Here is a 57671-nt window from a genome sequence, read left to right as displayed (position 1 = left end):
CCCGTTCGTCCACGACGTCGCCGATCTCTGCGGGACCGAGCACCAGGACATCGTCCTCGACTCCGGCCAGCTCGCCGATCCGGACGTGCGGGCCAGGGTGATCCGCGCCCGTGACATCCCGGCCGGGCTCGGCGACATGGACTCCTCCCTCTACCTGCTGTTCAAGGCCATCCGGCAGCACTCGACCGTCGCCCTTTCCGGAGAGTCGGCCGACGAGGTCTTCGGCGGCTACCGCCAGTTCTTCGACGAGGAGGCCCGCAGGGCCGACACCTTCCCCTGGCTGGTGCGGTTCACGACGGAGTTCGGCGACGACGGCAACATCCTCACCGAGCAGGTGGCCAAGTCCCTGGACCTGGAGGGCTACGTCCACGACGGCTACCGCCGCGCGGTCGCCGGCGTCGAACGCCTCGACGGCGAGAGCGACTTCGAGTACCGGATGCGCGTCATCAGCCACCTCCACCTCACCCGCTTCGTGCGCATCCTCCTCGACCGCAAGGACCGGGCGAGCATGGCCAACGGCCTGGAGGTCAGGGTCCCGTTCTGCGACCACCGCCTGGTCCAGTACGTCTACAACGCGCCCTGGTCGCTGAAGTCCTTCGACGGCAGGGAGAAGAGCCTGCTGCGCGAGGCCACCGCGGACGTGCTGCCCCGCTCGGTCTACGACCGGGTGAAGAGCCCGTACCCCTCCACCCAGGACCCCAAGTACTTCGTCGCGCTCCAGGAGAACGCCAAGGACCTGCTGGCCAAGCCCACGCACCCGGTGTTCGACCTGGTCAGCCGGACCTGGCTGGAGGACGCGGTCAGGACCGACACCCCGGTCAGCACGCACGCCGCCCGGCACGGCCTGGAACGCGCCCTCGACCTGGCGCTGTGGATGGACCTGTACTCGCCCACGATCGGGATCCCCTGACCCGACGGAGACCACGCGAGGGGGCCGACGATGGCGGCGGTCGGTGAGGAAGACGCCCTGGACTTCGTGGTGTCCCTGCACCGCCTGGTGCGGCTGCTGCGCCGCGCCCGCCCCGAGCCGAGGGTCCAGCCGACCCCGCTCATCGTCCTCGCCCTGCTGAACCAGTACGGTCCCTCGCGCGTCGGCGTCCTCGCCGAGCGGGCCGCCTGCACCCAGCCCACGATCACCGCCGCGGTGACGCAACTGGAGGCGGCCGGGCTGGTCCGCCGCGAACCCGACCCGGCCGACGGCCGTGCCACACGGGTGGTCATGACCGCGCCGGGCCGGCGGGAACTCGTGCGGATGGCCCGCGGCGAGGCCGAGGCCCTCGCCGCGCGCCTGGGCACCCTGCCGCCGGAGGACGTGCGCAAGGTCCTCGAGGCAGGTCGTCTGCTGCGCCGCCTGACGGACCGCGACTGACACCCGGACGGCGCGGATTACCAGGTGGTCACCCAAGGTGACGTGCTGCCGTTGATGGGCTTCCTCTGGCGCGTCGGCGTCGACACCCGCGGCCGGGACCGGGGCCGCCGCGTCACCGACCTGGTCGTCAACGGCCTGCGCCCCCGGACATGGCCGGTCCTTGATCGACCGCGGCTAGTGTGTGCGTCCGGACGTCGGGGTGGGGAGCTGGTCGTGGTCGAGATGACGGACTCGTCGAGCAGCGCGCGTGCGCAGGTCTCGACGCCCAGGGCCCACTCGCTGCCGCCGGCCCGGGTGCGCTCGGCGAGGCGTTCCAGCGCCCCGGCGGCGGCCTCCGGCCGGCCGCTGCGGGCGGCCGCCTCGATCAGCTCGAACAGCGTCCATCCAGGAAACCCAGGTCCTCGTACCGGCACGCGCGCGTCGCGGCCTCCACTTCGGGCTGCGCGAAGGGGCGGCGCGTCCCGCTGGGGTCCGGTCAGCTGGTCGAGCCGGCCCAGCAGGGTCCCCGTCGCCGTCGGCGTCTTCCCCGACGAGCTCTACCGGGCCCCCGGGAGCCGGGCGGAGCAGGTCGCCCGAACCTCGTCCGGTGCAACCCGCTCCCCGAGGGCGGTCACTCGCCGTGTGGGAGCAGCCGGAGCCGCTCGATGCGCTGACGGCGCCCGGGTTGCGGAATCCCACCGTCCTCGCGGACCGTGGGATTCCGGGCCGCACGACCGAGGAGGTGCCGCCATGGACGTCCCGACCCTGGCCGGGCTCCTGCACGAGACCGAGGAGCGCCACGGCGCGTACGAGGCGACCGCCCCGGAGCACCACTGGTGGGACTGGTACGCCGCCTACCTGTTCGCCCGTGAGCAGGGCCGTACCCCCGACGAGGCCGCCCGTGAGGCCGCGGCCCACATGCAGGCGCTGCTGGGCTAGGCCGACTCGCCGGCCGCTCCTCACCGGGCGAGCGCCGCGGCCCAGTCGCGGAACCGCTGCGGGGGCTGCAGTCCGGCGATCCCGTGACGTCGGGAGACCCAGGTGGGTGTGGCGTGGACGCCGTACCGCCAGGCGAGCAACTCCGACGCGGCCAGCGCGTCGGTCATCGCCGCGGAACCCCAGGCCGCGCGCAGCCCCTTCGCGTCGCCCCCGGCCTCCTCGGCGAGGGAGACCAGCAGCTCCCGGGACTCGATGTCGAGGCCGTCGGCGAAGTTGGCCGCGAACACCGCGGCGGCGAAGCGGCCGGCGGCCTCGCGGTCGCTCGCGGCGAGCCATTCGTGGGCCTCCAGCGCGGGGCGCGAGTGGGTGCCGCGGTCCGTCCGGCGCAGCGGCAGGCCCGCCGCCTCGGCCTCGTGGGCGAGGAGCGCGTACGCGGGGTCCGTGCGCCGGCCGGGAGGGCTGCCGCTGGGCCCCGTCCAAGGGTGGATCCGCAGCGCGTGCCCGACCACGCGGATGCCGTGCTCGCGGAGGATCCGGGTGCGGTCCTGGGCCACGTAGCAGTAGGGGCAGATGAAGTCGAACCAGTGCTCGGCGGTCGCGGTGCGCGGCGGCGAGCAGGGCCCGGGGGCGGAGGTGACGATCATCTGGTGCTCCTCACGGTTCGCGAGATTCGTTACCACTGATATCTGTAACGTAAGTCGCTTCCGAGGTTCTTCCCGCCTCGGGCCTCGACCGTTTTCCGGGGCTCAGGAGGCGACGAGTGCCCGCAGGGCCGTCGCGACGAGTCCCGGGTCCTCCTCCGCCATGAAGTGGCCGCAACCGACGGTGGTGTGCGTCAGGTCGGGGGCCCAGGCCTGCCAGAGAGCGCGGGCGTCGTAGCCGAGGGCGGCGCCCCAGTCCTGCTGGAGGACCGCGACCGGCATCCGGAGCCGCCGGCCCGCGGCCCGGTCGGCCCGGTCGTGGTCGGCGTCGACGGTCGCCGAGGCGCGGTAGTCGGCCACGATCGAGGGGACGGCCGCGCGGCAGGCGTCGAGGTAGGCGGCGCGCACGGCGGGCGGGAAGGTCTCCGGGGACCGGTTCCACGCGTCGAGGAAGTGCCCGAAGAAGGCGTCCGGGGCGGCGGCGATCATCTGCTCGGGCAGGCCCGGGGGCTGGGCCATCAGGTACAGGTGGAAGCCCACGGCGGCGTCGGCGCCGCGCAGGACGTCCCACATGTCCAGGGTGGGCAGCACGTCGAGTACGGCCAGCCGGCTGACCGCGTCGGGATGGTCGAGCCCGGCGCGGAAGGCGACCAGCGCACCGCGGTCGTGGCCGGCGAGCGCGAAGCGGTCGTGACCGAGCGCGCGGGCCAGCGCGACGACGTCCGCGGCCATGGTGCGCTTGGCGTACGTGGCGGGTCCCGCGGGGGCCGGTTTGTCGCTGGCACCGTAACCACGCAGGTCGGGGCAGATCACGGTGTGGTCGGCGGCCAGGTCGGCGGCGACGTGGCGCCACATGAGGTGGGTCTGCGGGAAGCCGTGCAGGAGTACGACGGGGCTGCCCGAGCCGCCGACGGCGACGTTGAGGGCGACGCCGTCGGCGACGGGGACGCGGTGGTAGGCGAAGCCGGGGACGACCGGTGTCATGGTGCGCTGCTCTCGTTCGGTGGTGGGGGAGTGACGTGCCCGCCGGTGGCGGACGCCCCGAGCCTCCCGCCCGCGGATCAGCATCCGGTCAGCGCGTACCGTGGCTGCGGGGAGGACGGCCGGAGAGGTGGGCAGGGTGCGGGTCGCTTTCGGTGTGCTCGGGCCGGTCGTCGCCTGGGACGGCGACGGTCGCGCACTGGCGCTCAAGGGCCCCCGGCACCGGGAGGTGCTGGCGCGGCTGGTGGTGGCGCGTCGGCGTGTCGTACCGGTGACCCGCCTGGTGGCGGACCTGTGGGACGAACCCCCGGCCGGCGCCGTCGGGGCCGTGCAGACCTTCGTCGGGGCGCTGCGCCGCGAGCTGGAACCGGAGCGGCCGCCCCGCGCCCCCGCCCGGCTGCTGGTCACCGCGGGCACCGGGTACGCGCTGCGGGCGGACCCGGACAGCGTGGACGCCTGGCGGTTCGAGGCCGCCGTCGACGCCGCCGCGGCACTGCCGCCCGCGGCGGCGCTGACGCGGCTCGAGGAGGCGCTGGACCTGTGGCGCGGTCCCTCGTACGGCGAGTACGCCGACCGGGAGTGGGCCCGCGGCGAGCGTTCCCGCCTCGCCGAACTGCGGCTGCGGGCGGTGGAACGGCGGGCGGAGGCCCGGCTGGAGCTGGGCCTTGCCGCCGAGGCGGTGCCCGACCTGGACGCGCACCTGATCGCGCATCCGTGGCGGGAGGACGCCTGGCGGCTGCTGGCGCTCGCGCTGTACCGGTCGGGCCGTCAGGGGGACGCGCTCGCCGTGCTGCGCCGGGCCCGCGCGATGCTGGCCCGGGGACTGGGGCTCGACCCGGGAGCGGCGCTGCGCCGTCTGGAGGCGGACATGCTCGCCCAGGACCCGCGCCTGGACCCGCCGGCGCCCGCGCCCGCCGGCCCGGGCGACGCGGCCGCCCGGGTGTGGGCCCGGGCGGCCCAGGCGTACGACCGCACGGTCGCCGCCGGGGCCCGCGCACGGCTGGAGTCGACGGTCGGCCTCCTCCGCAATCTCGCGCTGACCGGGGGCGGCGGCCTGGAGGCCACCCGGGAGCACCGCCTGGCGGCCGTCGCCGCGGCGGAGGAGTCCGGCGACCCGGAGCTGACCGCCCGGGTGATCGGTGCCTACGACGTCCCCGCGATCTGGACCCGCAGCGACGACCCGGAGCAGGCCCGCCGTATCGTCGCCGTCGCCGAGCGCACCCTGGCCGCCCTGCCAGCCGACGCCGCGCACGAGACCGCACGCTGCCGCCTGCTGGCGACGATCGCGGTGGAGACGCGCGGCATCCGCTCCGCCCGCGGACCGCTTGCGGCCCGGCAGGCCGAGGAGACGGCCCGCCGGCTCGACGACCCGGCGCTCCTCGCCTTCGCGCTCAACGGGGTGTTCATGCAGAGCTGCGCCCGGGCGGGCCTCGCGCCGCGGCGGGACGCGATCGGCGCCGAACTGGTGGCGCTGGCCCGGCGGCACGGGCTGACGACGTACGAGGTGCTCGGTCACCTGATCCGGGTACAGGCCCGCAGCGCGCTCGCCGACCTCCCCGCGGCCGACGTGCACGCCGCCGCGGTCGACGTCCTGGCCGAACGCCACGAACTGCCCCTGGCCGGCGTGTTCACGCAGTGGTACCGGGCCCTGCGGACGGCCGCCTCCGGGGGCGGGCCGCGGGCTGGGGCCGCCTACCGGGCCGCCGCCGCACGCCTGGAGGGCGCCGGGATGCCGGGTGTGGAACGGGGTCTGCTGCCGCTCGCGCTGCTCTGCCTCGACCTGGCCGACGGCAGCGTCCCGGCGGCGCGGATCGCCGAGTGTGTCGACCCCGCGGCGGAGTGGGGGCCGTACCGGCCGTGGGCCCAACCCTTCGTCCTGCTGCGCGCCGGCCGCCGTGCCGAGGCCCTGGCGGCCCTGCGGGCCCTGCCCGAGCCACCCCCCGACCTGATGTACGAGGCCCTGTGCTGCGTGCAGTCCGTGCTCGCCGTCGAGCTCGGCGACCGCGACGTCCTGGAGGCGCTCCACGCCCGCCTGCTCCCCGCCGCCGGGGAACTCGCGGGCGCGGGCAGCGGTCTGCTCACCGCGGGTCCGGTGGACCGGTACCTGGCCGCCGTCACCGCGGCGCTCGCCCCGTAGACCCGGCGCGCCCGCACGGCCCCGAAAGAGGAAGGGCCGGCACCCCGTGAGGTGCCGGCCCCTTACATCCCCGGTGGGTCAGATGGGGAGGATGTTCTCGGCCTGCGGGCCCTTCTGGCCCTGCGTGACGTCGAAGCTCACCTTCTGGCCCTCCTGGAGCTCACGGAAGCCCTGGGTGGCGATGTTGGAGTAGTGAGCGAAGACGTCGGCGCCGCCGCCGTCCTGCTCGATGAAGCCGAAGCCCTTTTCCGAGTTGAACCACTTCACGGTGCCGGTCGCCATGGGAATCTCCTTCGGGAGCAGTACATGAAGCCCGCACTTTGCGGACCTCCGTCGCCGCAATGACCCCTCCGGGACAACCGGAAAACAAAAAATGCACCTGTCGGTCACATCCCGGCAGGTGCACGTAAAGTTCATGGGTACCAAAACTGCAACGCGATCAACCTAGCACAGGCGTCGTCGGACGACCACGGGGCCGGGTCCGCCACCGGTCGTGGCGGACCCGGCCCCGTAGGTGTCCGGTCAGTAGGTGAACCGCTGGAGGCCGTTGGCCCAGGGGTTCACCAGGAAGACGGTACGCGTGGCGGGGTCGAGGAACAGGCCGCGCCGGCTGGTGAAGTCGAAGTTGGACGTGCTCAGCGTGGAGTTGACGAGGTTGGCGACGGGGTGCCGGGCGAGCACCTTCCCGGTGTCGGGGTCGAGGACGGTGATCTCGCTGAGGGCGTTGTTGTCGCCGGTGGTGGCCTCCTCGTACAGGTGGGCGACGAGGGCGACGTGGTGCCGGGTGTCGAGCACCGGCCACATGACGCCCCGGGTGCCGAGGTCGGCCGGCGCGGAGGTGGCCAGGGACTTCTGATCGGCCGAACGCCAGGTGCCGGTCGGGAACTCGCCCGTGGTGTAGCTGGGGGTGGCGGGTCCGGCGGCGACGTACACCCGGTCGCCCTTGCCGTCGGGCAGGAGCCCGGCGGTGCAGGCCGGCATGGTGGTCAGCGGCGACACCTCGCGGGTGCCGGGGTCGACCGACACCGCCCAGTAGGGGACGCGCCCGGACAGGCAGGGCCCCATGGTGCCGGTGGTGGCCACGAAGAACGTGCCGGTCGAGGCGTCGACGGAGACGTTGCCGAAGGCCCGCCCCGGGTTGTCCGCGTTGAGCGGGATCGGCGCGGAGATCTTGCCGGTGGCCATGTCGACGGTCCACAGCGAGGCCACGCCCGAGACCCCGTCGAAGGTCGTCACGGCCGCCCGGTGCCGGGCCGGGTCGACGGCTCCGCCCTGGAAGTACACCGACGTCGAGCCGGTGCCCGGGTCGAGGGTGCTGAGCCTCACGCGCGCACCGGTCTTCGTGTCGCGCAGGTCGACCTCGGGGAGCACACCGCCGTCGAACGGCCGGTGGCCGATCAGGGTGTGTCCCGTGCCGGGGTCGGCCCCCAGGACCTCCTGCATCATCGAGGTGCCGGTCTGGCGGGACACCGTGGTGCCGAGGGTTCCCTCGGAGAGCGAGTACGCGGTGGTGGCCGAGCCCTCCAGGTGGATCCAGCCGTCGTCGCCCTCGGCGAAGTCATCGGTGGCGAGCAGCGCCGTGCCCCCGCTGACCTCGATGTTCTCCAGGGTGCCGGAGACCGTGTCGCCGTCGAGGTACTGCACGAACGACGTGGGCGAGGCCTGTCCGACGGGCTTGCCCGCCCGCGTGGGCAGGACCCGGACCGGGTACTGCAGTCCGGTCGGCAGGCCGAGGGCCTTGAGGTCGAGCACGGTCCGGCCCTTCACCGACGGCAGGGCCCGGAAGAGGGTGGAGGCGTGGTCGACGCCGTTGTCGTCGCGGCCGCTGCCGTTCTGGTTGGTGGCGGTGTTGAGAGCCCCGTACAGGGTGGGTGCCGGGGTGAGGAACTCGATGGCCGCGCCGTCGGCGTGCGGAGCCGAGGAGGCGTCCCAGGAGACCGTCAACCGCGGCTCCGCCCGGGTCAGTTCGACGGCGTGCGCCGTGGCGGACTTCCCCTGCCCCAGCAGCGGTGCCTGCGGCCGCTGGTCGGCGCCGGGTCCGACGCGCAGTGCGCGGAAGTCCCCGAAGACCTGGCCGTCGTAGAGCGTGACGCCGATGCCGTAGAGCCCGGCGCCACCCGGCGCGAAGGCGGAGGCGGGGATGGTCACCGTGCCCTTGGTGCCGGTGAGCGGGGTGCGCCACTGGGCACGCCACTTGTCGCTGGTGGTGAAGGGCGTCCAGTGGCCGACCGAGGAGAGCACCAGCTCGGGGGCGGTCGCGTCCCGCAGGCCGGTGAGGTCGTAGTGCACGGTGACGGACTTGCCCAGCGGGGACGAGCCGGGCGCGGTCGGGGCCTTCGGCTGCACATAGGTGCCGTCGGCCGCGCCGAAGGTGAGCCGCTGACCGGTCGAGGCCACTACCTTGTGGCCGTCGAGGGCCTCGAACGTCACCTGTACGGTGCGCGCTTCGCCGGAGGCGAGGGGCAGGCCGGCGGCGGCCAGCAGCTCGCGCGGCAGGACGCGCAGGCTCGGGCCGGCGGACGGGATCGTGCCGTGCTCACCGACGCGCAGACGGTACGTCAGCTTCCGGTGCCCGCCGGTGAGGTCGAGGCCGAAGGTGATGGGCGAGACCGCGTTCTGCCCGGACGGGTTGCCCCAGGCGTCGGCGGGGCCCGCCAGGTCGATCGCGGAGGGATCGGTGGCCTCGACGAAGGCGGTGGTCGGGCTCACCGACAGCAGCTGGCGCTCGGCGACGGACAGCCGTACCGCGGCCGGGGTGAGGGAATGGCGCTTGGCGAGCACCTTCTCCACCGCCGCTGTCACGTCCAGCTGGGGGCCCATGCGCAGTTCCCGGTCGGCCTGCGGGGGCTGGGCGATCGGGCGGCCGGTGTCCACCAGCAGCTTCCGGACCTCACGCGGGCTGAGCTTCTGCCCGGTCGCCTCGGCGGCCGCCAGCACGTTGGCCGCCGCAGCGGCGATCATCGGGGCCGAGGCCGAGGTGCCGCCGTTGAGCACCACGCCCGGACCGTCCGGTGTGTGGATCAGCGAGGGCAGGTTGTCGCCGGGCGCCGCCAGGTCGATCCGGGTGCCGAACCCCGAGGAGTAGCCGGCGGAGCCGTTGTAGCGGGTGGTCGGGTAGACGGCGGTGCGTACGTCGTCCGAGCTCAGGGTGTCGTCGACGGTGGTGCCGCCGGCGGCGATCACCCCGGTGTCACGGACCAGGGTGGGGGTGGTGGTGGGGGCGACGTCGTCGATCGACGTCTGCGCGCGGCTGCTCGACGTCACGTCGGTCGGGGTGCTGCCGCCGTCGGGGCCGACCGACACCGGCAGGCCCAGGCGGGTGCCGTCGTTGGACGACACGACCACGACGATCCCCGAGTCCACGATGGCGCGCAGGGTGTCCCTGATCTCCGGGTCGTCCTCCAGCCACCGCGAGGGGAAGCCGATCGAGCCGTCCGTGCCGAAGCCGAGGCTCGCCGTGATGACGTCCGGCCGGGGCTTCTGGGCGGCCGCGGCCCGCAGCGCGGCCGCGATGCCGGTGGCCGAGGGCTCCTCGGGGATCACGAGCCGGTACTGCGCGCCGGGCGCGATGCCCAGCAGGTCGGTGGCGCCGATGCCGGTGGCCTCCGGGCGCTGCCGGTCGTGCGGCAGCGGGGCCATCATCGAGAAGTCGAGCAGCACTTCGGCGAGGTTGGGGTCCTGGCCCTCGATGGCGCCGGCCGCGTCGAGGCGGCCCTTGTTGTCGCTGGTGTAGGTCGGTATGAGCGGCAGGGAGGGGAAGTCGAGGTAGCGCTTGCCGTCGCGGAGCACCGTGGTGGGGCCGTTGAGGCGCACGTACTCGTCACCCGCGTCGGCCATGCCCTGGTCGGTGAGGTCCCCCAGCGACACGTTGGTGATGACCTGGCCCTGACCGGGCAGCGCGCGGAGGTACCTCGCGGTGTCCCGGAAGGCGCCGACCGCGTTGACGCCGCCCGCGTTGAGGTAGGACTGGAAGGACGTCGTCAGGCCCTCGTTGGTGGGCAGGTCCTTGGCGGCGGAGGGGGCGGCGGTGCGGGCCGCGCTCCGGTCGCCGATGCCGTCGACGGCCTCGCGGACCGCCTTCGGGAGCGGGACGGCGCCTGAGTTCATGGTCCGGGGGCGCACCGCGGAGCCGCCGCCGGTGGCGCCGCCCACGCTGTACGGCGTGAGCGCGGCGGCGTCGGCCCGGCGCTGGAGGATCTCGGCGGACGGGGTCAGGGAGCCGCCGAACGCGCTGCGGCCCTTCGTGCCCGCCACGGGGAAGGCCCGGGTGGTGCCGTCCTTGCGGGTCAGGGTGCCTGACCCGTCGTCGGACCAGTGCAGCACCGAGCCGTCGTCGAGGGTGAGGGTGTGTGCCGCGGGGGCCGCGTGGGCCGCGGCCCGGGACGCCGGGGCGTCCGGATCCGCGGCGTGGGCGACGGAAGGCGCGGCGATCGTGGACAACAGGGCGGCGAGCGCCGTCAAACGCGCTCGTCTGAAGCGGTGGGACATGCAACGCCCTTCGGTGATCGGGTGAGGAACGTGCAGAGGGCCGGCGGGTCTTCGGGACGGGCGGACGGAGCTCACCTTGACGCTGCCACGTCACACCGGACAAGCTCCCGCAGCTGCGGGTTTGTGCAGTTGCCCACATGCGCGGGGTGCGGCACGGCCCGGCGGGACGGTCAGGCGCCCTCGTGCTCCGCGACGCGCACCAGGTGCACCGCCGAACTGGCCCAGTCGCCGGGCGGCAGATCGAGCACGAGCCCGTACCCGCCGAGCACCGCCGCGTGGTGCACGGTCCCCGTACGCGTGTCGCGGTAGCGGGCCCCCGCGGTGAGGCCGCCCAGCCGCACCGGTCCCCGCGGGCCGCCGTGCCGCTGGACGCGCTGCCAGGCGAGCACCAGCGCCTCGCTGCCGTCGTGCGCGGCGTACTCCACGACGGTGGGGCCGTCGTCCCCGGGACCGCGCAGCCGGTGCAGCGCTCCGTGCTGGACGAGGTGACGGACCCGCTTGTACTCGGCCACCAGCTCCGCCCCGGCGGCCAGTTCCTCCTCGGACCAGCGGGTGAGGTCACCGCCGATGCCGAGCAGCCCGGCCATCGCGACGTGGAAGCGGAAGCGCAGCGGCACCGTGCGGTGCGTGAGCTGGTTCGGGACGTCGGTCACCCAGGCGGCCATGGTGCGCGCGGGGTAGACCTGACCGTAGCCGTGCTGGATCGCCACGCGGTCGGCGGCGTCGGTGTTGTCGGAGGGCCACGCCTGGTCGGTGCGGGAGAGGATGCCGAGGTCCACCCGGCCGCCGCCGCCGCTGCAGGACTCGATCCGCAACTGCGGATGGTCGGCGCGGAGCCGGTCGATCACCCCGTAGAGGTGGTGCACGTACCGCGTCCACAGCCGGTCCGCGCCGTCGTCGCGTCCGGGCCAGCCGGCCTCGCTGAAGGCGCGGTTCATGTCCCACTTGAGGAAGTCGACGCCGTTCTCCGCGACGAGCCGGGTGAGCCAGCCGTACGCCCAGTCGGCGACGTCCTGCCGTGCGAAGTTGAGGACCAGCTGGTTGCGCAGCTCGGTCCGGTTCCGGTGCGGGACGTGCAGCACCCAGTCGGGGTGCTCGCGGTACAGGTCGCTGTCCGGGTTGACCATCTCCGGTTCCACCCACAGGCCGAAGCGCATCCCGAGCCGGTGCACCCGGTCGGCCAGGGGGGCCAGCCCGGAGGGGAAGCGGTCGGCGGCCGGGGTCCAGTCGCCGAGGCCCGCGCGGTCGTCGCGCCGTGCCCCGAACCACCCGTCGTCGACGACGTACAGCTCCACGCCGAGCGCCGCGGCCCGGGCGGCGAGCGCCGCCTGGCCGGGCTCGTCGACGTCGAAGCCGGTGGCCTCCCAGGAGTTGTAGAGCACCGGAGCCGTCTCCCGCGGGTGCGGCAGGACGTGGGCCAGGGTGTACGCGTGCCAGGCGCGACTGGCCGCGCCGAAGCCCCCGCCGGTGTACAGGCCCGCGAAGGTGGGCGTGGTGTACTCCTCGCCCGGGGTCAGCGGCACGTTCGTACCGTCGTGTCCCGCACCCCCCGTGAAGCCGGCGCGCCCGTCCGGGGTGCGCTGCGCGGTGACACGCCAACTGCCGCTCCAGGCCAGGGCGGCGCTCCACACCCGGCCATGGGTCTCGCCGGCGTCACCTGCGTCGACCATCACCCACGGGTTGGCGTGGTGGCTGGTGATGCCGCGGCGGCTGGTCAGCACGGTCTCGCCGTACGGCAGCCGCTCCCGGCGCAGTTGGCTCTCCGCGGACCACTGGCCGGTGACGTGGCTGAGCCGGTAGTCGGGCAGCGGCGGCAGGCTCCAGGCGGCGGAGTCGGCGCGGAGCACCGTGAGGGCGTGCTCGCCCGCGTTGCGCAGGACGGTGCGCCGCTCGATGACGTCGCTGTCGTCGTGGAGACGGTAGTGGAGGGTGACCTCCAGCGGGTGGACGCGGTCGCGGAACCGCAGCGCCAACTCGTGCACACCGGGCGCGGGTTCCCGCACGTCATGACCCGTCGGCTGCCACTCGAAGCCCCTGCTCCCGTCGGGGAGGCGGACCTGGAGGGACGGTACCCCGAAGCGGGCCCCGCCGTCGACGGGGAGTTCCTCGCTCACCGGCGAACGGCCCTCGAAGCTGCTCGCGTCCGGTCCCGGCGGGACGGCGAGTTCGGCCGCCTCCTGCAGGGTCAGCCGCGGGCCCCAGGCGACGTGGCAGGGGGCACCGGTCGCGTCGATGCGCAGTGCGTACGACGTGCGCGGGGTGCTCAGCAGCCAGATCCCGGTGTCCGGGGCATGGGAGATCACGGGCATGGGTCCTCACGTTCGGGTCGCGCCAGGAGACAGGCGGCAGCCAATCCTTACCTTGGATCACATGTCAACACCCACTCTGGTCCGACCTTTTCCAGTTGAGGGGCCCTCACTTGGTCTACTTCCGAGGAGTCTTGCTTCTTTTATTGACAGCAGAAAAGAACCCACCTAGGTTCCCGGCCATGTCCTCGATCCCGCCGGGGGAGGCGTTCCCGGCCCACACGCCGGCCGCCTCCCAGATCTTCACCACCGTCCTGTGCCACGGTCCGCTCACCCGCACCGAGATCGCCAAGCGTGCCGGGCTGTCAGCGGCCGCGGTCACCAAGGCGGTCCGGCCGCTGATCGAGGCCGGGTACCTGGTCGAGGACGTGGACGAGGAGGCGCGTCCCTCCCTGGGACGGCCGGCCAACCCCGTACGGGTGGACGGCGGCCGGGCGCTGTTCATCGGCCTCAAGATCACCGGCGACGAGATCATCGGTGTGCTCACCGACCTCTGCTGCCGGATCCGCACCTCCCGCCACGTGCCGCTGGCCGCCCCCGACCCCGGGGCCGTCCTGGCGTCGGCGGCGGCACTGGTGCACGAACTGCTGGCGGAGGCCGACGGTTTCGGCGTCCCCGTCAGCGGCCTGGGCATCGCGGTCTCCGGTGACGTGGACCGGGCCGGCGGCCTGGTGCGCTACTCGCCCTTCCTCGACTGGCGGGACATCCCGCTGGCCGAGCTGGCGGGGATGACCACCGGCCTGCCCGTCACCGTCGACAACGACGTCAGGGCGCTCACCGTCGCCGAGCAGTGGTTCGGCGCCGGGGTGGGCCTGTCCGACTTCGCCGTGGTGACGGTCGGCGCGGGCATCGGCTGCGGTCTCGTGGTGCACGGGCGGGTGGTCTCGGGCGCGTACGGGGTGGCCGGCGAGATCGGGCACCTGTCCATCGACCCGGCGGGACCGCTGTGCCACTGCGGCAACCGCGGGTGCGTGGAGGCGATCGCCGCGGACCCGGCGATCGTGCGCGCGGTCCGCGAGGCGACGGGAACCCCCGTGGCCGACGCCGCCGAGGCACTGCGACTGGCCCACGGCGGCGACCCGGGGGCCAGGGAGGTGTACGCGCGGGCCGGCGAGGCGATCGGCCGGGCCATCGGCTCGGTGGCCAACCTCTTCGGCCCGGAGCGCGTGATCATCTCGGGCGAGGGCCTGGTGGCCCACGACCTGTTCGCCGACCAGATCCTCGAGGCCTTCGCCGCCTCCGCCTTCGGCACCGCCGGGCAGTGCGACCTGCGGACCCGTCCGCTGCCCTTCGAGGAATGGGCGCGCGGGGCCGCGGCCACCGCGATCCAGTCCTTCATCAGATCAGACACGTACTAGGAGTAGCGATGACGCTGCAGAGCCGCACCGTCCTGACCGCGCCTCAGCCCAGCCGCCGCACCGTGGTCGGCGGGCTGTTCGGGCTCGGAGCCGCGGCGCTCGCCGCCCCCCTCCTCACCGCCTGCGGCGGGGGAGCGGCGGCCGACCCCAAGACGGTGACCTTCGGGTCCAACGGGGCCGACGCCACGCCCAAGTCCGCCTACGCGGCGGTGACCAAGGCCTTCACCAAGGACAGCGGGCTGACGGTCAAGACCAACACCGTCGACCACGACAGCTTCCAGAAGGGCATCTCCAGCTACCTGCAGGGCACTCCGGACGACGTCTTCACCTGGTTCGCCGGTTACCGCATGCAGTACTTCGCCAAGAAGGGCCTCGCCACCCCCCTCGACGACGTGTGGGAGAAGATAGGCGGCGGCTTCAGCGAGGCCACCAAGCAGCTCTCCCGCGGCGAGGACGGCAAGTTCTACTTCGTCCCGCTCTACAACTACCCCTGGGGCGTCTTCTACCGGAAGAGCCTCTTCCAGGAGCGCGGCTACACCGTCCCGCGCACCTGGTCCGAGTTCACCGCGCTCGCCAAGCGGATGAAGAAGGACGGCCTCTCCCCGATCGCCTCCGGCTACGGGGGCGGCGACGCCTGGAGCATCCTCGGCGCCTTCGACTACCTCAACCTGCGGGCCAACGGCTACGACTTCCACATGTCCCTGATGCGCGGCGAGGTCTCCTGGACCGACAAGCGCGCCGTCGCCACCCTCGACCTGTGGCGCGAGATCAGCCCGTACTACCAGCAGGGCGCCGGCGGACGTTCGTGGCAGGACGCGGCCCAGTCGCTGCTGGACAAGAAGTCCGGCATGGCGGTCATCGGCCTCTTCCTCGGCCAGCAGGTCACCGACGAGGCGCTCCGCTCCGACATCGACTTCTTCCCCTTTCCCGAGATCGACCCGGTCAACGGGCAGGACGCCGTCGAGGCGCCCACGGACGGCTTCATGCTCAGCCGCCGCCCCAAGAACGAGAAGGGCGCCAAGAAGCTCCTGGAGTTCCTCGGCAGCGCCGAGGCCGAGGGCCTCTACATGGGTGTCGACCCCAGCAACGTGGCCGTCCATGCGCAGGCCGACACCGGCTCCTACAACCCGCTGCAGAAGAAGTCCGCCGAACTCATCGCCTCCGCCAAGTACATCACCCAGTTCGCCGACCGCGACAGCGACCCCGGGTTCATCTCCACGGTCGTCCTGCCCGGACTCACCCAATGGCTCGGCCACCCCGACGACGGCTCGGCCCTGCTGAAGCGCATCGAGTCGCAGCGCTCGCGCTTCTTCACCTCCTGACCGGACCGGGAAGGTTCACCGTGCCCTCCGCGTCCCCCACCGCACCCTCCGCCCCCACGCCGCAGGCCCCCGCCACCGGGGCGCCCCGGCGCCGCCCCCGCCGGCTCGGCGCCGGTGACCGGCTCTTCCTGGCGGCCGTCGTCGGCGTCCCGCTCCTGGCCCTCCTGGTCTTCGTCTGGCTCCCGGCACTGGCCTCCATGGGCCTGTCCTTCACCAGCTGGGACGGCATCTACCTGTCCGACATCCACTGGGTCGGGCTCGACAACTACCACCAGATCCTCACCAACTACCCGCCGTTCTGGCCCGCGGTGCGGCACAACGTCATCTGGCTGCTCTTCACGGCGCTGCTGCCCACCCCGTTCGGGATCTTCCTCGCCTACCAGCTCGACCGGAAGCTCCGCTTCACCCGGGTCTACCAGACGGCGATCTTCCTGCCGATGGTGCTCTCCCTGGCCGTGGTCGGCCTGATCTGGGAGATCATCTACAACCCCGACACGGGCCTGCTGGACGGCATCCTGGGCGCGGTGGCCCCCGGCCACCACGTCGACTGGCTGGGCGACCCCGACCTCAACCTGTGGGCCGTCCTGGTCGCCTCGGCCTGGCGGCACACCGGCTACATCATGATCCTCTACCTGGCCGGGCTGAAGGGCTTCGACCCGGCCCTGAAGGAGGCCGCCGCGCTCGACGGCGCCAACGGCCGCCAGACCTTCCTGAAGGTTGTCTTCCCCGCCCTCAAGCCGGTCAACGTCATCATCCTGGTCGTCACCGTCATGGAGTCCCTGCGGGCCTTCGACGTCGTCTACGTGCTCGGCGGCGGCGTTGGCAGCAAGCCCGGCATGGAACTGCTGTCGCTGCTGATCACCGACAACATCATCGGCGAGTCCAGCCACATCGGTTACGGCTCCGCCCTCGCGGTCGTCCTGCTCCTGGTCTCCCTCGCCGCCATCGGGACCTTCCTCGTCCAGAACTTCCGCAAGGAGGACCGGTGACCACGACCGCCACCCCGCCCGTCACCCCGGCCCGCCCCCGCCGCGAGGCCTCGCGCGGCGGCGGGGCCTCCAAGCCCCCGCGGCAGACCGGCCGGCACCTGATGCTCGCCACGATCGCGCTGCTGTGGCTGCTGCCGCTGCTGTGGGCCGTCTACACCTCGCTGCGCCCCTACGCGGACACCAGCAAGCACGGCTACCTGTCCTGGCCCCGCGGGATCAGCCTGCAGAACTACACCGACGCCTGGAACCAGTCCGGCATGCCGCACTTCTTCTGGAACTCGGTCCTCATCACCGTCCCGTCCGTCCTGGGCACCCTGTTGTTCTCCGCGGCGGTCGCCTTCTTCGTCTCCCGCTTCGACTTCCGCTGGAACATCGCGCTGCTGATGCTCTTCACCGCGGGCAACCTGCTGCCCGCGCAGGTGCTCATCACCCCGCTCTACCGGCTCTACCTGCTGGTACCGCTCCCGGCGTGGATGAGCGACTCGCTGCTGCTGTACAACTCGGCCTGGGGCATCATCGCCATCCACATCGCCTACCAGTGCGGCTTCTGCACCTTCGTGCTGAGCAACTACATGAAGACGATCCCCGGGGAGATCTCCGAGGCCGCCCTCGTCGACGGCGCCCAGGTGTGGCGGCAGTTCTTCCAGATCATCCTGCCGCTGTGCCGGCCGGCCTTCGCCGCGCTCGCCACCCTGGAGTCGATCTGGATCTACAACGACTTCTTCTGGCCGCTCGCCCTCATCGAGACGGGTGACAAGCGCCCCATCACCTCCGCCCTGGCCAACCTGCAGGGCCAGTACTTCACCAACCCCAACCTCATCGCCGCCGGTGCCCTGATGACCGCCGTCCCCACCCTGCTCGTGTACTTCGCGCTCCAGCGGCAGTTCATCAGCGGCCTGACCATCGGCTCCGGCAAGGGCTGACCTCGCCGGGCCCGGCACGCACACCCGCACCGCACCCGCCGTACCCCCCACCCCCAGGAGGCCCGACCCATGCGGTCACCCTCGCGCTCCGCCCTGTCCTCGACCGCCGCCAGGACCCTGCTCGTCCTGGCCCTCACCGCCGGCGTGTCGGCCGCCGTCCCCGCGGCCGGGGCGACCGGCCCCGACGGCGTGCCCGCCGCGACGGCCGGGACCACCGCCGTCACCGCGCACCAGGTCGCCGCCAAGCCCTACATGGGCTGGTCGAGCTGGAGCATGCAGTCCTCGAAGTACCCCGGGCTCAACCCCACGGGCGACTACAGCTACCTGACCGAGGCGAACGTCCTCAAGCAGGCCGACGCCATGGCCGCCAAGCTCAAGAAGTACGGCTACAACTACGTCAACCTCGACGCCGGCTGGTGGCGCGACCAGTCCTGGAAGCCCGAGTTCGACGCGTACGGCCGGCAGACCCCCGACCCCGGGCGCTTCCCGCGCGGCATGAAGGCGGTCGCCGACCACGTCCACGCCAAGGGCCTCAAGGCCGGCATCTACCTGCCGGTCGGCCTGGAGAAGGAGGGGTACGGCGACGGCAAGGTGCCGATCTGGAACACCACCGACTGCACCACCGCCGACATCGTCTACGACGACCTGCGCACCACCAACGGCTGGGACAGCTCCTACAAGATCGACTTCTCGAACCCCTGCGCGCAGAAGTACGTCGACTCCCAGGCGCGGATGATCGCCGACTGGGGATACGACTTCCTGAAGATCGACGGCGTCGGTCCCGGCTCCTTCAAGAGCGGTGACAACTACGACAACCGCGCCGACATCGCCGCCTGGCAGAAGGCCATCGCCGCCACCGGCCGCCCCATCCACCTCGAGCTGTCCTGGTCGCTGGACATCGGCCACGTCGCCGACTGGAAGAAGTACTCCAACGGCTGGCGGATCGACACCGACGTCGAGTGCTACTGCGACACCCTCGTCTCCTGGGAGAACTCCGTCGACGACCGCTTCGCCGACGCGGCCGCCTGGAGCCGGCACGGCGGCCCCGGCGGCTGGAACGACCTCGACTCCCTCGACGTCGGCAACGGCCGGATGGACGGCCTCACCAAGGCCGAGCGGCAGACCTACATGACGCTGTGGGCCATCGCCAAGTCCCCGCTCTACACCGGTGACGACCTCACCCGCCTCGACGACTACGGGCTGTCCCTGCTGACCAACCGCGAGGTCATCGCCCTCGACCAGTCGAGCACCCCGCCGGCCCGCCCGGTCACCCCCGTGGGCGACCAGCAGGTCTGGGCCGCTGAGAACGCCGACGGCAGCTACACCGTCGCCCTGTTCAACCTCGGCGACGCCCCCGCCGCCGTGACCGCCGACTGGACCTCGCTCGGCTTCTCCGGCCGCGCCTCGGTCCGCGACCTGTGGAACCACGAGGACCTCGGCTCCCACCGGGGCAAGGTCACCAAGTCCCTTCCCGCGCACGGCTCGCGCCTGTTCACCGTCACCCCGCACGGCCCGGTCCAGCCCATGACCGGCTACGAGGCGGAGGCCGCGGGCAACACCCTGGCCGGCAACGCCTCCCTCGCCGACTGCGGTGCCTGCTCCGGCGGTAGGAAGGCCGGCAACCTCTACCTCGGGGGCTCGCTCCGCTTCAACGACGTCGTGGTGAAGAAGGCCGGCACCTACATGATCAAGGTCGCCTACGTGAGCGGTGACGCCCGCACGGTCCGGGTCTCCGCCAACGGTGGCGGCGCCACCGCCCGCACGTTCCCGTCCACGGGCGACTGGGGCACCGTCGAGGCGGTCAGCCTTCCCGTCACGCTGAAGGCGGGCGCCAACACCGTCACCTTCGACAGCGCCGACGGTTACGCCCCGGACATCGACCGGATCGACGTGCCCGAGCTGTCCTGACACCCCGTGGGGCCCGGCACGCGCCGGGCCCCACGGCGGGCGGAAGACAAGGTGGGCCGGCAGACACGGACGGGGGAGCGCGCATCTGCCGGCCCACGGTCACCATAGGGCTCCGAGGGGGGCCGTCGCCCGGGCATCGCCGATGTCCGCCGGTTTCGGCCACGAACGCGGCGCGGAGCGTCCACCCCCCTTCCGCCGCGCCCCACGTGCCTCACACGCGGGCGGCGGAGCGCAGGTCGTGGTCGAAGGCGCGGATGTCCTCGGTCGTGAGGGTGGCGCGGGTACGGGCGACCGCCTGCAGGTAGTCCTCGGTGCGGTGCGTCAGGTCCGCCGTGCTGCGCGGGTCCGTCGCCAGGTGCCGTTCGAAGGCGGTCTGCGCGGCGGCCTGCGCCGCGTACTCGATGTCCGCCGGTGTGAAGCGGTCGCTCGCCTCGACCAGCGCGTCCAGGTCGATGTCCGCCACCCGGTCCGGACCGATGTAGCGGATCCAGATCGCCCGGCGGGCCGCGGGGTCGGGCGGGCCGACCGGGATCAGGAAGTCGAAGCGGCCCGGCCGCAGGAAGGCCGGGTCCAGCGAGCGCACCGCGTTGGTCGCGCAGATCAGCAGCCGGCGCTCGCCGCGCCGGAACTGCGGGATGAGCTTGAGGAGCTCGTTGGTCACCCGGTGGGCCAGGGTGGACGGGTCCTGCCGCTCCGAGGCGATCTCCTCCGCCTCGTCGAAGAAGAGCACCACCTGCTCCAGGTGCTCGACCCGGGCGAAGAGCCGACGCAGTCCGTCGGCCACGCCGTGCGCGTCCTCGGCCAGCTGGTACGGGAGCACCTCGATGAACGGCCACGCCAGCCGGGAGGCCACGGCCTTGGCGAACGTCGTCTTGCCGGTGCCCGGCGGACCGAAGAGGACCACCGCACGCGGCGGCACCAGGTGGTAGCGCTCCGCGACCCCGGGGTTCTCCAGCGGCAGCACCAGCCGCCGCTCGATGAGCGCCTTCTCCGCGGTCATGCCCGCGATGCGGTCCCACAGCCCTTGCTCAGGGACCGCCCCGCCGAGCTGGTCGAGCAGGGTGTCCTGCGCGGAGTCGGCTGACAGCAGCTTCTCGAAGTAACCGAGCCCGGGGCGGAAGGAGTACCCGGAGTTCCGGAACGCCTGCTCACCGACCTCGCCCTCGGGCAGCAGTGCTCCGATCCGGCGCATCCCCGCCTGGCTCAGACTGTCCTCCAGGGCCGCCAGCAGCGCCGAGCCCATCCCGTGGTGGCGCCACTGCCGGGCGATGGCCAGCCGCAGCACCCAGGCGCGCTCCTGGGCCGTCGAGGACACCGCCGCCCCCACGACCCGGTCACCGACCATGGCCACCACGGCGGGCGCTCCCGCGCGCAGCGCGCCGACCACCTCCGCCAGGGTCACCGCGGGGTCCTCGGTCGTGTCGCGCGACTCCTCCCAGATGCGCACGACCTGGTCCAGGTCGCCTTCCTCCAGATCACGTACCCGCCAAGGCGTCATCGAGCTCACCTCCCGACCATTCTGGCCCAGGTGGCGCCGGAGCGCTCAGCCGGCGGGGTGGCCGACCTGTTCTTGCGCGCGCCCGGGCGGGGCGTCGGCCTGGCGGAGTTCGGCGAGCAGTTCGGTCTGCCCCGCGAGGAGTTCGGTGAGGATGCGGCGGGCCGCGCGCAGGAGTTCGGCGACGTCCCCGCCGGCGAGGGCGTAGCTGACGGTGGAGCCCTCGCGGATCGACACCACGATGCCGGACCGGCGCAGCACCGCGAGCTGCTGGGACAGGTTGGAGGGCTCGATCTCGATCTCGTTCAGCAGGTCCCGTACCGGCACCGGGCCGTTCTGGAGCAGCTCGAGGACCCTGATCCGCACGGGGTGCCCGAGCATGCGGAAGAACTCGGCCTTGGCCTGGTACAGGGGTACCTGCATCGTGTGTCGCTCCTGCCCGGTCTCCGACGGCCCTTCCCGTACGCGCCGGCGGCCGCTCCCGCTGCCGCCGGCGCGACACTGCGTCCAATCCTTCCCCTTCCGGGGCCCGTGCACCGCCGTGCTTGTGCGGATCAGGATGTGCCGAATTGAAGGATTCTTCAATTCCCGGGCGCACGGAGCCCCGAGGGAGGAACGGCGGCTACAGCTCGAGGTCGGCCTCGATGCGCCGGAGGCGGTGGCGGGCCATCGCGAGGTTGGCGTTGCGACGGTCGAGCACGAGGTAGAGGAACAGGCCGTTGCCGTCGCGGCTCTTGAGCAGCCGGACCAGGTGGTACTGCGTGTTCATGGTGATCAGGACGTCCTCGATCTCCTCCTTGATGCCCAGTTCCTTCATCGTCCGGGCCTTGGCGCGGATCACGTCGGTGTTGCCGGCGGCCGCGACGGTCAGGTCGAGGTCCTTGCCGCCACCGATCGTGCCCAGCGCCATGCCACTGGTGTAGTCGACCAGGGCAGCGCCCACGCTGCCCTCGATCGACGTCATCGTCTCCTTGAGGGAGGTCTCCACATTCGCCATCGGCGTCCGCTCCTTGCCGTCGCTCTCCAGGCGTCCGCGCGTCCGCGCGTCGCCGCCCCGGTTGGTGACGGAGAAGCTACTGAACGTGACGGGCCCCGTGGGGGAATCGGCGATGCCGGGGAGCGGACCGGAGCCCCCGGGTAGGATGCGCCGCCCCCCACACCGCGCCGGCCGCCGCCGCGTCGACCTCGGCGCGCAGCGGCGTAGCCGGCGACGGGAGCGCCCTTGCCGGGGGCGCGGGGACGGGCGCCGGGAGCCGCGGCGCGAGCCGCGGCAGCCACTCGTGCTCCTCGTCCACGTCGTTCGCGGTCCCCGCGGTCCTGGGCAGCCGTACGACCGTGTCGCTGTCCAGGCGGTACATGACGTTGGAGGTGCCGGCCGACCCGGTGGGGGTGAGCGGGAGGTCCGCCCAGTGGGGGAACCGCGCGTGCAGCAGCCGGCGTACCAGCGCAGCCTCGATCCCTGCCTGGTCGCCGCTCAGGGTGCGTGGGGGCATGTCCGCCTTCCGAAGTGGTCCCGCGCGACCGTGCTCAGCAGCACCGGGGGCGTGCGCGGCACCGGAATTCCGCGGACGCGGGGAGCCCCGGGTGGGGGACGCCGGAGCCATGGGCTTGGATGTGCGCGTGACCGTTCATGACGTTGCCCCCCGACTGCCCTCCATCGCCGAACTGCGCGACCACTGCCGCGCGCTGGCGATGCTCGACGCGATCCTCAGCCCCGAGTGGGAGATGCGGTACCACTCCTTCGACGCCGTGTGGGACACGGGGGAGGAGATGGCCTCCCTGCGCAACGGGTCGGGAGACGAGTACGCGATCGTGTTCTGCGCGGCCGGGGCCTTCATTCGCGGCTTCGACCACGAGTCCCCCGTCAGCCCCTACGGTTCGGAGGACCACGAGCCCTGGCCGGGGATCGTCGACGAGGTCCCCGAGGCCTTCCGTCCGTACGTCGAGGAGCCGGCGTTCTGCGATGAGGACGGCGTGCCGGTCGCGACCGTCTGCCTGTGGCGCGCAGCCGGGGACGACGCGTGGCGGCACGGGTCCGTCGACCTGCCGGAGGACCGCGAGGACGCCGACGGCGCGTCGTACCTGTTCCGTCTGCTGACCGACCGGTCCCCCGAGGCGTTCCGCGCCTTCGCCGAGGAGTACTACGAGGTGCCGGTGGACCTGGACGCCGTGCGCCATGTCCACGCGCTGCGCCCGCTCACTCCGGAGGTCGTCGCGAGGCTGAACGCGGAGGTGACGCTCGACGGTCTGGCCGAGGACATCGCGGGCATCGGCTATCCGCGGGGCACCGCCTGACGGCAGGTCAAGGGCGCACGGGCCGGGCAGTGCCCGCCGTGCCCCGGGCGACGTCGCGCAGCGCGTCGAGCAGCCCCCGCAGTGCCGGCTGCCGCAGCGACGTCTCCCGGACCGCGGCGTGGACCGCCCGGACGGGCTCCGGGCCGCGCACCTTCCGTACGGCGACCCCGGGGTGGTGGTGCGCCAGCGCGGCCAGCGGCAGCAGGCTCACCCCCAGCCCGGCGGCCACGAACCCCTGCGCGGTGGCGTAGTCCTCGCTCTGCACCACGACGGCGGGGCTGAAGCCGGCCGCGGCGCACGCCCGGAGGATCAGCTCCAGGCACGAGCCGTCCGGGGACTCGCTGCCCACCCACGGCTCACCCGCGAGGTCGGTGAGATCGAGCACCCGCTTCGCGGCGAGGCGGTGGCCCTTGGGGAGGACCGCACGGTAGGGGTCGTCCCGCAGGTGCACCAGGCGCAGCCCCTCACGGCCCTGCCCGCGCGGCCGCACCACGATCGCGAGGTCCGCGCGGCCCTTCTCCACCTCCGGCAGCGGATCGCCGGGGTCGACCAGGCCGAGGTCGATCCGCACCCCGGGGTGCTCGCGGCGCAGCCGCGCGACGGCCGGGGCCACCAGGTCGGCACCCGCCGTCGGGAAGTAACGGACCGTCAGACTGCCGGTGCGGCCCGCGCGCAGATCGGCCAGCGCCGTCTCGGCCTCGGCCACCTCCCTGCCGATGCGGGCGGCGTACTCGGTGAGCAGCAGCCCGGCGGGCGTCGGCTGCACCCCGCGCCCCACCCGTTCGAGCAGCGGGACCCCGGCCTGCCTCTCCAGGACGGCGATCTGCTGGCTGACGGCCGAGGGTGTGTAACCGAGGTGAGTGGCGGCCGCGGTGACCGACCCGCTGGTCACCACCGCCCGGAGGACCTGCATGCGGCGCACGTCGAGCATGTAGCTCAGCTTAACGGTACGTGCGTGAACCTTCGCTTGTGCCACCAGGACGGGTGGGGGAGCGTCGTGGGGGACGGTGACGCGAGACGACGGGAGGCCGGCGTGCCCGGTGGCGGAGGCGGCGTGAGGGCGCTGCTGCGGATGGCGGTGCTGGCCCTGTTGTGGGGGTCGACCTTCCTGTGGATCAAGATCGCGCTGGAGGGACTGCCGCCCGCCTGGGTCACCTTCCTGCGCTGCGCCTGCGGCGCGGCCCTGCTGCTCGTGCTCTGCCGCCGCGCGGGCCTGCGCCTGCCGCGGGGGAGGCTCCTCTGGAGCCGTCTCACGGTGGCGGCCCTCCTCTGCAACGCGCTGCCGTTCCTCCTCTTCAGCGTCGGCGAGCAGAGCGTCGACTCCGGGGTGGCGGGCGTCCTCAACGCCACGACGCCGTTGTGGTCCCTGCTCATCGGTCTCGCCCTGGGCGCGGGACGACGCGCCGTTCGCGGACCCCGGCTCGGCGGCCTCCTCGCCGGGTTCGCGGGTGTCCTCCTGATCTTCGCCCCCTGGCACCGGTCGGGCCTCGCGAGCTGGGGCGCCCTGGCCCTGCTGGGTGCGGCTGCGAGCTACGCGTTCGCCTTCGCCTACATGGGGCGCAGGCTCATCCCCACGGGTGCGGGCGCACTCCCGCTCGCCGCGGGCCAGTTGACCGCCGCGACCGCGCTGAGCGTGCCGGCCCTGCTCGTCACCGGCACCACCGGGACCGCGGTGACCCTGCGCTCGACCGTCGCGGTGCTCGCCCTCGGCGTCCTGTGCACGGGCGTCACCTTCTACCTGACGGTGCGCATCATCGCCGACGAGGGTGCGACGGACGCGGCAACCGTCGGCTACCTCCTCCCCGTCGTGTCGGTGGGGCTCGGCGCGCTCGTCCTCGACGAGTCGGTGGGCGCCCGGGTGGTGGCCGGCATGCTGGTCGTCCTCATCGGGGTCGGGCTCACGCGGTCGCGGGGGCTGCGCCTACGCCCGTGGCGGCGGCATGCCGACGCCACGGGCGAGGGCGGTGACGACCGCGCAGGCGTGCCCGGCCAGACGCACGGCCGCCCAGTCGGCAGCGGCACGGAGGAACGCCGCCAGGTCCCGCTCGGCGTCCGCGATCCCGCGCCGCAGCACGTCGACGTCGACCTCGAACACCGGGCTGTCGTCCCGCCCCGCGTCGACGGTCAACCGGATGACGTCTCCGCGCCGTTCGGCGAGCGGTGAGGGGTCGTGGCCGAGCCACGCGTCGCCGGTGCCGTCGAGGACGCCGAGCCACTCGCGCCAGTCCTCCAGCCCGCTGCAGCAGCCCGGGCGTACCACCTCCAGGTCGCCGGCGGTGCCGGTCACCTGCAGTCCGCCCGGTGCCTGGACGTCCTCCCCGGTCAGCAGCCCCCGCAGGAAGTCCTCGACCGGGTCGCCGGGCCGGGCGGGCGGGGCGTCGTCGTCCCTCCGGGCATCGTTGTACGCGGCGATGGTCATCACGGCCGCGCCGACCTCGGGGGGTGCCAACGCGCCGTGGAGCGGCATGAAGGTGAACGGCTCCCGCTCGGCCACCGGCCAGAGGGCGAAGCCGTCCGCGGTCCCCAGTTCCAGCACGGGCTGCACGACGATCACCGCCCGAGTCTGCCCCGGCCCCCGACCGGGCCGCCTCCCGTTTTCCGGCGGGTGGGTCCGGCGCGCGTCGGGGCGGCCCGCGGGCGCTCGCCCCATGTGGTGGCCGATTCCGGGCGGCGGCCGGGACGCCGCGGTGGTGGTCGGCAGCCCGGTCCAGCGCATCCCGCCTGACTGCTGCCGTCGCGATCGCCGACCCTGGGGGGTACCGGGCGATGCGGGCCCACGGCGGCGGGTTCGGGCGCTGCGGGCGAGGCGTCCCGACGGCTGAGGCGACGGGTGAGGCCGGGTGTCGGCGGTGAGCCGTGTCGAACGGCGGGCATCGCGCCGCAGGTTGGGGCGGCTTGCGGGCGCTTGGCCGGCGCCGTGGCCGATGCGAGGCCACGCCGGTGGGGATCGTGCCGACCGGCTGCGGTGAGGGTGGGGCCGGGTGTCGGAGGTACGGCCGGCCGAACGGCCGCGCTCGCCCGAGGCCGTGGCCGGTGCCGGGACGGCACTGCCGGTGCGGGGCCGTGCGAACGTGCGGCAGCGACGGGTGACACCGTAGGTGAGCCGGGCCGGACGCAGCCTCGGCCGGCGCTCTCGGAAGCCCGGCCCGGTCACGCCACCCGCAGGGCCTCGATGGCGTCCTCGTCCCAGTCGATGCCGAGCCCCGGGGTCTCGGGCGGCACGACGTGGCCGTCGACGACCGTCAGGGGGGTGCGGGTGATGGCGTCGAGCTGCGGGATGTGCTCGACGTACATGCCCGGGGGCACCGCGCAGGCCAGGCTCGTGTGGAGTTCCATCAGGAAGTGCGGGGCCACCTGGACGTTGAAGGCCTCCGCGGTGTGCGCCGCCTTCAGCCACGGGGTGATCCCGCCGACGCGCGCCACGTCGACCTGGACGATGCCCGCCGCGCCCGCGGCCAGGTACTCGGCGAACCGGCCCACGCCGTAGAGCGACTCGCCGACCGCGACCGGGATCGAGGTCGAGGCGGCCAGCCGGACGTGCCCGGACAGGTCGTCCGCGGGTAGCGGTTCCTCGAACCAGGCGAGGTCGTACGGCTCGTACGCGCGCGCCCGGCGGATCGCCTCGGCGCCCGTCATCGACTGGTTCGCGTCCACCATGAGCACCCAGTCCGGCCCGACCGCGGCGCGGACCGCCGCCAGCCGTTCCACGTCCTCGCCCACGGTGGGCTTGCCGACCTTGACCTTCGCGCCGCGCAGCCCGCGCTCCTTCGCCCGCAGCGCGCCGGCGGCGAGTTCGTCGGGCGTCAGGTGCAGCCAGCCGCCCTCGGTGTCGTACAGCGGCAGCCGCTCGTGCGCGCCGCCCGCGAGCCGCCAGAGGGGTTCGCCGGCGCGCAGGCACCGCAGGTCCCACAGGGCGGTGTCGACCGCGGCCAGCGCCAGGGAGGTGATGGCCCCGACCGAGGTGGCCCGGGTGACCGACAGCAGCCGCTGCCACAGCGCCTCGACGGAGCGGGCGTCCGCGCCGGTGAGCAGCGGCACCAGGTGGTCGCGGAGCAGGGCGAGCACCGAACTGCCGCCCGTGCCGATGGTGTACGCGTACCCCGTGCCCGTGAGGCCGTCGTCCGTGGTGAGGGAGACCAGGACCGTCTCCTGGCGGACGAAGGTCTGCAGGGCGTCGGTGCGCAGCACCTCGGGTTCGAGGAAGACCATCCGGCACTCGGCCTTCGTGATCCGGCTCATGTCGGCGACCAGCCTTCCGGGGGAGGGGGGTTCACACAGGGGGAGGTCACTTCGCGGGGGCGAAGACCCGCTGCGCGGCGACGGCCGCGCCGCCGCGCGCCCACTCCTCGAAGGGCAGCGGACGCACGACGAGGTCGCAGTCGGCCGCGGCCCCGAAAGCGTGGTCGGCGAAGGTCTGCCGGATCTGGTCGGCGAACAGGTCGTACGAGGCCACGCCCTCGCCGGAGATGATGATGCGTTCCGGGCCGATGAGGTTGGCCACCGACGCCATCGCCAGACCCATCACGTGCCCGGCGCGGGAGAAGACCGCGCGGACGGCGGCGTTGTCGGTGTGCGCCAGCCGTACGGCCTCCTCCATCGTCAGCGCGGGGTCGCCGGTGGCCTGCCGGGCCTGCTCGGTGATGGCGTGCGTGGAGGCCACCGTCTCCACGCACCCGGTGTTGCCGCAGGTGCAGGTGCGGTCGGTGCCGCCGACGGGAAGGTGCCCCACCTCGCCGGACACCCCGTGGGCCCCCGACACCACCCGGCCGCCGATGGACAGCCCGCAGCCGATGCCCGCGCCCACCGTGACCAGGGCGAACGAGGACAGCCCCACCCCGGCGCCGAACCACTGCTCGGCGACGGTCAACGCGCGCACGTCGTTCTCGATCACCGTCGGGATGCCGGACGCCGACTCGACCAGCTGCGCGAGCGGCACACGGCGCCAGTCGAGGAACGGCGAATACTGCACGGTGCCGGTCTGCCCGTCCACGTCGCCGGAGATCGTGACGCCGACGCTGTGGACGGCGTCGTCCCCCTCCGCACCCGCGGCGGCGCGCAACTGCCCGATGAGCCGGGAGATCGCCAGCACCACGGTCCCCACGTCGCGGGAGTCCAGCGCGGCGCGCCGGGAGGCCAGCGGCCGGGCGGTCAGGTCGGTGAGCACGCCGATGAGTTCGTCGCCGGTCACCTTCACGCCGACGAACCGCGCGCGGTCGGCGCGGACGGCCATCGGCGTCGCGGGGCGGCCGCTGGCCCGCTCCCCAGCCGGCCTGCCGAGTTCGGTGATCCAGCCGTCCGCCAGCAGGGGAGTGGCGGCCTTGGTCACCGCGCCCGCCGACAGGCCCGTGCGCCGCCCGATCTCGGCCCGGGTGAGGGGGCCGTGGACGAGCAGGGTCTGGAAGACCAGGACGGCGGCGGGGGGCTGGTCGGCAAGACTCATGGCCGGACCATACCTTTCCAAGGGAAAGTAAGGAAGGGCCCACTCATCCCATCTTTGGGTGGGGAGGTTCGGATTCTGGTGAAGATTTTCCGGCGAAGACCGCAGCTTGGCGCTGCAGACATCGGATTTTTGTCGCCGAATATGTTGACGCTGGAAGGAAACCCTGGCTACATTCGCCGCACTCCTCGCCCGGAGCGGACGAAGCGCCCCCCGCCGAGGAGCGCGACCGGAGCCTCCCCCCGGTCGCAGCACGCCCGCCCTCGGTGGTGTTCCGGGACGACCGCCACCGAGGACGCTCCCTGCCTCCCGTACCCCCTGCCCACTCGAAGCGGACGCCGTCGCGCCGGGATGGAGTGCCCCCATGGCTCGTTCAGCTGTACTCGCACGTCTCAGATGGCCCGTGCCGCGTCGGCCCGGAGGCATGCGCAGGGCCGCCCTGCCCGCGCTCGCCGCCACCGCGCTCGCCACGGCCCTCGCCGTACCCGCCGCCGCGTCGCCCGCCGCGCCCGCGTCCTCCGCCTCCTCCGCGTCCCAGGCGGAGGCCGCCGGATCCCAGGCCGCCCCCGTGGTGGCCGCCAAGCCCTACATGGGGTGGAGCAGCTGGAGCCTGGAGTCGACCAACTTCCCCGGCTACGGCGGGTCCTGGCTCACCGAGCCCCATGTGCTGCAGCAGGCCGACATCCTGGCCTCCAAGCTGAAGCGGCACGGCTACGAGTACGTCAACGTCGACGCCGGCTGGAACGTCGGCAGCGAGACGAACAAGAGCCTCTCCGACGAGTACGGCCGCCCCGTCGCGGACCCCGTGAAGTTCCCGCACGGCATGAAGTGGCTCGGCGACCAACTGCACGCCAAGGGACTGAAGTTCGGGCTCTACCTGGCGGTGGGCCTGTACATCGACACGTACAACGACGGCAAGACGCCGATCCACGGCGCGCCGGGGTGCACGACCAAGGACATCGTCTACCCCGACCTGCGCAAGACCAGCGGCTGGGACAACGTCTCCTACCAGCTGAACTTCGCCAGCCCGTGCACCGAGAAGTACATCCAGTCCGTCGCCGACCAACTGGCGGGCTGGGGCGTGGACTTCCTGAAGATGGACGGTGTCGGGCCCGGCTCCAACCAGGGCGACGCGGCGCACGACAACGTGCCCGACGTCAAGACCTGGCACGCCGCGCTGCAGCGGACCGGCCGCCCCATCCAGTTCATCCTCTCCTGGTCGCTCAGCCACGACAAGGCCGACGTCTGGAAGGAGAACTCCAACGGCTGGCGCGTGGACACCGACGTCGAGTGCTACTGCGACACCCTCGTGACCTGGAACAACTCGGTCAAGCAGCGGTGGAACGACGTCGTCCCCTGGATCGACGACGCCGGGCCGGGGCACTGGAACAACCTCGACTCCCTCGACGTCGGCGCCGGCCCGCTCGACGGCCTCAACGAGGTCGAGCGGCAGAGCCACATGACGCTCTGGGCCATCGAGAGCGCCCCGCTCTACATCGGCGACGACCTCACCAAGCTCGACCCGTACGGTCTGTCGCTGCTCACCAACGACGAGGTCATCGCCGTCGACCAGGCCGGCAACCCGGCCAAGCCGCTCAGCCAGGACAGCCCGCAGCAGGTCTGGTACGCCCGCAACGCCGACGGCAGCTACACGGTGGCCCTGTTCAACCTCGGCAAGGGCTACTCCGACGTGACCGCCGACTGGAGCGAGCTGGGCATCAGCGGCAAGCCCGCCGTCCGTGACCTGTGGAGCCGCAAGAACCTCGGCAAGGTCGCCGACGGCTTCACCGACAACCTGCCGCCGCACGGTTCCCGGCTGCTGCGCGTCACCCCGGCGAACGTCACCGGAAAGCCCGGTGTCCCGCTCGGCGTGCGCGCCGCCGCGTCCACGGCCGGCAGCGTCTCGCTCACCTGGGACGCGGTGAACACCGGCACCGCCACCACCGGTTACGACGTGTACGCGGGCGCCGCCAAGGTCGCCACGGTGGACGGCACCTCCGCCACCGTCACCGGGCTGCAGGCCGCCACCGGGTACGCCTTCACCGTGGTCGCCCGCGACGGCCGCGGCCGTACGTCCGCGCCGAGCAACGCCGTCCCCCTCACCACCCCCGCGGCCGACGGGCCCACCTCCTACGAGGCCGAGGCGTCCGGCAACCCCCGCACCGGCAACGCGAGCGTCGGTGACTGCTCCCGGTGCTCCGGCGGCAAGAAGGTCGGCAACCTGGGCGGCGACGCCTCCGTGACGATCAAGGACGTGACGGCGCCGAAGGACGGCACCTACCTGATGGAGGTGGACTTCACCGACGGCTCGTCGGGGCGCACGGCCGTGGTCACCGTCAACGGCACCGCCTTCCAGCTCCCGTTGCACGGCGGCAACGACAACGACTGGGGCCGCCCGCGGTCGGTCACCGTGCCCGTCCACCTGAAGGCCGGGGCCAACACGATCGCCTTCGGCAACCCGTCCGACTACGTCTCCGACGTCGACCGGATCTCCGTCTGACCGACGGCCGGTCCGGCATCGGGCACCGTCCCATCCACCCGTCCGACCCGACGCACGCAAAGGAGAGTGCCGTGGTGGTCACATCGCAGGACAACCACACGACGCCGGTGGCACCACCGTCCGGCGCAGCCGGCGCGGGGGCCACCACGGCCTCTTCCACCCCCGGGACCCGCGGGCCGCTGAAGGCGCGCAAGCACACCGACGGCCGCAGGCCCGGGCGCGTGACCGCGACCCGGTCCGCGGCGGCCAGGCGGCGGGACCTGCCGGTCGCGCTGCTGCTGATCCTGCCCGCCGTGGTGGGGTTCACGATCTTCTACGCCTACCCGACCCTGCGCGGCATCTACCTCGGCTTCACAGAGTTCCACGTCCTCACACCGCCGCGCTGGGTGGGACTGGCCAACTTCCACGAGATGTTCGGCGACGGGGTCTTCTGGCACTCCCTCCTCGTCACCCTCTGGTTCGTGGTCCTGTCCGTCGTCTTCGGCACCCTGATCTCCCTGGTGACCGCGGTCGTGCTGCACCGCGTCACCGACTCCTCGATGCTGCGCGGCGTGATGCTGCTGCCCTTCCTCATCTCCAACGTCATCGCTGCCCTGGTGTGGCAGTGGATGCTCGACCCGCACCTCGGCGTCATCAACATCGTGCTCGACCACGTCATCGGCCACCCGGTCCTGTTCTTCGGCAGCGGTCCGTGGGCCATCCCCTCGCTCGCCGCCATCAGCGTCTGGAAGTGGATGGGCTACTACTCCCTGCTGATCTTCGCGGGGCTGCAGACCATCCCGTCCACCATCTACGAGGCCGGCCGGGTGGACGGCGCGAGCGAGTTCCAGATGTTCCGCCGGCTGACCGTGCCGCTGCTGCGGCCGATCCTCGTGATGGTGGTCGTCCTGACGGTGATCAACGCCTTCCAGGTCTTCGACATCGTCGCCGTCACGACCAGGGGCGGCCCCGCCAACGCCTCGAACGTGCTGCAGATGTACATCTACGACAAGGCCTTCCGCCAGTTCGACTTCGGCTACGCCGCGACCATGTCGCTGGCCCTGTTCGTCCTGCTCATCACGGTCACCTTCACCCAGCTCCGGCTCGCGCGGGCCGACGAATCCGACCTGAACTGAAGGAGGCCCCCGATGACGGTCACCCTGGCACCCCGTACGAAGACCGTGCGGCGCCCCCGTACCCGCAAGGCGACCCCCGGCCGGATCGTGGCCTGGGCCTACCTCGGCCTCGTGTCGCTGATCACCCTCTTCCCCTTCTACTGGATCGTGCGCACCGCGCTGTCCAACAACTACCGGCTGGCCACCGACCCCTCCTCGCCGCTGCCCGTCGGCTTCACCTTCGGCGCCTTCAAGCGGGCGCTGGGCCTGGCCTCCATCGCCGAGGCCCAGGCCCAGGGCGGCTCGGGCGCGTCCCTCGACATCGCGCTGTACCTGCGCAACTCGCTGATCTACGCGTCAGTGCAGACCGTGCTCATCGTGCTGTTCTCCTCCTGCGCGGCCTACGCCTTCTCCCGGCTGCACTGGCGCGGCCGCAACCTGGTGTTCGGCGTCCTCATCAGCGCGCTGATGGTGCCGAGCGTCTTCACGCTGCTGCCGAACTTCGTGTTCATCAAGGACGTCGGCCTCACCAACACCTTCGCCGGTCTCATCCTCCCCGGCGGGCTCTTCCAGGCGTTCACGGTGTTCTTCCTGCGGCAGTTCATGCTCGGCCTGAGCAGCGAGATCGAAGAGGCCGCGATCATCGACGGCGCGGGACCGCTGCGGATCCTCTACCGCATCATCCTGCCGATGTCGGCCGCGCCGATCGCCACCGTGTCGCTGCTGATGTTCGTCAACGCCTGGAACGACTACATGTGGCCGCTGCTGGTCACCAACGACGCCAGTGTGCAGCCGCTGACGCTCGCCCTCGGCGTCTTCAAGCAGTCCTCGCCGCAGGCCGCCCCCGACTGGGCCGGGTTGATGGCCGCCTCCCTGATCGCGGCGCTGCCGATGCTGCTGCTCTTCCTCGCCTTCGGCAAGCGGATCGTCAACTCCATCGGCTTCTCCGGGCTCAAGTGACCCCGCACGCGCACCAGGACGGCACCCCATGAACCCCACTGACCTGCTGCTCGGCTGGCCCGCGCCCGCGGCCGACTGGAACGAGGCCGCCCCGGTCGGCAACGGCCGGCTCGGCGCGATGGTCTTCGGCGGCACCCACCGTGCCCGGATCCAGATCAACGACTCCACCGTGTGGTCCGGCACCCCCGGCGGACCGGCGAAGGCGCTCGCCGACGTCGTCGCCGCCGGCGCCGGCCCGCGGCGGCTCGCGGAGGTCCGCGACGCGCTCCGCGCCGGCGACCCGCACCGCGCCGAGGAACTCCTGATGGCCTTCGAGGGCCCGTACAGCCAGGAGTACCTGCCCTACGCCGACCTGTGGCTGACGGTGTCCGGGGCGCAGGACGCCACGTACCGGGGCCGCACCCTCAACCTCGACAGCGGGATCGCCGAGGACGCCTTCGACCTGTCCTGCGGGATCTCGGTCCGCCGCCGGACCTGGGCCGCCGCCGCCGACGGGACCCTGTGCACCGACCTGGCCGCGCGGGGCGGCACCGTGGACCTGCGCCTGGAACTCACCACCCCCCTCCGGGAGGTGCACCGCACCGCCGGCCCCGAAGGGGTCGTCCTCGGCGTGGAGATCCCCGTCGACGGGGCACCCGCCCACGAACCGGACGTACCGGAGCCGCTGCGGTACGCGGACGGCCCCGTCGACGGCTACGACCCCTTCGGCGCGATCGCCCTGCGGGTGGCCACCGACGGGGAGGTCACCGCCGACGGCGCAGCCCTCCGCGTCACCGGCGCCACCCGGCTCCTCGCGGTGGTGGCGAGCTCCACCGGGGCGCTGCGTCACTGGCGGGGCCTCGACGCCCCCGCCGACCGCGCCGCCCACCTCGGCTCCGCCGCGGACAGCGCCGCCCGGGCCGCCGAACGCGGCACCGAGGACCTGCTCAAGGCCCACGAGAGCGACCTGCGCGCACTCCTCGGCGGCACCTCGCTGCGCATCGGACCGCGCCGCTCGGGCACCTACGACGTTGCCCGCGACATCCTCTCCGGCGACGACGAACTCCTCACCGCGACCGTGCTGTTCCAGCTCGGCCGCTACCTCCTGGCCTCCGCCTCCCGGCCGCACGCCGGCCCGCCCGCCAACCTCCAGGGCATCTGGAACGCCGACCTTCGCCCGGCCTGGTCGTCGAACTACACCATCAACATCAACACCCAGATGAACTACTGGGGCGCGGAGGCCGCCGGCCTCGGCCCCTGCCACGAGCCGCTGTTCGACCTCCTGGACCGCGTCGCCGGACACGGCCGGGACGTCGCCGAGCAGCTGTACGGCGCCCGCGGCTGGGTCGCCCACCACAACACCGACATGTGGGGCTGGGCCCTGCCCGTCGGCAGGGGCCACGGCGCCGCGTCCTGGGCGATCTGGCAGATGGGCGGCGCCTGGCTGGCCCAGCACCTGTGGGACCACTGGGAGTTCACCCAGGACACCGCCTTCCTGCGCGAACGCGCCTGGCCGCTGCTCAGCGGCTGCGCCGAGTTCCTGCTCGACTGGCTGGTGGACGACGGCACCGGCCGGCTGGACACCCTCCCCTCCACCTCGCCCGAGAACCACTACCTCACCCCCGACGGCTCCATGGCCTCGCTCACCCGCTCCTCCGCGATGGACATGGCCCTCACCCGGGCCGTCCTCGAGCGCACCGCGCGCACCGCCGCGCTCCTCGGCATCGACACCCCGCTGGACGGCCGCATCGCCGACGCGCTGCCGAAGCTGCACCCGCCGCGGACCGCCGCGGGCGGCTGGCTGCAGGAGTGGGCCGACGACCTCCCCGAACAGGACCCCCGGCACCGCCACCTGTCCCAGATGGTCACCGTTCACCCGCTCGGCCAGGTCGACCCGGACCGCACCCCGGAACTCGCCGCCGCCGCGACGGCCCTGCTGGACCGCCGCGGACCCGGCGCGATGGGCTGGTCCTGGGCGTGGAAGATCGCCCTGCGCGCCCGGCTGCGCGACGCCGCCACGGCCCGCTCGCTCCTCCTGGAGGCGACCCGCCCGTTCGACGGCGACCCGGACACCGACGCGCCCGTCGACGGCTCGGAGTGGGGCGGCCTGCTCCCCAACCTCTTCTCCACCCACCCGCCGTTCCAGATCGACGGCACCTACGGCTTCATGGCCGCGCTCACCGAGATGGTGCTGCAGAGCCACGACGGCACCGTCCACCTGCTCCCCGCGCTCCCGGCGCAGTGGCCCGACGGCGAGGCCGCCGACCTGCGCTGCCGCGGCGGCCTGGCCGCCGACTTCGCCTGGCGCGACGGCGCCCTCACCTCCGTGACGCTGCGCCGGCACGCCGGGGACGACGCCGAACCGGTGACGGTCCGCCACCGCGACCGCGCCGTCCGGGTGCACGTCGCCACCGGCACCGCCGTCACCCTCGACGCCGACCTCACCCCGTGCGGGGAGGCCCGGCCGTGCTGACCGAGAACGACGTCCCCGAGCTGTGGGCCTACCGCAGCAGCTACCGCGAGCCCGCCGACTTCGACGCCTTCTGGAAGGACACCCTGGACGCCGCCCGCGTCCACGAGCCCCGGCTGGAGCTCACCCCGGTCGAGACCGACCTGGAGACCGTGGACGTCTACGACGCGGTGTTCCCCGGCTTCGGGGGCCACCCGGTGCATGGCTGGCTGCGGCTGCCGCGCCACCGCAGCGGCGCCCTGCCCGCGGTCGTGCAGTTCCACGGCTACGGCAGCGGACGCGGCGCCCCCGTCGAGGACCTGCTGTGGGCCTCCGCGGGGTACGCCCACCTGCTGGTGGACACCCGCGGCCAGGGCGGTGCCTGGGCGGGCGGCGGCGCCACCGGCGACCCGGTCGGCAGCGGCCCCTCGCACCCCGGGTTCCTCACCCGCGGCATCGAGGACAAGGACACCTACGTCTACCGCCGCGTCTTCACCGACGCCGTCCGCGCCGTGGAGGCCCTGCGCACCTTGCCGCACGCCGACCCCGACCGCGTCGCGGTGACCGGACCCAGCCAGGGCGGCGGCATCGCCCTGGCGGTCGCGGGACTCGTACCCGGACTGCGCGCCGCGCACTTCCAGGCGCCGTTCCTGTGCGACGTCCGGCAGGCCACCCGGCTCACCGGCGAGCAGCCGTACGCGGAGCTCATCGGCTACCTCGGCGCCCGCCGGGACCGGGTCGAGCAGACCTTCCGGACCCTCGGCTACTTCGACGGCCTCGCCTTCGCCCGCCGTGCCACCGCGCCCGCCTGGTTCTCCGCCGGACTGCGCGACGAGGTGTGCCCGCCGGCCACCACCCTCGCCGCCTACCACCTCTACGGCGGGCCCCGGCAGATGCGGCTGTGGGAGTTCAACGGCCACGACGCCGGCGGCCCCGAGGACCTGGTCCTCGCCCTGAGCGCGTTCCGCGCACTCCTCAAGACGTCGTCCCACCACCCTCACCAGGAACCGTCCCGAAAGAAGGAATCATGAGAATTCGCAGAGTCGTCGCGCTCGGGGCCACGCTCACCCTCGCCGCGGTGCTGTCCGCCTGCTCCTCCGGCTCGGACTCCGCGGGCGGCGGTTCGCAGACCGTCAACTGGTGGACCTGGGACGACAAGCAGGCGGCCGCGTACAAGACCTGCGCCGCGGACTTCGAGAAGGCCAACCCCGGCACGACCGTCAAGATCTCGCAGTACAACGTCGACGACTACTTCACCAAGCTGACCGCCGGCTTCGTCGCGGGCAACGCCCCCGACGCCTTCCAGAACAGCGTCCAGTTCTTCCAGGCCTACGCAGGCCAGCACCAGCTGCTGGCGATGGACGACTTCATCGCCAAGGACAAGTTCGACCTGTCCCGCTTCTCCGTCGGGGTGAACGCCTGGAAGTTCACCGACGGCAAGCAGTACGCGCTGCCGCTGGACTGGGCCGCGGCCGGCCTCTACTACGACCAGGACGCCCTGGCCAAGGCCGGCTACAGCAAGAGCGACGTCGACTCCGTGACGTGGAACCCCGACGACGGCGGCGAGTTCGGCAAGATGATCGCCCACCTCACCGTCGACGAGAAGGGGCGCCGCGGCGACCAGCCCGGTTTCGACAAGACCCACGTCAAGACCTTTGGCTTCGGCCAGATCGCGGCCAAGGACTTCATCGGCCAGACCTCCTGGAGCCCGTTCGCCTCCAGCACCGGGTGGCGGCTCGGCGACAAGGAGAGCTGGCCCACGGTCTTCAACTACGGCGACCCGCGCCTGGTGAAGACGCTCAACTGGGCGCGCTCCCTTACGGAGAAGGGGTACGCGCCGAAGATCGGCGAGTTCACCTCCAGCGTCAGTGACGTCGACCTGCTCTCCTCCCACAAGGTGGCGATGGAGATGGGCGGTTCCTGGTCCGCCTCCACCTTCGCCAAGATCCCGGGCGTCAAGACCGGCGTCGCGGCGCCCCCGTACGGCCCCGACGGCAAGACCCGCGCGGTGATGAGCAACTCCAACGGCAACAACATCTGGGCGGGCACCAAGAACCCCGAGCTGGCCTGGAAGTGGGTGTCCTACATGGGCTCCGAGGACTGCCAGTCCAAGGCCGCCCGCACCGGCACGTTCTTCCCGTCCATCCCCGCCTCCATGGACGCCGCGACGAAGGCCCTGGCCGGTGACGGCGTCGACCTGTCGGTCTTCACCAGCATGCTGAAGGACAAGGTCCTCTACCCGTCCCCGGTCTACGGCAACGGCGCCGCGGTGCAGGACGCCCTGAACCCGCTCTTCGAGGCCTACTTCGCCGGGCAGAAGGACGACTCCGTCTTCGCGGACATGCAGGACCAGAGCAAGACCCTCCTCGCGAAGAACTGAGCCACCGGCAGCGAACCGAGCCCCCGCCGCCGGACGGCCCCGACCCCGGGGCCGTCCGGCGGCGGGGCACACCGAAAGGACTCCCCCCTCATGGCAGACACCACCGCGCGGATCGTCCCGCTGCGCGCGGCCGGCACCGCGTTCGTCGTCGAACTCACCGAGCCGGTGCCCAGGGTCCTCCACTGGGGGGCCGACCTCGGCCCGCTGTCCTCCGACGACCTTGCCGCCCTCAGCCTGACCGCCGAGCCCGCCGTGCTCAACAACTCCCCCGACACCCCACGCCGTTTCACCGTCTGGCCCACCGAGGCGGACGGCTGGGCCGGCACCCCCGCGCACCACGGGCACCTCGACGGCGGTGCCGCCGCCCCCCGCCTGACCACGACGGGCACCGCCGTCCGCCAGGACGCCGAGGGCGGCGAACTGGCCGTCTCCCTCACCGACGCGGTGGCGGGGCTCGACATCACGATCACCTACCGGCTGGAGCCCTCCGGAGTGCTCGCCGTCCACAGCGAGATCACCCGGCAGCGGACGGCGGACCCGGCCCCGTACGACCTCGCGCAGGTCACCGCGCTGCTCCCGCTGCCCCGCCGGGCGGCCGAGATCCTCGACTTCACCGGCAAGTGGAGCCGCGAACGCTCCCCGCAGCGCCGCCCCCTCGCCCACGGCACCTACGCCCGTGAGGTCCGGCGCGGCAAGCCCGGCCTGGACTCGCCCTACCTCGTGGCCGTCGGCGTGCCCGGTTTCGGCTTCCGCGAGGGCGAGGTGTGGGGCCTGCACGTCGCGTGGAGCGGCGACCAGCGCTACCTCGTCGAGCAACTGCCCGAGGGCGCCGGCGTCCACGCCGCCGTGCTCGGCGGCGGCGAACTGCTGCGCGCCGGCGAGGTCCGGCTCGCACCCGGCGACACCCACCGCACGCCCGTCTGCCACTACGCCTGGTCCGGCACCGGGCTCGACGGCCTCGCCGACCGCTTCCACACCCTGCTCCGGGACCGCCCGGGTCACCCGCGCCGCCCGCGCCCGGTCATCCTCAACAGCTGGGAGGCGGTCTACTTCGACCACGACCCGGAACGCCTCCTGCGGCTCGCCGACCGCGCGGCCGAGGTCGGCGTGGAGCGCTTCGTGCTGGACGACGGCTGGTTCCGCGGCCGCCGCTCCGACCGCGCGGGGCTCGGCGACTGGACGGTCGACCGGGAGGTGTGGCCCGCCGGGCTGGCGCCGCTCGCCGACCACGTGCGCTCCCTGGGCATGGAGTTCGGCCTGTGGGTCGAACCCGAGATGGTCAACCTCGACTCGGACCTGGCCCGCGAGCACCCCGACTGGGTCCTCGCCCCCGCGCGCGGCGCCGGCCCACCGGCCCGCCACCAGCACGTCCTCGACCTCTCCCACCCCGGCGTCGTCACCCACCTGCTGGGAGCGCTGGACGCCCTGATCGGGGAGTACGGCATCGCCTACCTCAAGTGGGACCACAACCGCGAGGTGCACGAGGCGGTGAGCGGCCCGGCCGACCGCCCGGTGGCACACGCCCAGGTCGAGGCGCTCTACCGACTGCTGGACACCCTCAGGCAGCGCCACCCGGCCCTGGAGATCGAGAGCTGCGCCAGCGGCGGCGGCCGCGTCGACCTGGGCATCCTCGCCAGGACCGACCGGGTGTGGGCCTCCGACTGCAACGACCCCGTGGAACGGCAGTCCATCCAGCGCTGGACGGGCCAACTGCTGCCCCCCGAACTGGTCGGCGCCCACGTGGGCCCCACCCCCAGCCACACCACCGCACGCGTCGGCTCCGACACCTTCCGCCTGGCCACCGCGCTCTTCGGCCACCCCGGCATCGAACAGGACATCACCCGCTGCACCCCGGAGGAACGGGCCCGGCTCACCGCGTGGACGGCCCTGTACCGGGAACTGCGCCCGCTGCTGCACGGAGGGCGCACCGTCCGCGCCGACCTCCAGGGGGACGCGACGCTGCTGCACGGCGTCGTCGCCCACGACGCCACGGCCGCGCTCTACTGCTGGGCCCGCGTGGCGACCACCCCCGAGGGCCAGTCCGGCCGGGTGCCGCTGCCCGGCCTCGCCCCCGCCCTCCGCTACCGCGTGCGCGTCCGCACCGACATCGGCCTGCCGTCCTTCCACCAGACAAGCGGCCCGGCCTGGCTCACCGAGGCGATCGACGACCGCCTCACCCTCCCCGGCACGCTGCTCACCGCCGCCGGACTGCCGATGCCGCAACTCAACCCCGAGCAGGCCCTCCTGATCGAGGTACGGCAGGCCGACTGAGCGGCCGGCTCCGAGGCCCGGCCTACAGCGTTCCGGCGTCGGGCCAGTGGGACCAGGGGCCGGCCGAGGCGGCGACGCGCCGCCGCGCCGGTCCCCCTACTCCTCCTCGGGGTCCCCGGGGGCCGTGGCCTGACGGCCGAGCCAGTACAGGGCCGTGTCCACGTCGCGGGCGGTCCAGCCGTCCGCGTCGGGGCCGGAGCGGACGAGGAGGTCGTCGAGGAGGTCCATGTAGCGGCCGTAACGGCCCGGCGCCGGCGTCAGCTGGTAGCCCAGCTGCTCCAGGCCGAACTGCGCGCGGCGGTCGTAGACGGCCATCCGGTCCGGCGCGGCGGCCGTGAGCAGCGCCGAGGCCAGCGCGTCGCCGTGGCGGCAGCCGGGCAGGCCGAGCAGGGCCTTGCGGCCGCGGCGGGCGGCCGCGCCGCGCGGGGCGTCCTGGTCGCGGACCGCGTGCACGGCCTCGGCGGTGACGGCCCGGACCTCCGCGTCGCGCAGGTTCATCAGCTCGACCGCCCACGCGGTGCTCGCCGGCAGCCGCTTCCACACCACCAGCGCGGCGATGTCGGTCTTGCCCAGGCTGCCGGTGTCCCGGGCGCGTTCCGTGACCTCCGTCAGCACCTCGTCGTACGCGGCCGGGACCGCGGCGCGGTACGCCTCGCGGGCGGTGGACAGGGTGGACCAGACCCCGTCGGGGAGCGGGGTGAGGGCGGCGGTCGCGGATGCGTTCATGGACCGATGGTGACCCGACTCGGCCCGCTCCGCGTGCACTTGGCCGCTTGTGATCGGTTCGGTGCGATGTGTCGCCAGGAAGGATCAGATCCAGCCACGGGCGCCGGCCTCCACTCCGGCCTGGAAACGCGTCGTCGCGTCCAGCCGTGCCATGAGCGCGGCGATGCGGCGCGTCGCCGTCCGTGTGCTCAGCCCCAGCTGACGGGCGATCGCCTGGTCCTTGAGCCCGGCACGGAGCATCGTCAGCAAGGCGACCTCCTCCGGGGTGGGGCCCTCCTCGCCGGCCGCCGGTGCCGGTGCGCCGATCGGCTCGGCCCGCTCCCAGTACGCCTCGTACAGCTCGATGAGGGCATCCAGCAGACCCGAGGGGTGCACCACGGCGAGGCTGTCGTAGACCCCGCCGACCAGAGGGACGAGGGCCACCCGGCGGTCGATGATGTGCAGCTTGAAAGGGAGGCTGGGCAGGATCCGGGCCTGCTCGCCGAGCGCCGCCATCTCCAGCACCGTCTCGAAACGGCCGGGCCGCTCCATGGACTCCGGGCAGTAGACCGAGCGGACGTCGACGCCGCGGCGGGCCCAGGCGGCGGTCGACGCCTTCTCGGCCTCGTTGGTGTGGGGGAGCCCGTCCGCGCGGTCCAGGTACGGCGGCTTGTCGAGGACCCAGATGTGCGTGCTGACCGAGCGGTTGAGCTCGTCGATGCGCGGCGCGACCACGTCGCGTCCCGACAGCACCTCCACCAGGCTGCCCGGATCGCTGCGCAGCCGTCCGGCCCGGTACTCCTCGGTGAGGTCGTCGACGACCGACCGCAGCCCGGTGAAGGCCGCCTCGGCCTCCAGCCGCCGCTGGTCGAGCAGGGCGGTGAGCGCGGTGGCGGGACCCACGGGGCGGTACCCGCCGCTGCCGTCACGGCGCAGCAGACCGAGCCCGGCCAGCCGGGCCACGGCGCGACGGACGCGGTCCGGAGGGACCCCGGCGGTTCTTGCGTACTCCGTGGGACCGAGGTCCGCCCGGGCCAGGAAGGCGCGGTAGACCTCCTCGTCGAACCGGCTGATACCCAGGGCCTGCAGCACGTACGCGCTCCTCGTGGTGGCGTGGTCCGCCAGCTGTCCGAAGACGCCACAAGATTATCTGGACATCAACCCGCCGTGGGCCGTTCACTTTTGAATCGTTGCCAACACCCGTACCGCGGAGCGGCGGTCCCGCATCGGCCCCGTGCACCCCGCCGCGCCCGGACGCGCAGTGATGTCCCTGGCCTCTTCCCTCTGGAGGACCGAAAGTGACCTCGAAGTCACGCACCAGACCGGCCGCCCTGGTGGCGGCCACCGCCGTCGCACTGGCCCTTTCGTCCGCCGTGCCCTCCCAGGCCGCTCCCACCGCTCCCGCCGCCGGTCCCAGGCCGGTCCCCGTGGCGGGCCACCTCGCCGCCGGCCGCTACATCGTCACCCTCGCCGACCGGCCGATCGCGGCCTACCGGGGCGGAGTCGACGGCATACCCGGCACCGCCCCGGCGCCGGGCGCCAAGGTCGACCTGGCCGACGCGGACGCCGTGCGCTACCGCGCGCACCTCACCGAGGCCCAGCGCGCCACGGCCGCCTCGGTGGGCGCAAGGATCAAGCGCCAGTACGCGGTGGTCACCAACGGGTTCACCGCCGATCTGTCCGCCGCGCAGGTGGCGGAACTCTCCAAGGCCCCCGGCGTGCTGTCGGTCGCGCCCGACACCCTCAACAAGGTCTCCGACGACCGCAACTCCCAGGACTTCCTCGGGCTCACCGGGCGGCACGGGCTGTGGTCCGCCCTCGGTGGCGCCAAGAAGGCCGGCCGCGGTGTCGTCGTCGGCGACATCGACACCGGCATCTGGCCCGAGAGCCGCTCCTTCACGGCCGCACCGCTGGGCACCGCGCGGCCCACCGCCAAGGACCCGTACCGCCCCTACCGCAAGGGCGACAAGGTTGTCATGCGGAAGGCGGACGGCGGCACCTTCACCGGAACCTGCCAGGCCGGGGAGGAGTTCACCGCCGGTGCCTGCAACGGCAAGCTGATCAGCGCCCGTTGGTTCGGCGACGCATGGCTGGCCCGCGTGCCACCGGAGCGCCGCGCGGACTACGTCTCCGCACGGGACGGCGAGGGCCACGGCACGCACACCGCGTCCACCGCGGCGGGCAACAGCGGCGTCGACGTCACGGTCGAAGGGCGCCGGCTCGGCGAGGTCTCCGGCGTCGCGCCGGCCGCCACGATCGCCGTCTACAAGGCGTTCTGGACCGGCAAGGCGGCCGGCGACAGCGGCGGCATGACCTCCGACATCGTCGCGGCCGTCGACCAGGCGGTCGCCGACGGCGTCGACGTCCTCAACTACTCCGCGGGCTCGATCGTCGAGACCGCGCCGGACTCCCCGGTCCAGGCGGCCTTCCGCACCGCCGCGGCCGCGGGCGTCTTCGTCGCCACCGCGGCCGGCAACTCCGGTCCCGAGGTCTCCTCCGCCGACAACGTCGCCCCGTGGACGACCACGGTGGCCGCGAGCACCCTGGCGTCCTACGAGGCCACCGTGCGCCTCGGCAACGGCGACACCTACGTCGGCGGAAGCACCACCGTGGACTCCCCGCTCGGCCCGAAGCCCCTCGTACTGGCCGAGAAGGTGAAGAACCCCGGTGCCTCGACGACCGACGCCGCCCTGTGCCAGGACGGCACCCTCGACCCGGCGAAGGCCGCCGGCGCGATCGTCGTCTGCGACCGGGGGGTCAACCCGCGCGTCGACAAGTCCCACGAGGTGCAGCGGGCCGGCGGCGTCGGCATGGTCCTGGTCAACGTCAGCGACCTCGACACCGACGGCGACCTGCACGCGGTGCCCACGGTGCACCTCAACACCCCCGGTGCCACCGACGTCCGGGCGTACGCCGCCACCGCCGGGGCCGAGGTGAGCCTGCTCCCGGGCGGCACGACCGGCCAGCCGTACCCGCAGATCGCGCCGTTCTCCTCGCGCGGGCCGTCGACCACGAACAACGGCGACCTGCTCAAGCCCGACATCGCCGCCCCGGGCGTCGGCATCCTCGCGGCCGTGGCGCCCGCCTCCAACTTCGGCCACGACTACGACTTCATGACCGGCACCTCGATGGCGACCCCGCACATCGCCGGCCTCGCGGCGCTCTACCTCGCCGAGCACCCCACGTGGTCCCCGATGGCGGTGAAGTCCGCCATGATGACGACCGCCGTCGACACGAAGACGGCGACCGGCGCGAAGAACACCGACCTGTTCGCGCAGGGCGCCGGTGAGGTGCGGCCGGCCGGCATGTTCGAGCCGGGCCTGGTCTACGACTCCACGGAGAAGGACTGGCTCGCCTACCTGGAGGGGCTCGGTGTCGACACCGGCAGCGGTGTGAGGGCCGTCGACCCCAGCGACCTCAACTACCCGACGATCGCCGTCGGTCAGATGGTCGGCTCCCAGACGGTGACCCGGACCGTCACCGCCGTGGACCCGGGTACGTACCGGGCTTCCGTCTCGGTGCCCGGGGTCAAGGCCACCGTGCACCCGTCCGTGCTGCACTTCCGCAAGGCCGGGCAGAAGGCCACCTTCACCGTCACCTTCCAGCTGACGACGGGAAGGTCCGGCGAGACGGTGACCGGCGACCTCACCTGGCGGCACGGCCGCACCGCCGTGCGCAGCCCGGTCGTCCTCAACCCGTGGAGCCTGCTGGCCCCGGCGCAGGTGACGGGTCCCGCCGGCAGCGGCAGCGTCTCCTTCCAGGTGACCCCCGGCACGACGTCCCTCCCGGTGACCCCGCGCGGACCCGTCGCGGCCACCCCGGTCCACAACACGGTGTCCACGGACAAGCCCGAGCAGGACTTCACGTTCACGGTGCCTGAGGGCACCCAGGCCGGGCAGTTCTTCGTGACCCCGGACCATCCCGAGGCCAAGCTGTCCCTGCTGCTCGCGTACGACCCGGGCGACGGCCAGACGCCTTACGTCGTGGGGGACCTGGCGCTCGACCAGACCAGGCCGGTGGTGAGCCTGCCGAGCATGAAGGCGGGCACCTACCTGGCCATCGTCGTGACGCTGGGCAGCCAGCCGGAGCTGACGGAGATCCCCTTCTCCTTCCAGGCCAACCTGATCGGCCCGGACAGCCCGACGACGGCCGGCACCTTCACGGTGACCCCGGAGCACCTCGCCACGAAGCCCGGCGTCCCGCTGACGCTGACCGCCTCGTGGAAGGGCGTCCCCGCCGACCGTCCCGCCACCGGTTACATCGGCTACCCCAACGCGGCGGGAACCCTCGTCACCATCGGCTGACGGGACCGCACGCGACGGCGCCGGCCCCCTCGTCACGAGGGGGCCGGCCGGCACCGGTCCGTTCCGGGCGGCCGGATCAAGGACGTACGGCCCCCGGCCCGAAGGGCCCGCCCGGCAGGCCCTTCGGCTTCCGGCGCGAGCGAGCGGCGGAGGGGGCGTCGTCGTGGAGTCCGCCGCGAAGCCCCGCCACGGCGAAGGCCACCGCGGAGGCCAGCAGCGCCAGCGCCAGCGGTCCCCAGATCGCCGGGATCGACCACATCGGCCAGTCGTTGGCCGCCTGCACCCACAGCGTCACGATCGCCGTGACGCCCATGGCGACGCCGTGCCACCGCACGGCCTTCGCCGCGTTCGCGTGACGCGGCCCCGGCGCGAACAGCGACCACAGCGCCCCGACGAGCCCCACCAGGCCGAACGAGAGGCCGGCGAGCGCGCCGCCGAGGCGGTCCTCGGGCCACTCCAGAGGCCCGTCGCTCGTCTCCTGCCACGTCCCCGCGGCATTCCGTACCCCGACGACCTGCCCCCGCCAGATCAGGCCGACGACCTTGTCGCCCGGCTCCAACTGCGACAGCACGGGACCGGGCCAACGGAAGGTCAGGTGCCACGGCTTGCCGGACGGCAGCGACAACTCCGCCTCGGGCGACTCCCGCTTGCCGCTGTGCGTGTCCACCGACCGCACGGTGAACTGTTGCTCCCACCGGCAGTCCGACACCTTGACGGGTGCGGACGCGCACGGCGGCGCCGCACGGAACTCCCGCTCCCGCACCAGCGCACCGCGCGTCAGGAAGACCATCGCCACCCCGACGGCCAGCGCCGTCACGGCGATCAGCAGCCATATCGCGGCTGGTGACTTCTGTTCCGCCGATCCCACTGTGTCTCCCCACCCCCGTGCGACCCCCGCGCGCCCATCCGATCATGTCGTGCCGAAGGCCGCCCAGGCCCGCAGCCGGCAGCGTCGGACGCGCCGGCCTGCCGGGTCAGGGCAACGAGGGGGGCTCCGGGGCAACGGCGACGCGGCCGGCCCCTCCGTGCGGAGGACCGGCCGCGCTTCGTGCGGACGCGGATCAGGCCAGACCGGTCGCCCGGATCACCGTCTGCGTCACCGTGTCGCCCCGCTTGTCCGAGGCACGCACGCGCAGCGACAGGAACTCGGCCCGCCGCGGCGCGTCCAGACGGACCCGGGCGGCGCCGTCGTCCGCGCCGCGCAGCGCGAGCTTGTGCCACGTCCGGCCGTCGTCGTACGAGACCTCCACCGCGTCGGTGCTGACCCGCCCGGCCGACGCACCCGGCAGCGGGGAAGCGCTGACCGTGAGCTCGGCGTCGCGTCGCGCGGCGCCGGCCGCGTCGGTGCGGATCCCGTAGTCGAGCTGCAGCAGCGGGAGCACCTGCGGGTCGTCCGTGCGCGGCGTCGCGGAGGTGAAGCCCCACTCGGTGCGGGTCGCGGTGGAGTACGGGTACCCCTCCGTCCGCTCGGTGGACGTCACCAGCCGGTACCGGCCCGAGGCCGCCGGGACGTCCCCGCCCAGCCAGCCGCCCTCGGTGCGGGTGACCAGATCGCCGCCCCGGTAGAGCTCGTTCACCTGGGAGGTGGTGCCCGGCCCGACCACACCCGCGTGGTCGCGGCCGCCGTCGCCCCAGGCCGGGATGGTCACGTCGAGCGCGTCACCGCTGCGCCGGGGCAGCCACTGGCTCTCGTTGAGGCGCGGGTGCTCGACGGGGCCGAACCACTGGACGTCGGTGGTGCGTCCCGCCGGGTAGTCGACCAGTCCGGAGAACTGGATGGAGCGGATGCCGTTGGCGGCCTCCTCCATCCAGGTCGCCTCACCGGCCGGGGTGACCCAGTCGGTGCGCTCGGCGCCCGCCGTCGACAGCCGGGTGCCGCCGACCTTGACCCCGAGGTAGGGCTGGATGTCGTAGCGGAACTCGTCGACCTCCGTGCCGGGTTCGTTGCGGAAGCCGACGTCGACCCTGGCCAGTCGGTGCTCGGCGGGCGCGTAGGTCTGCGTCTGCGGGATCGTGCCGTGCCAGGTGTGCACCAGGTCGTACAGGTAGTCCGTCTCGGCGTGGCCGACGACGCGCATCGGCACCGAGCCGGTACGGCTGTCCTGGATACGGCCGATCAGGGTCTCGCCCTCGGTCCGGGAGACGCCCGCGATGACCAGGTCGGTGCGGCGGACGGGCTCCCGCAGCCGGCCGTTCTGGTCGTTCACCACGACGAGCAGCGCGACGCCGGCCTTCTGCGCGGCGGTGAACTGGTCGTCGGCCGCCGCGGCGGCGACCCGGTCGTCGTCGTCCGCCACGAAGCGGACCACCGCCACCTTGCCCTTGGCGTCGGCGGCCGCGTACTCCGCCGCCGTGCCGTTGCCCGCGAACACGGCGGGCAGGGTCTTGGCGCCCTCGGCCGGGCGCCCGGAACCGGGCTGGAGCCACAGGTCGTCGAAGACCTGGTCGCCGGAGGACAGGGCCAGCAGCGGCTGCTGCATGCGCCAGCGCACCGTGTACGCCAGGTCGCCCCCGGAGGCCTTCGGCATGGGCAGCGCCCACACGCTGTCGAAGCCGTCGCCGACGGTCGCGGTGTCGGTGATCGCCGGGGAGCCGTCCTTGAAGGACTGGCTGAAGTCCATGCGGATGTCGCTGTCCGTGGACGTCTTCGGCGTGACGACCTGGGTCCTGCGCAGCTTCGTCCCGTCCAGCGTCGCATCGGTGTCGGCGTCCGCGACCACGACGCCGGTGCGGGCCAGCAGCGCCCGGCCGAAGGAGGACTCGCCGTGGACGCCGCGGACGGCGCCCCAGGTCCAGACGGTGTACGTGCCCGGCGGGACGACGGTGTCCAGCACGCCGTCGAGGTCGGTGTAGAGGGCCTGGGCGAACTCGTCGCCCTTGCGCTGGTACATCACCAGGCCGACCAGCGGGTCGCCGGCGCGGTCGGTGACGTGCACGCGCAGGTGGTGGTACTCGTCCCGGGTGCTGACCGCGAGCAGGGTGCGCGTGGCGGTCTTGCCGTCGACGACGCCCTCCACGTGCCCGGTGAAGCGGGATCCCGCGGGGGCCTTGTCGAGCGTGGTGGTCACGGTGGTGGAGGCGGTGCCGTGGGCGGGCACGGTGAGCTGACGGTCCGTCACGGTGAACAGGCCCTCGGGTGCCCCCGGCGCGTCCACGCGCGGGGTCACGGTGACCGCGGTGTCAGCGGAGTTGGCCCACTCCACGGTACGGGTCACGGTCCCGCCGGACGCCCCGCCCGGGGGGTGGATGCCGGCGTCGGCCGTGGCGGTGGCCACGAGCGTGGCGCCGGTGGCGGCCACCGCGTCCACGCGTCCGTTGCCGCCCGAGTCCGCGGGGATGTCCGGGGTCGCGACGGACGTGGAGACCAGGGCGTCCTTGATCCGGGCCCCGTTCCAGTCCGGGTGCTCCGCCGCCACCAGGGCGGCGACGCCCGCGACGTGCGGGGTGGCCATCGAGGTGCCGCTGAGGGTGGCGTACGAGCCGGTCCCGAAGGGCGCCCACTGGGAGCGGGCCGCCAGGATGTCGACACCGGGGGCGGTGATCTCCGGCTTCATCGCGTCGTCCCGGAAACGGGGGCCGCGACTGGAGAAGTCGGCGATGGCGTCGGAGGAGTCGACGGCGCCGACGGTGAGCGCGGCGTCGGCGGCGCCGGGCGCGGCCACGGTGCCCTCGTACGGGCCGGCGTTGCCGGCGGCTATGGTGAACAACGCGCCCGTCTCGGCGCTGAGTTCGTTGACCGCCTGGCTCATCGGGTCGGTGCCGTCGGTGGGCTGGTCGCTGCCGAGGCTCATGCTGACCACGCGGGCCTTGGCCTCGCGGGCGGCCCACTCCATGCCGCTGATGATCCAGGAGTCGGAACCGCTGCCCGCGTTGCTGAGGACCTTGCCCACGTGCAGCCGCACGCCGGGGGCGACGCCCTTCTCCTTGCCGCCGGACGCGGCGCCGTTGCCCGCGATGGTGGACGCCACGTGGGTGCCGTGGCCGTGGCGGTCGTCGACGTCCTCGCCGGGCACGAAGCTGCGGGAGTTGGCGACGACGCCGTCGAGGTCGGGGTGGCCGGTGTCGTAACCGGTGTCGAGGACGGCGACGTCCACGCCCTGGCCCGTGTCGCCCCCGGCCCACACCTCGGGGGCGCCGATCTGGGCGACGCTGTCGGCGAGGTCGGCCTTGACCTTGCCGTCGAGCCACACCTTGCGTACGCCGCCGGACAGGGCGGGGCCGCTCGCCGCCACCTTCGCGGCCGCCTGCGGGGTGGCCCGGCCGGTCAGGTCGGCCCAGAACTCCGCCGCCTGGTCGTGGTCCTGGGTGGTGGCGGTGCTGTCGATGCTGGTCAGCGCGCGTGCGCCGGTGGCCCCGTCGGGGAGGGACGGCGCCGCGAGCTTGCGCCGGGCGTCGGAGGAGTAGGTCAGGATGACGGGCAGGCCCTTGGACCGGTCGTCGTCGTAACCGTCGGCGATGAGCCGCGTGACGTTGAAGAGGTCGGTGTCGAGCAGTCCGGCCGCCACGTACCGCTCGGCGGCGAACGGGTAGACGTAGGTGTCGCCGTTCTGCGTGGTGATGCGGGCGTCCGCGCGGTGGCCGCCGGGGCCCTGCACGGTGACGGAGGCACGGCCGTCGCCGCCCGGCGTGACGGTGACCCGGTCGCCGGTGATGAGGGTGACGGTGCGCGGGCTGGAGCCCGAGTGGGCCCGGCCGGTCACGACCACGTTGTCCGTCGAGGAGGAGGGGGTGGCGTGGTCACTGGCAGACGCCGGTGGGATCGCCATCAGCATTGCCGCGACACCCGCGACGATCGGCAGGCCGGTTCGGCCCGGGAAGAGCGGTCTCACAGGGGATCCTTCACGTTAGATCCATCCAATGTCCGCCGCATGCTAGCGAGTTAAACGATTCAACGGGCCGGGAAACGAGAGTGGAACAGCGGCGTCTTTCCGCCCGCTGTCGGGATCGCGACAGGGTGAGAACCCCGGCCGCCGTCGCCGCGAAGGGCACGGTGGCGAACGCCGTCGACGCGTGCCACGAACTCCTTGTCGACGTGGCACGGTTCATGGCGGCCGATCTCGGGACCGTGATCCGTGGACGCCCCGTTCCGGTGACCTCGGGCTCGCTGCCTCCGGGCCTCACCCTGAACCCCGGCACGGGGCAGATCGCCGGGACCCCCACCACCGCCGGGGCGTTCACCTTCACGGTGACCGCCTCCGAGACGGCCCCCGCGCAAACGGCGCAGCAGGCCTTCACGTTGACGGTCTCCGCGGCGACGTGCGCCACCGTCACCCCGACCATCACCGGGACCAACAGTGCCAACGTCATCTTCGGCACCCCCGGCAACGACGTGATCTTCGCCCTGGGCGGCAACGACGTCGTGGACGGCCGCGGCGGTGACGACCTGATCTGCGGCGTGGCCGGCAACGACACGCTGACCGGCGGGGCCGGCAACGACCGCATCGAAGGCGGTGACGGAAACGACGCCCTGACCGGCGGTGACGGCGACGACGCCCTCTTCGGTGACGCCGGCAACGACGCCCTCTCCGGCGGTCCCGGCACCAACACCAACAACGGCGGACCCGGCACCGACGCCTGCGTCAACCCGGCCACCGGTCCCGGCTGCAATCCCTGACCGCTCACCGGCCCGCCGTCACGGCGGCGGGCCGGACGTCCGCGCGGAGCCGACGGCGGCTCGACGGGGCCGACCGGCCCGGGCGTCGCACCGCGGCCCGGCTGACGTCCGGCGACGGCGCTACCGCGGTGTGCCGAGGCGGTCGACGAGGTCGTGCCAGCCGGCGTCCAGCCGCTCGATGGGCATGCCCCGGGCCGTGAGCAGGTACTCCACGAGCACGGTGTCGAGGTAGGCCTGCAGCGTGTGCCCGGTCAGTTCGACGTCGCCGGGGGCGCCCGCCTGCCGGAGCAGCAGGGTCAGGTGCGTGAGCCTGAGCTGGTACGACGGGTTGAAGCGGCGGCTCTGCTCCCGGCGCGCGGCGAGGTACAGGTCGCGATGGGCGTGCTCGTGGCGCATCACGGCGGGACCGAAGGCGCGCAGCCGCTCCAGCGGCGGGGCGTCCGGTCCCAGGGGCGGCGGACCGGTGAGGAAGGCCGCCTGGATCTGCTGCTCGATGTGGTCGATCAGCGCGAGCATCAGCCCCGTGCGGTCGCCGAAACGCCGGAAGACCGTCCCTTTGCCGACCTCGGCCGCGGCGGCGACGGCCTCCATGGTCACGTTCGCCGCTCCGTGCTCGGCGGCGAGTTCGGCCGCCACCTCCAGCAGGCGCCTGCGGTTCCGTGCGGCGTCGGCGCGCAGCCGTGGTGGCTCGCCCGCCGGTGTGAGGGTGAGGCCGGCAGGTCCGGCGGAGGCGTCGCGCACGGGGAGGACGGCGCGGTGCGGCTCGGTCATGGCCACAGCGTAGCGGTGGGAATAGAAGTGGACCGCGGTCCGTTTGACTGGTACAACATGTAACCGGACCACGGTCCGCTTTCAGTTCCTAGCAGGGAGTTCGCCCATGTCCGTCCGCATCCTCGCCCTCGTCGGCAGCCTCCGCGCCGGTTCGCACAACCGCCAGCTCGCCGAGGCCGCCGTCAAGCACGCGCCCGAGGGCGTCGAGATCACGCTCTACGAGGGTCTGGCGGAGGTCCCCTTCTACAACGAGGACCTCGACGTCGAGGGCGCGGTGCCCGAGGCCGCCGCCCGTCTGCGCGCCACCGCCGGCGCCGTCGACGCGTTCCTGCTGTTCTCGCCCGAGTACAACGGCACCATCCCGGCCGTCCTCAAGAACGCCATCGACTGGCTGTCCCGCCCGCACGGTGCCGGTGCCCTGTCCGGCAAGCCGGTCGCCGTGGTCGGCACCGCTTACGGCCAGTACGGCGGCGTGTGGGCCCAGGACGAGGCCCGCAAGGCGGCCGGCATCGCCGGCGCCTCCGTCCTCACGGACGCCAAGCTCTCCATCCCCGGGTCCGTGACCCGCTTCGCGCAGACGCACCCGGCGGACGACTCCGAGGTCGTCGAGGGTCTGACCCAGGTCATCGAGCAGCTCTCCCAGGCCGGTGCCGGCGTCGCCGCCTGAGCCCCCTCCACGCCGGGACCCCGCGGGCCGTCGCCCGCGGGGTCCTCGCGTCTTCCGATCCGGCCCCGTGCACGGCGGTGCGGGCGGGCCGTGAGGAGGCCCGCCCGCACCGATGGGATCCGGCGCCCCGCGTCAGCGGAGGCCGAAGGCCCGGATCACGGTCTGGGTGACCGCGTTGCCCGCGGAGTCGTGCGCACGCGCCCGGAGCGAGACGAACCGGGCCTGCTTCGGGGCCGACAGCTTGAAGCGGCCGTCGTGCCCGCAGGCGGTCTTCCGCCAGGTACGCCCGTCGTCGTAGGACACCTCGAGGGAGACGTCCGAGAGGGAGCCCGCGCCGACGGCGCCCGGGAGGTGGGCGGCCGTGACGGACAGCGCGTCGTTCCGGGCGGCCCTGCCGTCCGCGTCGGTGGCGATGCCGTAGTCGATCTGAGGCAGTGGCAGCACCGCCGCGTCGTCGCCCGCCGGGGCCTTGGACGTGAACTCCCACTCGGTGTGCGTGGTGGCGGAGTAGGGGCTCACCGAGGCGTCACGGCTCGCGTCCAGCACCAGGCGGTAGGGCAGCCGGCCCGTACCGGGGGCGGTGCCCCCCATGCTGGTGTTGGTCGTGCTCTGGCCCAGGCGCGTGCCGCCCTGGTAGAGCGTGAGCGTCTGCCGTGTGCGCTGGTAGTCCATCGACATGCCGACGTGGTCCGCGCCACCCCATGCGGGGATGTCGAAGGCCAGCCAACTGCCGCTGCGGGTGGGCAGCTTGTAGTTGTCGTTGAGGTACGGCCGCTCGACGGGCTTGAACCACTCCTGGCTGTGCCGGCTGCCCGCCCGGTACGTGGTGCGCGGTTCGACCTCGTACAGCAGACCGTCGACGTAGGCCTCCTGGCCCCAGGAGTAGCCCGGTCCGGTGGAGACCCAGTCGACCCGCCGCGAGTTCACCGGCTCCCGCATCGTCAGGCCGATGCCCCAGTTGGAGTACACGGGCCAGTCGAAGCGGAACTCGCCGCCGCCCTGGGCCGGGTCGGGGCTGTCGAAGGTGACGTCGACCCGGGCCAGGTTCTTCGTGCCGCCCTTGACGACGAGGTGGCCGGGGATCTCGTTGTGCCACGTCCACATGAGGTCGTAGACGTACGGGCTGACCGGCTGCGAGCCCACCTTCAGCACGGCGCCCCGTGCCGACGCGCGGCGCAGGAGCCGTTCGCCCTCGTCGGTGCTCAGCAGCGCCACGTCGATCCGGGCGGGCGTGAAGGGGTCGTCGGTGTAGCTCCGCAGCTGGCGTCCCGGCTGGTCGTTCACGACGAGCAGGAGCCTGGCGCCCGCCGCGACCGCCGCAGCGGCCTGTTCGGCGTCGCCCACGGTGCCGCCCCGGCGCACGACCACCGCCTTGCCGCGCGCGTCGAGCCCGGCGTAGTCCGCGCTCGCGCCGTCACCGGCGGCCACCAGGGGGAACGCGTAGTGGCCCTGGGCGAGCGCGGTGACGTCCTCCTGCCGCAGGACGTCGGTGAACGCGTCGTTCCCGGCGGTGACGGACAGCGCCGGCTGCTCCTTGCGCCAGCGGGCGCCGAGGTGGAAGTCGCCGTGGGTGATCTCGTGCGTGGTGGGCTGGGCCCAGAGGCTGTCGTAGCTGGTCTGGGTCTCCATGTAGTCGCGCCAGCTGCCGCCGCCCATCGCGCGGTTGTACTCCAGGCGCTGGTAGGTCACCTCGGTCGGCTGTGGTGTCGTCATGTCGACCCGCTGGAGCTTCGTCGCGTCCAGCGTCACCGTGCGGTCGCGGTCCATGACGACCTCGGGGTCGCCGAGCAGTGCCATGCCCATCGAGTGGGGACCGTGCACGCCGCGCACGTCCTTGAAGGACAGTACGGAGTAGACGTCGTCCGGGAGCCAGGTCTCCAGCCGCCCGGTCTGGTCGACGAGGTAGAACGCCGGGTCGAAGTCGCCGGAGCGCAGCACCTCGACGACCCCGGACATGGGCTTGCCCGCGCCGTCCTTGAGGACCATCGTCAGCCTGTGGGCGGCGTCGCCCAGCGACACCGCCGTGTGGGTGACCGTCCTCCCCGCCGTGTCGGCCGCGACGACCTGACCTGACCAGCGGCCGTTTCCGGTCCCCTTCGAACCGTTGATGGTGACGGTGACCTCGGCGGTGCCGTGCGCCGGCACGACGACCCGGGACGCGGACAGCGCGAACAGCCCCGCGGGGGCGTTCGGGGCCTGGACGGACAGGGCGAGCGTCACCGGGGAACCCCCGGTGTTGGTGTACGTGACCGGGCGTGCGACCGCGGCGGCACCGCCACCGGCCTCGGCCTGGCCGGTGAACGCGGTCGCCGAGGCGAATACCTCGGCGCCGAGCGCCGAGGGCACGTCCACCCGCCCGCTGCCCGCCTGGAACGCGTCGTACTGCGGGGTCTGCTTCGAGCTGCTCACCAGCAGGTCCTTCAGCTGGGAGCCGGTGAGCCCCGGGCGCGCGGCCGCGAGCAGGGCCGCGGCGCCCGCGACGTGCGGGGTGGCCATGGAGGTGCCGCTGAGCGTCTGGTAGCTGCCCTCACCCTCCGGCGCGTACTGCGAGCGGGCCGCCAGGACGTCGACGCCGGGCGCGGTGATCTCCGGCTTGAGACCGCCGTCGCCGACGCGCGGACCCTGGCTGGAGAACCAGGCGACGTCGTCGGAGGAGTCGACGGCTCCCACCGTCAGGGCGGCGTCCGCCGCTCCCGGCCCGCCGATACTGCCGGGCGTACCCATGTTGCCCGCGGCGATGACGAACAGCGCTCCGGTCTGCGCGCTCAGGCGGTCGACCGCCGCACTGAGGGGGTCCGTGCCGTCGGACGGGGTGTCGGAGCCCAGGCTCATGCTCACGACGTCCGCGTCCTGGTCCACCGCGGCCCATTCCATACCGGCCAGCACCCAGGAGTCCTGGCCGGAGCCCGAGTCGGCCAGCACCTTGCCCAGGTGGAGGTCCGCGCCGGGGGCGACGCCCCTCTCCTGGCCGCCCGAGGCGGCCCCGGTGCCGGCGATGGTGGACGCGACATGGGTGCCGTGCCCGTTGCGGTCCGTCACGTCCTCGTCCGGGACGAAGGTCCGGGTGGCGGCGATCCGGCCGGACAGGTCCGGGTGCCCGGTGTCGACACCGGTGTCGAGGACGGCGACGTCGACACCCTTGCCGGTGTCGCCGGCCGACCACGCCTGCGGGGCGCCGATCTGGGCGGTGGTGTCGGCGAGATCGGCCTCGACCTTGCCGTCGAGCCAGATGCGGGCGATGCCGGAGCCGAAGGCGGGGGTGTCGCCGGAGGTGGTTTTGGCGGCGTGCGATCCGGCACCGGGCGCGGAGGTGACGGCCTGCCAGAAGTCGGCGGACCGGTCCCTGTCCTCGGTGAGGGCGGCACCCTGGACGCTGCTGAGGTCCCTGACCCGGGTGGCACCGCGCGGCGTCGTGGAGCGCAGGCCGGCGGCGGTGCCGTAGGAGACGATGAGCGGCAGCTGGTCGAGGTGCGCGTCGTCGTAGCCGTCCGCGACGAGCTTGCTGATGTTGAACAGGCGCCGGTCCAGGGTGCCCGCCGCCACGTAGGGGAGGGCGGATTCCGGATAGACGTAAAGGTCCCCGCGGGACTCCATGATGTGCGCGCGGCTCTGGGACCCGCCCGCGCCGCGCACCTCGACGGTGCCTCCGGCGGTACCGGACTGCCGGGTGATAACGATGTCACCCGTGATCAGGGTAACCGTGTGGACGCCCGCGGGCACGTTGCCCCGCGCGGCCGGGGCGTCGGAGCCGGCGCTCCCGGGCGAGGCGGCCTGGGCCGCCTGGGCGGCGGACAGGGCGGCGGGTTGCGCCATCGACAGGAGGGCGGCGCCGGTGGCGGCGAGCACGCCCCAGCGTCTGGGTGATGGTCTCAAGGGATCCCCTGGCTGTTCCGTGGGGCCGGGGTCGGCCCGACGACGGTTCGGACTGCCCCGGTGGGGGCGGTCGCATCCTGGCCCCAAACCCGGGGACGGGGGCAGGGCGTGCGAGGTGATCTTTCCCACGTCCGCAGCGCGACCGTACGGGTTTGGGATCGTCAAACCCGTCCCCACGTGCGGAAGTTGCCGACCGGACCGATGGCGCGGCGCACCGTTGCGAGCCCGGCGGCCGCCGAGGCGTACCTGGGGGACCGGCCCGGCCGTCGTCGAGCCCTTCGAGAAGCGCGTACGCGCCGCGGTCGCCAGGGGGCTGGTGAGCTTCAGGTTCCGGCACCGCGTCGACGAGGTCGTGCGCACCGCCGGCGTCGTCACCGGGGTCCGCGGAGCCGTCCTGGAACCGAGCAACGCCCCTCGCGGCACCCGCAGTTCGCGCACCGTCGTCGGCGACTTCGAGCTGCGCGCCCCGGTCGTGATCGTGACCTCGGGCGGCATCGGCGCCAATCACGACCTGGTGCGCCAGAATTGGCCGGCCCGGCTCGGCGCACCGCCGAAGAACATGATCTCCGGGGTGCCCGAGCACGTGGACGGCCGGATGCTCGCCATCACCGAGCGGGCCGGCGGGCGGATCGTCAACCCGGACCGCATGTGGCACTACACCGAAGGTCTGCAGAACTACGCCCCGATCTGGGCCAAGCACGGCATCCGCATCCTCCCCGGTCCCTCCTCGCTGTGGCTGGACGCCACCGGCAGGCGGTTCTCCGCCCCGGACCTGCCCGGGTACGACACCCTCGGCACGATCAGGACGATCACGGGCACCGGGTACGACTACTCCTGGTTCGTGACCACGCAGAAGATCCTGGCGAAGGAGTTCGCCCTCTCCGGCTCGGAGCAGAACCCGGACCTCACCAACAAGGACATCCCCCTCACCCTCTCCCGCCTGTGGCAGACCCCGGAGCCCATCGAGCGGTTCAAGAAGAACGGCGTCGACTTCGTGGTCTCCTCCTCCCTGTCCGGGCTCGTCGCCGGGATGAACAGGCTGACCGGGCAGGACCTCATCGACCTGGCCGACCTCAAGCGGCAGATCGACGCCCGCGACCGCGAGATCGACAACCCGTACACCAAGGACGCCCAGGTGATGGGGATCCGCAACGCCCTGGCGTACCCGGGCGACTTCCTCAGCCGTACCGCCACGGCCACAAGATCACGGACCCGGCCGCGGGACCGCTGATCGCGGTACGGCTGAACATCCTCACCCGCAAGACGCTCGGGGGTCTGCAGACCGACCTGTCCGGCTGGGTCCTGGACGCGGCGGGGGAGCCGGTGCCGGGCTTGTACGCCGCCGGTGAGGTCGCCGGTTTCGGCGGTGGCGGCGTCCACGGTTACCGCTCCCTGGAGGGCACGTTCCTCGGCGGCTGCCTCTTCTCCGGCCGTCAGGCCGGGCGTGCGGCGGCGGCCGCCACGGCGACCTGAGGGGCAGATCGTGAAGGTACTGCCCTACGACGTCAAGGTGCCGATCATCTGCCAGACCCCGGGC

The 57671-nt window shown here is 73.2% G+C and carries 39 protein-coding genes and 2 pseudogenes (1 of these 41 running past the window's edge); 22 read left to right on the top strand and 19 right to left on the bottom strand.

Translation table 11 applies throughout. From position 1 onward, the window contains the following. The 3 genes from asnB to ABZ312_RS32565 all read left to right on the top strand — a co-directional run. Window positions 1-910, top strand: partial view of an asparagine synthase (glutamine-hydrolyzing) gene (gene asnB / locus ABZ312_RS32575; RefSeq protein WP_500324526.1) — the 3' end only. It extends 935 nt beyond the left edge of the window; the window shows 910 of its 1845 coding nt (coding positions 936-1845); its start codon lies beyond the left edge, outside the window; it ends in the stop codon at window positions 908-910. A 30-nt stretch (window positions 911-940) separates the two neighbouring features. Further along, the gene (locus ABZ312_RS32570; RefSeq protein WP_500324528.1) at window positions 941-1369 is read left to right on the top strand and encodes a MarR family winged helix-turn-helix transcriptional regulator; all 429 of its coding nucleotides are present in this window, start codon (window positions 941-943) and stop codon (window positions 1367-1369) included. A gap of 729 nt (window positions 1370-2098) precedes the next feature. Continuing rightward, complete coding sequence (locus tag ABZ312_RS32565; protein ID WP_500324530.1) at window positions 2099-2287, top strand: bleomycin resistance protein; 189 nt, start codon at window positions 2099-2101, stop codon at window positions 2285-2287. Window positions 2288-2307: 20 nt separating this feature from the next. On the opposite strand, the gene ABZ312_RS32560 is transcribed toward ABZ312_RS32565, so the two are convergent. Together ABZ312_RS32560 and ABZ312_RS32555 are read right to left on the bottom strand one after the other, a co-directional pair. Further along, window positions 2308-2931, bottom strand: coding sequence for a DsbA family oxidoreductase (locus ABZ312_RS32560; RefSeq protein ID WP_500324532.1), 624 nt, complete (start codon window positions 2929-2931; stop codon window positions 2308-2310). Window positions 2932-3033: 102 nt separating this feature from the next. After that, window positions 3034-3912 (bottom strand): alpha/beta fold hydrolase, encoded by an 879-nt coding sequence (locus ABZ312_RS32555; RefSeq protein WP_500439321.1) that lies wholly within the window; start codon window positions 3910-3912, stop codon window positions 3034-3036. 136 nt (window positions 3913-4048) lie between these two features. On the opposite strand from ABZ312_RS32555, the gene ABZ312_RS32550 reads away from it, so the two are divergent. Then, complete coding sequence (locus tag ABZ312_RS32550; RefSeq protein ID WP_500439320.1) at window positions 4049-6046, top strand: AfsR/SARP family transcriptional regulator; 1998 nt, start codon at window positions 4049-4051, stop codon at window positions 6044-6046. Between the two features lie 78 nt (window positions 6047-6124). Here the strand turns inward: ABZ312_RS32550 and ABZ312_RS32545 are convergent, their stop codons facing one another. The 3 genes from ABZ312_RS32545 to ABZ312_RS32535 all read right to left on the bottom strand — a co-directional run bounded on the left by ABZ312_RS32545 (window position 6125) and on the right by ABZ312_RS32535 (window position 12843). Continuing rightward, window positions 6125-6328 carry a cold-shock protein gene (locus ABZ312_RS32545; RefSeq protein WP_326570877.1) on the bottom strand — a complete coding sequence of 68 codons (204 nt, stop codon included), beginning with the start codon at window positions 6326-6328 and terminating at the stop codon, window positions 6125-6127. Between the two features lie 240 nt (window positions 6329-6568). After that, on the bottom strand, window positions 6569-10507 hold the full coding sequence (locus tag ABZ312_RS32540; protein ID WP_500439319.1) for a S8 family serine peptidase: 3939 nt from the start codon (window positions 10505-10507) through the stop codon (window positions 6569-6571). A gap of 197 nt (window positions 10508-10704) precedes the next feature. After that, window positions 10705-12843, bottom strand: coding sequence for an alpha-galactosidase (locus ABZ312_RS32535; protein WP_500439318.1), 2139 nt, complete (start codon window positions 12841-12843; stop codon window positions 10705-10707). A 179-nt stretch (window positions 12844-13022) separates the two neighbouring features. Here ABZ312_RS32535 and ABZ312_RS32530 point away from each other — a divergent pair, with 179 nt between their 5' ends. The 5 genes from ABZ312_RS32530 (at window position 13023) to ABZ312_RS32510 (ending at window position 19340) form a co-directional block, all read left to right on the top strand. Next, window positions 13023-14198 carry an ROK family transcriptional regulator gene (locus ABZ312_RS32530; RefSeq protein WP_500324541.1) on the top strand — a complete coding sequence of 392 codons (1176 nt, stop codon included), beginning with the start codon at window positions 13023-13025 and terminating at the stop codon, window positions 14196-14198. Window positions 14199-14206: 8 nt separating this feature from the next. Continuing rightward, complete coding sequence (locus ABZ312_RS32525; RefSeq protein ID WP_500439316.1) at window positions 14207-15520, top strand: ABC transporter substrate-binding protein; 1314 nt, start codon at window positions 14207-14209, stop codon at window positions 15518-15520. A 20-nt stretch (window positions 15521-15540) separates the two neighbouring features. Continuing rightward, complete coding sequence (locus ABZ312_RS32520) at window positions 15541-16509, top strand: carbohydrate ABC transporter permease (RefSeq protein ID WP_500324545.1); 969 nt, start codon at window positions 15541-15543, stop codon at window positions 16507-16509. Continuing rightward, the gene (locus ABZ312_RS32515) at window positions 16506-17432 is read left to right on the top strand and encodes a carbohydrate ABC transporter permease (protein WP_500324547.1); all 927 of its coding nucleotides are present in this window, start codon (window positions 16506-16508) and stop codon (window positions 17430-17432) included. Before ABZ312_RS32520 ends, ABZ312_RS32515 begins: the two co-directional genes overlap by 4 nt. Window positions 17433-17501: 69 nt before the next feature. Continuing rightward, on the top strand, window positions 17502-19340 hold the full coding sequence (locus ABZ312_RS32510; RefSeq protein WP_500439314.1) for an alpha-galactosidase D: 1839 nt from the start codon (window positions 17502-17504) through the stop codon (window positions 19338-19340). Between the two features lie 211 nt (window positions 19341-19551). On the opposite strand, the gene ABZ312_RS32505 is transcribed toward ABZ312_RS32510, so the two are convergent. The 4 genes from ABZ312_RS32505 to ABZ312_RS32490 all read right to left on the bottom strand — a co-directional run bounded on the left by ABZ312_RS32505 (window position 19552) and on the right by ABZ312_RS32490 (window position 22328). Then, the gene (locus ABZ312_RS32505; RefSeq protein WP_500324551.1) at window positions 19552-20838 is read right to left on the bottom strand and encodes an ATP-binding protein; all 1287 of its coding nucleotides are present in this window, start codon (window positions 20836-20838) and stop codon (window positions 19552-19554) included. A 45-nt stretch (window positions 20839-20883) separates the two neighbouring features. Next, complete coding sequence (locus tag ABZ312_RS32500; protein WP_500324553.1) at window positions 20884-21258, bottom strand: ArsR/SmtB family transcription factor; 375 nt, start codon at window positions 21256-21258, stop codon at window positions 20884-20886. 199 nt (window positions 21259-21457) lie between these two features. Further along, the gene (locus tag ABZ312_RS32495; RefSeq protein WP_500324555.1) at window positions 21458-21832 is read right to left on the bottom strand and encodes a roadblock/LC7 domain-containing protein; all 375 of its coding nucleotides are present in this window, start codon (window positions 21830-21832) and stop codon (window positions 21458-21460) included. A gap of 76 nt (window positions 21833-21908) precedes the next feature. Continuing rightward, window positions 21909-22328: a phosphotransferase gene (locus ABZ312_RS32490; RefSeq protein ID WP_500439312.1), complete on the bottom strand. Its 420-nt coding sequence runs from the start codon at window positions 22326-22328 to the stop codon at window positions 21909-21911. Between the two features lie 109 nt (window positions 22329-22437). On the opposite strand from ABZ312_RS32490, the gene ABZ312_RS32485 reads away from it, so the two are divergent. Then, window positions 22438-23130, top strand: coding sequence for a hypothetical protein (locus tag ABZ312_RS32485; RefSeq protein ID WP_500324558.1), 693 nt, complete (start codon window positions 22438-22440; stop codon window positions 23128-23130). A gap of 7 nt (window positions 23131-23137) precedes the next feature. On the opposite strand, the gene ABZ312_RS32480 is transcribed toward ABZ312_RS32485, so the two are convergent. Continuing rightward, window positions 23138-24061, bottom strand: coding sequence for a LysR family transcriptional regulator (locus ABZ312_RS32480; RefSeq protein ID WP_500324560.1), 924 nt, complete (start codon window positions 24059-24061; stop codon window positions 23138-23140). Window positions 24062-24202: 141 nt separating this feature from the next. On the opposite strand from ABZ312_RS32480, the pseudogene ABZ312_RS32475 reads away from it, so the two are divergent. Beyond that, window positions 24203-25021, top strand: a pseudogene (locus tag ABZ312_RS32475) (DMT family transporter); the annotation flags it as partial. 30 nt (window positions 25022-25051) lie between these two features. Here ABZ312_RS32475 and ABZ312_RS32470 read toward each other — a convergent pair. The 3 genes from ABZ312_RS32470 to ABZ312_RS32460 form a co-directional block, all read right to left on the bottom strand. Then, window positions 25052-25684, bottom strand: coding sequence for a hypothetical protein (locus ABZ312_RS32470; RefSeq protein WP_500360327.1), 633 nt, complete (start codon window positions 25682-25684; stop codon window positions 25052-25054). Window positions 25685-26280: 596 nt separating this feature from the next. Further along, complete coding sequence (locus ABZ312_RS32465) at window positions 26281-27369, bottom strand: mandelate racemase/muconate lactonizing enzyme family protein (RefSeq protein WP_500324563.1); 1089 nt, start codon at window positions 27367-27369, stop codon at window positions 26281-26283. A 46-nt stretch (window positions 27370-27415) separates the two neighbouring features. After that, a complete protein-coding gene (locus ABZ312_RS32460; RefSeq protein WP_500324565.1) occupies window positions 27416-28570 on the bottom strand; it encodes an ROK family protein in 1155 nt (384 codons plus the stop codon). Between the two features lie 421 nt (window positions 28571-28991). On the opposite strand from ABZ312_RS32460, the gene ABZ312_RS32455 reads away from it, so the two are divergent. The 7 genes from ABZ312_RS32455 to ABZ312_RS32425 all read left to right on the top strand — a co-directional run bounded on the left by ABZ312_RS32455 (window position 28992) and on the right by ABZ312_RS32425 (window position 40200). After that, window positions 28992-31067, top strand: a complete 2076-nt coding sequence (locus ABZ312_RS32455) for an alpha-galactosidase D (RefSeq protein ID WP_500324905.1) — start codon at window positions 28992-28994, stop codon at window positions 31065-31067. Window positions 31068-31138: 71 nt separating this feature from the next. Continuing rightward, window positions 31139-32182: a carbohydrate ABC transporter permease gene (locus ABZ312_RS32450; protein WP_500439310.1), complete on the top strand. Its 1044-nt coding sequence runs from the start codon at window positions 31139-31141 to the stop codon at window positions 32180-32182. A gap of 12 nt (window positions 32183-32194) precedes the next feature. Next, window positions 32195-33121 (top strand): carbohydrate ABC transporter permease, encoded by a 927-nt coding sequence (locus ABZ312_RS32445; protein WP_500324569.1) that lies wholly within the window; start codon window positions 32195-32197, stop codon window positions 33119-33121. A 28-nt stretch (window positions 33122-33149) separates the two neighbouring features. Beyond that, window positions 33150-35573, top strand: a complete 2424-nt coding sequence (locus tag ABZ312_RS32440) for a glycosyl hydrolase family 95 catalytic domain-containing protein (protein WP_500439309.1) — start codon at window positions 33150-33152, stop codon at window positions 35571-35573. Beyond that, window positions 35567-36580: an acetylxylan esterase gene (locus ABZ312_RS32435; protein WP_500324573.1), complete on the top strand. Its 1014-nt coding sequence runs from the start codon at window positions 35567-35569 to the stop codon at window positions 36578-36580. Before ABZ312_RS32440 ends, ABZ312_RS32435 begins: the two co-directional genes overlap by 7 nt. Further along, window positions 36577-37929, top strand: a complete 1353-nt coding sequence (locus ABZ312_RS32430; protein ID WP_500324575.1) for an ABC transporter substrate-binding protein — start codon at window positions 36577-36579, stop codon at window positions 37927-37929. The genes ABZ312_RS32435 and ABZ312_RS32430 overlap by 4 nt, the downstream gene beginning before the upstream one ends. 90 nt (window positions 37930-38019) lie before the next feature. Next, window positions 38020-40200, top strand: a complete 2181-nt coding sequence (locus ABZ312_RS32425) for an alpha-galactosidase (protein WP_500439308.1) — start codon at window positions 38020-38022, stop codon at window positions 40198-40200. 96 nt (window positions 40201-40296) lie between these two features. Here the strand turns inward: ABZ312_RS32425 and ABZ312_RS32420 are convergent, their stop codons facing one another. Further along, window positions 40297-40926: a hypothetical protein gene (locus ABZ312_RS32420; RefSeq protein ID WP_500439307.1), complete on the bottom strand. Its 630-nt coding sequence runs from the start codon at window positions 40924-40926 to the stop codon at window positions 40297-40299. A gap of 84 nt (window positions 40927-41010) precedes the next feature. Continuing rightward, complete coding sequence (locus tag ABZ312_RS32415; RefSeq protein WP_500324579.1) at window positions 41011-41997, bottom strand: LuxR C-terminal-related transcriptional regulator; 987 nt, start codon at window positions 41995-41997, stop codon at window positions 41011-41013. Between the two features lie 206 nt (window positions 41998-42203). Between ABZ312_RS32415 and ABZ312_RS32410 the strand changes: the two genes are divergently transcribed. After that, the gene (locus ABZ312_RS32410) at window positions 42204-45209 is read left to right on the top strand and encodes a S8 family peptidase (RefSeq protein ID WP_500439306.1); all 3006 of its coding nucleotides are present in this window, start codon (window positions 42204-42206) and stop codon (window positions 45207-45209) included. 76 nt (window positions 45210-45285) lie between these two features. Here ABZ312_RS32410 and ABZ312_RS32405 read toward each other — a convergent pair whose 3' ends face one another. Both ABZ312_RS32405 and ABZ312_RS32400 read right to left on the bottom strand, forming a co-directional pair. Further along, window positions 45286-46077 (bottom strand): hypothetical protein, encoded by a 792-nt coding sequence (locus tag ABZ312_RS32405; RefSeq protein ID WP_500324583.1) that lies wholly within the window; start codon window positions 46075-46077, stop codon window positions 45286-45288. A 193-nt stretch (window positions 46078-46270) separates the two neighbouring features. Beyond that, window positions 46271-50038, bottom strand: coding sequence for a S8 family serine peptidase (locus ABZ312_RS32400; RefSeq protein WP_500439305.1), 3768 nt, complete (start codon window positions 50036-50038; stop codon window positions 46271-46273). Window positions 50039-50163: 125 nt separating this feature from the next. On the opposite strand from ABZ312_RS32400, the gene ABZ312_RS32395 reads away from it, so the two are divergent. Then, on the top strand, window positions 50164-50823 hold the full coding sequence (locus ABZ312_RS32395; protein ID WP_500324585.1) for a calcium-binding protein: 660 nt from the start codon (window positions 50164-50166) through the stop codon (window positions 50821-50823). Between the two features lie 120 nt (window positions 50824-50943). Here ABZ312_RS32395 and ABZ312_RS32390 read toward each other — a convergent pair whose 3' ends face one another. After that, window positions 50944-51594: a TetR/AcrR family transcriptional regulator gene (locus ABZ312_RS32390; RefSeq protein WP_499515799.1), complete on the bottom strand. Its 651-nt coding sequence runs from the start codon at window positions 51592-51594 to the stop codon at window positions 50944-50946. Between the two features lie 106 nt (window positions 51595-51700). Between ABZ312_RS32390 and ABZ312_RS32385 the strand changes: the two genes are divergently transcribed. Continuing rightward, window positions 51701-52261 carry an NAD(P)H-dependent oxidoreductase gene (locus ABZ312_RS32385; protein ID WP_500324587.1) on the top strand — a complete coding sequence of 187 codons (561 nt, stop codon included), beginning with the start codon at window positions 51701-51703 and terminating at the stop codon, window positions 52259-52261. A 132-nt stretch (window positions 52262-52393) separates the two neighbouring features. Here ABZ312_RS32385 and ABZ312_RS32380 read toward each other — a convergent pair whose 3' ends face one another. After that, entirely contained in the window at window positions 52394-56134 is a 3741-nt protein-coding gene (locus ABZ312_RS32380; RefSeq protein WP_500356368.1) for a S8 family serine peptidase, read from the bottom strand. Between ABZ312_RS32380 and ABZ312_RS32375 the strand changes: the two are divergent. Continuing rightward, window positions 56094-57607, top strand: a pseudogene (locus ABZ312_RS32375) (FAD-binding dehydrogenase). The gene ABZ312_RS32380 and the pseudogene ABZ312_RS32375 overlap by 41 nt on opposite strands. Window positions 57608-57671: the final 64 nt, after the last annotated feature.

Origin of the sequence: Streptomyces sp. NPDC006207 (assembly GCF_040613835.1) — a bacterium.
Taxonomy (GTDB): Bacteria; Actinomycetota; Actinomycetes; order Streptomycetales; family Streptomycetaceae; genus Actinacidiphila.
Note: the sequence above shows the minus strand (reverse complement) of the source record. Positions and strands in the feature narration are given on the sequence as shown.

What these genes read in the sequence shown, in the direction of transcription:
- ABZ312_RS32570 (WP_500324528.1), top strand. Translation starts at nt 941, where the DNA reads ATGGCGGCGGTCGGTGAGGAAGACGCCCTGGACTTCGTGGTGTCCCTG.
- ABZ312_RS32565 (WP_500324530.1), top strand. Translation starts at nt 2,099, where the DNA reads ATGGACGTCCCGACCCTGGCCGGGCTCCTGCACGAGACCGAGGAGCGC.
- ABZ312_RS32560 (WP_500324532.1), bottom strand. Translation starts at nt 2,931, where the DNA reads ATGATCGTCACCTCCGCCCCCGGGCCCTGCTCGCCGCCGCGCACCGCG.
- ABZ312_RS32555 (WP_500439321.1), bottom strand. Translation starts at nt 3,912, where the DNA reads ATGACACCGGTCGTCCCCGGCTTCGCCTACCACCGCGTCCCCGTCGCC.
- ABZ312_RS32545 (WP_326570877.1), bottom strand. Translation starts at nt 6,328, where the DNA reads ATGGCGACCGGCACCGTGAAGTGGTTCAACTCGGAAAAGGGCTTCGGC.
- ABZ312_RS32535 (WP_500439318.1), bottom strand. Translation starts at nt 12,843, where the DNA reads ATGCCCGTGATCTCCCATGCCCCGGACACCGGGATCTGGCTGCTGAGC.
- ABZ312_RS32530 (WP_500324541.1), top strand. Translation starts at nt 13,023, where the DNA reads ATGTCCTCGATCCCGCCGGGGGAGGCGTTCCCGGCCCACACGCCGGCC.
- ABZ312_RS32525 (WP_500439316.1), top strand. Translation starts at nt 14,207, where the DNA reads ATGACGCTGCAGAGCCGCACCGTCCTGACCGCGCCTCAGCCCAGCCGC.
- ABZ312_RS32510 (WP_500439314.1), top strand. Translation starts at nt 17,502, where the DNA reads ATGCGGTCACCCTCGCGCTCCGCCCTGTCCTCGACCGCCGCCAGGACC.
- ABZ312_RS32505 (WP_500324551.1), bottom strand. Translation starts at nt 20,838, where the DNA reads ATGACGCCTTGGCGGGTACGTGATCTGGAGGAAGGCGACCTGGACCAG.
- ABZ312_RS32500 (WP_500324553.1), bottom strand. Translation starts at nt 21,258, where the DNA reads ATGCAGGTACCCCTGTACCAGGCCAAGGCCGAGTTCTTCCGCATGCTC.
- ABZ312_RS32495 (WP_500324555.1), bottom strand. Translation starts at nt 21,832, where the DNA reads ATGGCGAATGTGGAGACCTCCCTCAAGGAGACGATGACGTCGATCGAG.
- ABZ312_RS32490 (WP_500439312.1), bottom strand. Translation starts at nt 22,328, where the DNA reads ATGCCCCCACGCACCCTGAGCGGCGACCAGGCAGGGATCGAGGCTGCG.
- ABZ312_RS32485 (WP_500324558.1), top strand. Translation starts at nt 22,438, where the DNA reads ATGGGCTTGGATGTGCGCGTGACCGTTCATGACGTTGCCCCCCGACTG.
- ABZ312_RS32480 (WP_500324560.1), bottom strand. Translation starts at nt 24,061, where the DNA reads ATGCTCGACGTGCGCCGCATGCAGGTCCTCCGGGCGGTGGTGACCAGC.
- ABZ312_RS32465 (WP_500324563.1), bottom strand. Translation starts at nt 27,369, where the DNA reads ATGAGCCGGATCACGAAGGCCGAGTGCCGGATGGTCTTCCTCGAACCC.
- ABZ312_RS32460 (WP_500324565.1), bottom strand. Translation starts at nt 28,570, where the DNA reads ATGAGTCTTGCCGACCAGCCCCCCGCCGCCGTCCTGGTCTTCCAGACC.
- ABZ312_RS32455 (WP_500324905.1), top strand. Translation starts at nt 28,992, where the DNA reads ATGCGCAGGGCCGCCCTGCCCGCGCTCGCCGCCACCGCGCTCGCCACG.
- ABZ312_RS32445 (WP_500324569.1), top strand. Translation starts at nt 32,195, where the DNA reads ATGACGGTCACCCTGGCACCCCGTACGAAGACCGTGCGGCGCCCCCGT.
- ABZ312_RS32440 (WP_500439309.1), top strand. Translation starts at nt 33,150, where the DNA reads ATGAACCCCACTGACCTGCTGCTCGGCTGGCCCGCGCCCGCGGCCGAC.
- ABZ312_RS32430 (WP_500324575.1), top strand. Translation starts at nt 36,577, where the DNA reads ATGAGAATTCGCAGAGTCGTCGCGCTCGGGGCCACGCTCACCCTCGCC.
- ABZ312_RS32425 (WP_500439308.1), top strand. Translation starts at nt 38,020, where the DNA reads ATGGCAGACACCACCGCGCGGATCGTCCCGCTGCGCGCGGCCGGCACC.
- ABZ312_RS32420 (WP_500439307.1), bottom strand. Translation starts at nt 40,926, where the DNA reads ATGAACGCATCCGCGACCGCCGCCCTCACCCCGCTCCCCGACGGGGTC.
- ABZ312_RS32390 (WP_499515799.1), bottom strand. Translation starts at nt 51,594, where the DNA reads ATGACCGAGCCGCACCGCGCCGTCCTCCCCGTGCGCGACGCCTCCGCC.
- ABZ312_RS32385 (WP_500324587.1), top strand. Translation starts at nt 51,701, where the DNA reads ATGTCCGTCCGCATCCTCGCCCTCGTCGGCAGCCTCCGCGCCGGTTCG.